Annotated in this window: 57 protein-coding genes and 3 pseudogenes; 42 read left to right on the top strand and 18 right to left on the bottom strand. The window is 49.8% G+C overall.

Annotated elements, in window-relative coordinates; all coding sequences use genetic code 11:
- Nucleotides 1-186 precede the first annotated feature (186 nt).
- The 16 genes from ABF463_RS01325 to ABF463_RS01400 all read right to left on the bottom strand — a co-directional run bounded on the left by ABF463_RS01325 (nt 187) and on the right by ABF463_RS01400 (nt 18,620).
- Entirely contained in the window at nt 187-726 is a 540-nt protein-coding gene (locus ABF463_RS01325; RefSeq protein WP_415531734.1) for a GNAT family N-acetyltransferase, read from the bottom strand.
- Nucleotides 727-1,109: 383 nt separating this feature from the next.
- A complete protein-coding gene (locus tag ABF463_RS01330; RefSeq protein WP_415531735.1) occupies nt 1,110-1,592 on the bottom strand; it encodes a recombinase family protein in 483 nt (160 codons plus the stop codon).
- Nucleotides 1,510-1,740, bottom strand: coding sequence for a recombinase family protein (locus ABF463_RS01335; RefSeq protein ID WP_415531736.1), 231 nt, complete (start codon nt 1,738-1,740; stop codon nt 1,510-1,512). The genes ABF463_RS01330 and ABF463_RS01335 overlap by 83 nt, the downstream gene beginning before the upstream one ends.
- 94 nt (nt 1,741-1,834) lie before the next feature.
- On the bottom strand, nt 1,835-2,308 hold the full coding sequence (locus ABF463_RS01340) for a hypothetical protein (RefSeq protein WP_415531737.1): 474 nt from the start codon (nt 2,306-2,308) through the stop codon (nt 1,835-1,837).
- Between the two features lie 671 nt (nt 2,309-2,979).
- Nucleotides 2,980-4,914: a hypothetical protein gene (locus ABF463_RS01345; protein ID WP_415531738.1), complete on the bottom strand. Its 1,935-nt coding sequence runs from the start codon at nt 4,912-4,914 to the stop codon at nt 2,980-2,982.
- A gap of 28 nt (nt 4,915-4,942) precedes the next feature.
- Nucleotides 4,943-6,007: a 5-methylcytosine-specific restriction endonuclease system specificity protein McrC gene (gene mcrC / locus ABF463_RS01350; RefSeq protein WP_415531739.1), complete on the bottom strand. Its 1,065-nt coding sequence runs from the start codon at nt 6,005-6,007 to the stop codon at nt 4,943-4,945.
- The gene (locus ABF463_RS01355; RefSeq protein ID WP_415531740.1) at nt 6,004-8,394 is read right to left on the bottom strand and encodes an AAA family ATPase; all 2,391 of its coding nucleotides are present in this window, start codon (nt 8,392-8,394) and stop codon (nt 6,004-6,006) included. The genes mcrC and ABF463_RS01355 overlap by 4 nt, the downstream gene beginning before the upstream one ends.
- An 11-nt stretch (nt 8,395-8,405) precedes the next feature.
- Nucleotides 8,406-11,375, bottom strand: a complete 2,970-nt coding sequence (locus tag ABF463_RS01360) for a type I restriction endonuclease subunit R (protein ID WP_415531741.1) — start codon at nt 11,373-11,375, stop codon at nt 8,406-8,408.
- Complete coding sequence (locus ABF463_RS01365) at nt 11,372-11,773, bottom strand: hypothetical protein (protein ID WP_415531742.1); 402 nt, start codon at nt 11,771-11,773, stop codon at nt 11,372-11,374. The genes ABF463_RS01360 and ABF463_RS01365 overlap by 4 nt, the downstream gene beginning before the upstream one ends.
- Nucleotides 11,770-13,014: a restriction endonuclease subunit S gene (locus ABF463_RS01370; RefSeq protein WP_415531743.1), complete on the bottom strand. Its 1,245-nt coding sequence runs from the start codon at nt 13,012-13,014 to the stop codon at nt 11,770-11,772. Before ABF463_RS01370 ends, ABF463_RS01365 begins: the two co-directional genes overlap by 4 nt.
- Before the next feature lie 12 nt (nt 13,015-13,026).
- Nucleotides 13,027-15,132, bottom strand: coding sequence for a type I restriction-modification system subunit M (locus ABF463_RS01375; protein ID WP_415531744.1), 2,106 nt, complete (start codon nt 15,130-15,132; stop codon nt 13,027-13,029).
- 67 nt (nt 15,133-15,199) lie between these two features.
- Entirely contained in the window at nt 15,200-16,447 is a 1,248-nt protein-coding gene (locus ABF463_RS01380; RefSeq protein ID WP_415531745.1) for an AAA family ATPase, read from the bottom strand.
- Nucleotides 16,374-16,763, bottom strand: a complete 390-nt coding sequence (locus ABF463_RS01385) for an AAA family ATPase (RefSeq protein WP_415531746.1) — start codon at nt 16,761-16,763, stop codon at nt 16,374-16,376. Before ABF463_RS01385 ends, ABF463_RS01380 begins: the two co-directional genes overlap by 74 nt.
- 57 nt (nt 16,764-16,820) lie before the next feature.
- Entirely contained in the window at nt 16,821-17,021 is a 201-nt protein-coding gene (locus ABF463_RS01390) for a helix-turn-helix domain-containing protein (RefSeq protein WP_415531747.1), read from the bottom strand.
- Nucleotides 17,022-17,068: 47 nt separating this feature from the next.
- Nucleotides 17,069-17,695 carry a hypothetical protein gene (locus ABF463_RS01395; protein ID WP_415531748.1) on the bottom strand — a complete coding sequence of 209 codons (627 nt, stop codon included), beginning with the start codon at nt 17,693-17,695 and terminating at the stop codon, nt 17,069-17,071.
- The gene (locus ABF463_RS01400) at nt 17,688-18,620 is read right to left on the bottom strand and encodes a hypothetical protein (protein ID WP_415531749.1); all 933 of its coding nucleotides are present in this window, start codon (nt 18,618-18,620) and stop codon (nt 17,688-17,690) included. Before ABF463_RS01400 ends, ABF463_RS01395 begins: the two co-directional genes overlap by 8 nt.
- A 301-nt stretch (nt 18,621-18,921) precedes the next feature.
- On the opposite strand from ABF463_RS01400, the gene ABF463_RS01405 reads away from it, so the two are divergent.
- From ABF463_RS01405 to ABF463_RS01460, 12 genes are all read left to right on the top strand, one after another.
- A complete protein-coding gene (locus ABF463_RS01405) occupies nt 18,922-19,446 on the top strand; it encodes a hypothetical protein (protein ID WP_415531750.1) in 525 nt (174 codons plus the stop codon).
- Nucleotides 19,447-19,737: 291 nt separating this feature from the next.
- On the top strand, nt 19,738-20,040 hold the full coding sequence (locus ABF463_RS01410; RefSeq protein ID WP_415531751.1) for a DNA ligase: 303 nt from the start codon (nt 19,738-19,740) through the stop codon (nt 20,038-20,040).
- On the top strand, nt 20,030-21,169 hold the full coding sequence (locus ABF463_RS01415) for a DUF2800 domain-containing protein (RefSeq protein WP_415531752.1): 1,140 nt from the start codon (nt 20,030-20,032) through the stop codon (nt 21,167-21,169). The genes ABF463_RS01410 and ABF463_RS01415 overlap by 11 nt, the downstream gene beginning before the upstream one ends.
- The gene (locus tag ABF463_RS01420) at nt 21,162-21,737 is read left to right on the top strand and encodes a DUF2815 family protein (protein ID WP_415531753.1); all 576 of its coding nucleotides are present in this window, start codon (nt 21,162-21,164) and stop codon (nt 21,735-21,737) included. The genes ABF463_RS01415 and ABF463_RS01420 overlap by 8 nt, the downstream gene beginning before the upstream one ends.
- 20 nt (nt 21,738-21,757) lie before the next feature.
- Nucleotides 21,758-21,943: a hypothetical protein gene (locus ABF463_RS01425; RefSeq protein ID WP_415531754.1), complete on the top strand. Its 186-nt coding sequence runs from the start codon at nt 21,758-21,760 to the stop codon at nt 21,941-21,943.
- A 63-nt stretch (nt 21,944-22,006) separates the two neighbouring features.
- Nucleotides 22,007-23,947: a DNA polymerase gene (locus ABF463_RS01430; protein WP_415531755.1), complete on the top strand. Its 1,941-nt coding sequence runs from the start codon at nt 22,007-22,009 to the stop codon at nt 23,945-23,947.
- 119 nt (nt 23,948-24,066) lie between these two features.
- Entirely contained in the window at nt 24,067-24,846 is a 780-nt protein-coding gene (locus ABF463_RS01435; RefSeq protein WP_415531756.1) for a phage antirepressor, read from the top strand.
- Nucleotides 24,843-25,283 (top strand): hypothetical protein, encoded by a 441-nt coding sequence (locus tag ABF463_RS01440; protein WP_415531758.1) that lies wholly within the window; start codon nt 24,843-24,845, stop codon nt 25,281-25,283. Before ABF463_RS01435 ends, ABF463_RS01440 begins: the two co-directional genes overlap by 4 nt.
- Entirely contained in the window at nt 25,267-27,540 is a 2,274-nt protein-coding gene (locus ABF463_RS01445; RefSeq protein WP_415531759.1) for a phage/plasmid primase, P4 family, read from the top strand. Before ABF463_RS01440 ends, ABF463_RS01445 begins: the two co-directional genes overlap by 17 nt.
- Nucleotides 27,541-27,675: 135 nt before the next feature.
- Nucleotides 27,676-27,957 carry a VRR-NUC domain-containing protein gene (locus tag ABF463_RS01450; protein WP_415531760.1) on the top strand — a complete coding sequence of 94 codons (282 nt, stop codon included), beginning with the start codon at nt 27,676-27,678 and terminating at the stop codon, nt 27,955-27,957.
- Nucleotides 27,938-29,296 (top strand): SNF2-related protein, encoded by a 1,359-nt coding sequence (locus tag ABF463_RS01455; RefSeq protein ID WP_415531762.1) that lies wholly within the window; start codon nt 27,938-27,940, stop codon nt 29,294-29,296. The genes ABF463_RS01450 and ABF463_RS01455 overlap by 20 nt, the downstream gene beginning before the upstream one ends.
- 45 nt (nt 29,297-29,341) lie before the next feature.
- Nucleotides 29,342-29,779, top strand: coding sequence for a DUF1492 domain-containing protein (locus tag ABF463_RS01460; RefSeq protein ID WP_415531763.1), 438 nt, complete (start codon nt 29,342-29,344; stop codon nt 29,777-29,779).
- A 126-nt stretch (nt 29,780-29,905) separates the two neighbouring features.
- Here ABF463_RS01460 and ABF463_RS01465 read toward each other — a convergent pair whose 3' ends face one another.
- Nucleotides 29,906-30,127, bottom strand: coding sequence for a hypothetical protein (locus tag ABF463_RS01465; RefSeq protein WP_415531764.1), 222 nt, complete (start codon nt 30,125-30,127; stop codon nt 29,906-29,908).
- 130 nt (nt 30,128-30,257) lie between these two features.
- Between ABF463_RS01465 and ABF463_RS01470 the strand changes: the two genes are divergently transcribed.
- The 9 genes from ABF463_RS01470 (at nt 30,258) to ABF463_RS01510 (ending at nt 36,493) form a co-directional block, all read left to right on the top strand.
- Nucleotides 30,258-30,614 (top strand): HNH endonuclease, encoded by a 357-nt coding sequence (locus tag ABF463_RS01470; protein ID WP_415531765.1) that lies wholly within the window; start codon nt 30,258-30,260, stop codon nt 30,612-30,614.
- Nucleotides 30,615-30,804: 190 nt separating this feature from the next.
- Nucleotides 30,805-31,356 carry a P27 family phage terminase small subunit gene (locus tag ABF463_RS01475; protein ID WP_014119953.1) on the top strand — a complete coding sequence of 184 codons (552 nt, stop codon included), beginning with the start codon at nt 30,805-30,807 and terminating at the stop codon, nt 31,354-31,356.
- A 26-nt stretch (nt 31,357-31,382) separates the two neighbouring features.
- Entirely contained in the window at nt 31,383-32,615 is a 1,233-nt protein-coding gene (locus tag ABF463_RS01480) for a site-specific DNA-methyltransferase (RefSeq protein WP_415531766.1), read from the top strand.
- A gap of 174 nt (nt 32,616-32,789) precedes the next feature.
- Nucleotides 32,790-33,779 (top strand): virulence protein, encoded by a 990-nt coding sequence (locus ABF463_RS01485; RefSeq protein WP_415531767.1) that lies wholly within the window; start codon nt 32,790-32,792, stop codon nt 33,777-33,779.
- A complete protein-coding gene (locus ABF463_RS01490; RefSeq protein ID WP_415531768.1) occupies nt 33,769-34,014 on the top strand; it encodes a DUF4314 domain-containing protein in 246 nt (81 codons plus the stop codon). The genes ABF463_RS01485 and ABF463_RS01490 overlap by 11 nt, the downstream gene beginning before the upstream one ends.
- Nucleotides 34,004-34,180, top strand: a complete 177-nt coding sequence (locus tag ABF463_RS01495; protein WP_415531769.1) for a DUF5049 domain-containing protein — start codon at nt 34,004-34,006, stop codon at nt 34,178-34,180. The genes ABF463_RS01490 and ABF463_RS01495 overlap by 11 nt, the downstream gene beginning before the upstream one ends.
- Nucleotides 34,181-34,335: 155 nt before the next feature.
- Nucleotides 34,336-34,521, top strand: a complete 186-nt coding sequence (locus ABF463_RS01500) for a hypothetical protein (protein ID WP_169008353.1) — start codon at nt 34,336-34,338, stop codon at nt 34,519-34,521.
- Between the two features lie 12 nt (nt 34,522-34,533).
- Entirely contained in the window at nt 34,534-34,761 is a 228-nt protein-coding gene (locus ABF463_RS01505) for a hypothetical protein (RefSeq protein ID WP_415531770.1), read from the top strand.
- 130 nt (nt 34,762-34,891) lie between these two features.
- Entirely contained in the window at nt 34,892-36,493 is a 1,602-nt protein-coding gene (locus ABF463_RS01510; protein ID WP_415531789.1) for a terminase large subunit, read from the top strand.
- On the opposite strand, the gene ABF463_RS01515 is transcribed toward ABF463_RS01510, so the two are convergent.
- Complete coding sequence (locus tag ABF463_RS01515) at nt 36,488-36,919, bottom strand: hypothetical protein (RefSeq protein WP_415531771.1); 432 nt, start codon at nt 36,917-36,919, stop codon at nt 36,488-36,490. The two genes, ABF463_RS01510 and ABF463_RS01515, sit on opposite strands and share 6 nt — an antisense overlap.
- 106 nt (nt 36,920-37,025) lie before the next feature.
- Here ABF463_RS01515 and ABF463_RS01520 point away from each other — a divergent pair, with 106 nt between their 5' ends.
- From ABF463_RS01520 to ABF463_RS01620, 21 genes and pseudogenes are all read left to right on the top strand, one after another.
- Entirely contained in the window at nt 37,026-38,867 is a 1,842-nt protein-coding gene (locus ABF463_RS01520; RefSeq protein WP_415531772.1) for a phage portal protein, read from the top strand.
- A complete protein-coding gene (locus ABF463_RS01525) occupies nt 38,854-39,204 on the top strand; it encodes a head-tail connector protein (RefSeq protein WP_415531773.1) in 351 nt (116 codons plus the stop codon). Before ABF463_RS01520 ends, ABF463_RS01525 begins: the two co-directional genes overlap by 14 nt.
- Nucleotide 39,205: 1 nt before the next feature.
- Complete coding sequence (locus tag ABF463_RS01530; RefSeq protein ID WP_415531774.1) at nt 39,206-39,541, top strand: head-tail adaptor protein; 336 nt, start codon at nt 39,206-39,208, stop codon at nt 39,539-39,541.
- Nucleotides 39,542-39,546: 5 nt separating this feature from the next.
- On the top strand, nt 39,547-39,978 hold the full coding sequence (locus ABF463_RS01535; RefSeq protein WP_415531775.1) for an HK97-gp10 family putative phage morphogenesis protein: 432 nt from the start codon (nt 39,547-39,549) through the stop codon (nt 39,976-39,978).
- Nucleotides 39,975-40,343: a hypothetical protein gene (locus ABF463_RS01540; protein WP_415531776.1), complete on the top strand. Its 369-nt coding sequence runs from the start codon at nt 39,975-39,977 to the stop codon at nt 40,341-40,343. Before ABF463_RS01535 ends, ABF463_RS01540 begins: the two co-directional genes overlap by 4 nt.
- Before the next feature lie 19 nt (nt 40,344-40,362).
- Nucleotides 40,363-40,910 (top strand): annotated as a pseudogene (locus ABF463_RS01545) (major tail protein).
- A gap of 54 nt (nt 40,911-40,964) precedes the next feature.
- Entirely contained in the window at nt 40,965-41,387 is a 423-nt protein-coding gene (locus ABF463_RS01550; RefSeq protein WP_415531777.1) for a hypothetical protein, read from the top strand.
- A gap of 5 nt (nt 41,388-41,392) precedes the next feature.
- The gene (locus tag ABF463_RS01555; RefSeq protein WP_415531790.1) at nt 41,393-41,575 is read left to right on the top strand and encodes a hypothetical protein; all 183 of its coding nucleotides are present in this window, start codon (nt 41,393-41,395) and stop codon (nt 41,573-41,575) included.
- A 72-nt stretch (nt 41,576-41,647) separates the two neighbouring features.
- Nucleotides 41,648-42,202, top strand: a complete 555-nt coding sequence (locus ABF463_RS01560) for a hypothetical protein (protein ID WP_415531778.1) — start codon at nt 41,648-41,650, stop codon at nt 42,200-42,202.
- Between the two features lie 267 nt (nt 42,203-42,469).
- Nucleotides 42,470-42,802 carry a hypothetical protein gene (locus tag ABF463_RS01565; protein ID WP_415531779.1) on the top strand — a complete coding sequence of 111 codons (333 nt, stop codon included), beginning with the start codon at nt 42,470-42,472 and terminating at the stop codon, nt 42,800-42,802.
- A gap of 34 nt (nt 42,803-42,836) precedes the next feature.
- Nucleotides 42,837-44,779: pseudogene (locus ABF463_RS01570) on the top strand (phage tail protein).
- 12 nt (nt 44,780-44,791) lie between these two features.
- Nucleotides 44,792-45,574 carry a phage tail family protein gene (locus tag ABF463_RS01575; RefSeq protein ID WP_415531780.1) on the top strand — a complete coding sequence of 261 codons (783 nt, stop codon included), beginning with the start codon at nt 44,792-44,794 and terminating at the stop codon, nt 45,572-45,574.
- Between the two features lie 12 nt (nt 45,575-45,586).
- Nucleotides 45,587-46,804: pseudogene (locus ABF463_RS01580) on the top strand (Gp37-like protein); the annotation flags it as partial.
- A 15-nt stretch (nt 46,805-46,819) separates the two neighbouring features.
- On the top strand, nt 46,820-47,350 hold the full coding sequence (locus ABF463_RS01585; protein ID WP_415531781.1) for a hypothetical protein: 531 nt from the start codon (nt 46,820-46,822) through the stop codon (nt 47,348-47,350).
- Nucleotides 47,337-49,691 carry a hypothetical protein gene (locus ABF463_RS01590; RefSeq protein ID WP_415531782.1) on the top strand — a complete coding sequence of 785 codons (2,355 nt, stop codon included), beginning with the start codon at nt 47,337-47,339 and terminating at the stop codon, nt 49,689-49,691. Before ABF463_RS01585 ends, ABF463_RS01590 begins: the two co-directional genes overlap by 14 nt.
- Nucleotides 49,692-49,770: 79 nt before the next feature.
- A complete protein-coding gene (locus ABF463_RS01595) occupies nt 49,771-50,184 on the top strand; it encodes a holin family protein (protein ID WP_415531783.1) in 414 nt (137 codons plus the stop codon).
- Nucleotides 50,185-50,973 (top strand): N-acetylmuramoyl-L-alanine amidase family protein, encoded by a 789-nt coding sequence (locus ABF463_RS01600; RefSeq protein ID WP_415531784.1) that lies wholly within the window; start codon nt 50,185-50,187, stop codon nt 50,971-50,973.
- Nucleotides 50,974-51,126: 153 nt separating this feature from the next.
- Entirely contained in the window at nt 51,127-51,375 is a 249-nt protein-coding gene (locus tag ABF463_RS01605; protein WP_415531785.1) for an SHOCT domain-containing protein, read from the top strand.
- Between the two features lie 23 nt (nt 51,376-51,398).
- Nucleotides 51,399-52,961, top strand: coding sequence for a recombinase family protein (locus tag ABF463_RS01610; RefSeq protein ID WP_415531786.1), 1,563 nt, complete (start codon nt 51,399-51,401; stop codon nt 52,959-52,961).
- Complete coding sequence (locus ABF463_RS01615; RefSeq protein WP_415531787.1) at nt 52,962-53,390, top strand: recombinase; 429 nt, start codon at nt 52,962-52,964, stop codon at nt 53,388-53,390.
- Complete coding sequence (locus tag ABF463_RS01620; RefSeq protein ID WP_415531788.1) at nt 53,380-54,948, top strand: recombinase family protein; 1,569 nt, start codon at nt 53,380-53,382, stop codon at nt 54,946-54,948. The genes ABF463_RS01615 and ABF463_RS01620 overlap by 11 nt, the downstream gene beginning before the upstream one ends.
- Nucleotides 54,949-55,143 lie beyond the last annotated feature (195 nt).

Raw genomic sequence — 55,143 nt, forward strand, 5'->3', positions numbered from 1 at the left:
ACTTAATATATTAGCACTTAATTACTTTTTGTCAAGGAATGGTCTCTCAAAATAATCTCAAATATTTTTTGCCAATGGAAACATCCATGCGCAAAAATAAAAAAGGCACAATCATGGGTGGCAGATCACTCCATTTTCGTGCTTTTTTGACTTCAAAGCAGTGTATATTGACTTGTTTTGTTGCTGTCAAGCTAAAATCTGTTGCTCTAGCCACTCTCTTTTCAGAACGGCATATTGATATGTGTTCTCATAATGCGGAGTCCCATCCTGATTGTTGATAAAAGATATAAACTCAATGAAAAAGCCTTCTCTTCTCATTCCAAGACGCTCGCAGAGCTTTTGGGACGGAATATTGTCGTCTTCCGCATACGCATATATTCTTCTTGCATCGCTATGGAAGAGGTAGCTAAACAGCGATTTTGCCGCTTCGGACGCATAACCGTTTTTACCGTATTTCAAGTTAAAATTCCACCCGACACAATACGTGTCAGGTTCTTCCTTGATGGCAAAAAGATCTCCAATCATCAGGTCCGTACCAACCAGACAAACTGCGAAGTGTTCGCCCTCATTTTCTCTTTGCTCCACTTCCCTTTCAGCTTCTTCAAGAGAACCCAATTTTTCTTTTATAAAACAATGTACAGGAGGATGTGCAAGGAGTTCATACAACCCTGCGGCATCCTTTCTTTCATAACCACGAATGATTAATCGATCTGTTATCAAATGCATTTAATGATAGCTCTCCTTATTTTCACTCGTACTTCTTTTTGTTGTGTCACAGATATCTATTTGAGACGCACCCATCAGTGACTTAGCATAAGCGAAGTGACAAGTAATACTGACAAAATGGTGAATACCGCAGCGAGTGCATTGACAACCGTATTTGCCTTGCCTTTCAGAGCCTTAGACAGCAAAGCAAGAATATTCACTCTAATTTCGGCGAAGCGAATAACGCCGTTATCGCCGAAATACCCCAGAAGCGGAATCAGATTGATTACTCGTTCTCCAGTCATATCCGGAACTGTAAGCGTGTTTTGTGTTTTGTCTTTTGAATTTTAAGTTTTCCAAGTTCATCGCATTCCGTGTGATGTCATCAACTGCAAGCAAAATAACTACTCCTGTTTCTCCTGCTTTGAGCTATAATGCGTATCTTTCCGTTTTGTTTTGCCGTTGACAGCTTCTGTATTGCTCCTGCGTTGCATCTCAGTTTGAGCCTGGTCGTACATTTCCTCTTTAATAATTGGCTCGTGGGCATTCTTCATCAAGAACTGTTCCTGCTCATCACGATTTTGTCGCTGCTTATTATTGGGGAAATCACCTGAGTAGGTCTTGCCAACCAACACATGCCCTGCATATTTTTTGTTGGTTAATATAGTTTGGATCGAGCGCTTCGACCAGGTGTCCTTACCCTGTGGTGATTTTATGCCTTGGCTTTCAAGCTCCCGGATAATCGAAACAATACTGCTGCCATTTAAATATAAGTTATAAATCAGACGGACAACTTTTGCCGCTTCACCCGTAACGCGCTGCGTTTCCGCCGGAATCCTTGTCCGTATAAACCTCGTACAACATCCACTTTGGATTGCAGACCACAAATTGCCTCATCGTTTTGATTTGGATATCCAAACTCTCATCCTGCAATTCGTGTGTTGTGCTGACGCGGCAGTAAATGGCGATCTTTTTCAGGAACTGAAGAGCAGGCGGTATCATTGTCACTTTTAATTTCGGAGTCTCATCTGACATAGCTTTACCTCCTTATCACAGTATCTACAGATGATTGGTGGTTGTATATGTTTATTATAGCATAAAGATAAGTAGGCAAATACTAATATCATACTTAAGTGGCATTGTATAATGATAAGTCCTCACTTAGGGGAAATGCCTTCATAAAATTGTCTACTACGTCTTTCTGATTGCTGATTAACAATGTTAACGAACCATCCCAAGGCACAATTTCAAGGCTGGCTAAAGGATGTTGAATAGAAACAGGATTCTTCCAAAAACCTGTGTATCCATTTGCAAACGGAAGAGGACTTTCTAACACTTTGGCGAGAGGAATATCTTTACTAAACCCGGATAAAACAGCCCATATCCATTGAAAATCTTCACTTTCAACAATACTCGTCAGTTCGTTTCCACTCAACCAGCAATATTCGTGAGAAAGCTTCTCGTCGATTCTTTGTGTTTGAGGGTAGCATACACAGTCAGTGATAAGCCAGTTATACTCGTTTTGTTTGTTTCCAATTGCATCAAACACTTTACGTAAATAGGTATAATACTTTTCTCCTTTTTCAAGAATTGCTCCGTACACTATACTTTCACCCTCCCTACATATATAAGACCTGTAATTGATGTGCTTTAAAAACTATGAAGGATAAGTTGTCATAACCACAAAATCAGCGGTTTTTTGGTTATCTTTTTCCAATAAAAAGGAGGATTATAGGCCGCACTTTCAACCTGTTCCCACGCACGCATCAAAATCCAAAAACATCCATCCTGTACCCTCGTGAAACCCTGTTATCAATCTCGCCCTCTCGCCAACGGAAACTGATCCGATAGACTGATTCCCATGCACAGGTAAAATCACGCTTTGAGTGTGCAGTTTGAAAATCGTAAAACCACAGAAATGGCTTACTTACTGGGTTTTCTGTACATTTACTCTTTTACCCTTGACATCAATACTACCGTCTCAACATGGAACGATAGCATCAGATTGATGTCGGGTATGTATTTGGCAGTTTTTCCGTGCAAGGGAATAAGGCAAAGGAAATTTTGTACATTTTTCCGTGCGCGGGAATATGTCCAATGCATTTTATGACTTTATCTGTTCGTGGAAACAAATCAGTGCATAGCGTGGTTCAAGTCATGTCATCTATGGTGGCAAAAGTGAAAACTATAGATAAAATGTACCTCTTCCCGGTTTTAAGGGTGCTGCGAATTTTAACGATTTGAGGTCAGACTTTCTTGACAATAATTGCTCAGTTAGTTTTCGCTAGTTTCTTCTTTCTTCACCCACCAACTGCCGCCGTCGCGATACCCGTTGCGCTCCATAAATGGCGTCACCAGCTTGATATATGGCGTTTGGCATTCGCATTGCAGAATTGCGGCGACCTTTTCGACAAGCTCTACCTGCAATGTCCACCACGATTCATATCGCGTTTTTATTTCGGGCGTACTATCATCATCGTCAGCTTCATCCATCAACCAGCCCGCTTCATTCCAAGCACCCGCAAGCGATGTAGCTAAAGCTGACTCGGTATAGTCGTCACCAAGCATATCACGCCACTCTTCAACGGATACTCCCGAAAGCGGCTCACTTTCCATTATCACAGCATCTTCGGGCAATTCAATAGAGTCTTCTTCATCCGTGGAATCGTTGTCAATATTTTTGTTATCAATGTGTTTTTTGATGACCTTTTTTATTTTGTCTAGTGGAAATGGAGCATCTTCGCAAGAATGGTATTCGATGCTTTCTATTTGAACAATTACTTCGTGGTTGTCTTTTCCGGTAGGAACAATAACATAATCGCCCGCTTCCAGAGTGTCGTCATTGGTCAGATAGCAATATGTTTTTCCGTAATCATCAAACTGAACATTGCAAAAGATGTAATCTGTCTGCTTGCGCAAAGGCTTTCCATATACTGACGAATCAAGGATTTCGCCCATTCCGTAAAAACACATAAAATCAAATATGGATTTTGCAAAATCCGCGAAATCGTCAGGGAGACCGTTTTTGTCAAATGTACCGGTCAGGATTTGCTGTTCACCATACAGGTAATCAATTGTGATTTTGTAATCCTTCGTCTCCAGTGGATTTACGATGACATCGGGAGGATTTCCTTCGGTATGAACCATGAAATCATCAGCGTTGATATCATCTAAAAAAGATGTGATACCATCCTCAACATGATATTTCCGAGACACCTGACAGCCAGTGCCGATATTTTGAATATGTTCCAAGACCTCACTTTTTCTGTCTATCGTGATGTGTTCACTGTAGTCCCAAGTCGCATATTCCCATGTAGCGCCTTCGGGTTTGACCCCGGGCTTAATCTTCGTTAGACGATGATAGTCAATAACAATCTTTTCAATTCTGTCTGAATTTGACCTGCCATCAAAAACAAGTAATTCAGGCATATTGAGATTGAAACGGATTATATTGGAAATGTTATCCAGCTCTTCGAAACACCCAGCGCAAAGTGAACCTCGAAAATGATATAACGCATTCTCTGTATTCGTAAGTGTCATTTCCCATTCTCCAACATCAGTGACAACTGCCACATCGTATTCTTCGGAAAAGTAATCACCAACGGTTTTCAAAATACAAGCAGCTTTTTCAGCTTCAATTTTGAAGTTCTTTGTGTTTGTTTTAATGTGCTTTATTCCATCGCCGTAGGCATATGCAGAAAAGAATACTCTACCGTCTGCTGTAATGGAAAGATGCTGTTCAATTTCATCATCAGGCAACGGACAAGGACCAAAGCAGATATTGTTGGAAATGATCTGTATTTTACTTGCCATTCCTTCGAAAATGAAGGGGCTTGTATCATCGTCGGCTACGAGACGCTCCAGCCTGCCAAGAGCAGTAATAAACCACGATCTGTTCTCAAAGGAAAGTATATTCTCACCGGGACCAGCCCAGTGTGTGAAATACCACCATTTTGAAAAAATACCTGAGCCAAGAAGCGCCACATCGGTAATATCATCTATTATTTTATCCAGCTCGCGATAATCGTTAAAAGCATGGCTATTGGAGTAGGCTTCTTCAAAGGCTTTGCCACAGTCCATTTTGAAGCCGAGCGAGGAGCACTCGTCAGCAAAAGTGGGGTCTTCAATTTCACGCGACACAGTTTTTGTGTTCCGGAACTTGTCAAACCATTTCACCGCAAACGCATGAATATCCTGATTTGTATGCATAACTTCACCTCCCCGTTTATGCCATGTTTTATACTACATTTAATCCAAAGTGCTCTTCTACAATTCTGTTGAGCTGCGCAGCGATTTCAACAAATTGCAAATTCAAGTCCAGCGTTTTCACACTTATTTTATTGCCGCTCATCTGATAAGCATTGTCTGGCTGGATTGTTTCGTCGGTTTTGGCGTACAGAAGCATTCCCGATACTTTATGTGGTTTCTCTCCAAATTTTGAGTCTTTATTTTTCACATAGGTGAATATCTGGTACAGATTGCTGGAATGAAGGGTATGCACGTCAAATTGAACCTGTGTCGTATGTGTATAGTATTTTGCGTCGATAATCAGCACTTCGTTTCCCCTGGCAAGAGTAATATCGCTTTGCATTATTGGAAGCATTGTACCGATGCCATCGTCCAATGCCCATGGTATCTGCGATGCGCTTACATTCAATGCTGGGAATTCCTTGCTGTAGTATTCCAAGATAAATTTCTCATAAAGACGGCACATCCGCTGCTCATCGACAAACGATGCGAGCTTATATTCGCCTTGTTCCGTTGTCTGAAGCATTCCTTGCAGAATAAGCTGGCAAATACTGATGAGCATACGGTAGGTCTGGTTGTTTCTTTGAAACCGGATTGTTGCCCATTTTATAGATGATGGCTCCAATGTGTCCACGTTTGAAAAAAACAGTATTTCTTTCTTAAGAGCATCCTTGTGTTCGCTATCAACCCTTGAAAGACGAAGCAGGATCATTACGGTTGTTTTTAGAATCTGATTTAACAGGTTATTTTCTGATAGGTCGTCGTACTCGCAGGACAAAACTTGCTGGCGAGCAATTTTATTTCTGATAGTGCCTGAAATATCGATTTTACCACGCATAACCGCCATGTTTTCCGTCTTGTTCAGATACTCACGATATAAACCCTGCTTCAATTGCTGCCCGATGCCTTTGGAGAGAATCGCAGCAAAGAGATTGTGCATATTCTCAAATTCCTCAGTCGCCACATCCTCAAAATTTGACTGATTCAGAGTGGTGAATGCATAGGAAAGCATATAGTATATGTTCTTGATAAAGATACTCTTATCCTTAATCATTGAAATACACCACGCAGAATGTTTTCCCAGCGCTGCAATTTTCCACTGTCATCGAACCAGTATTCACTCAGCATCGGTAAAATGTCATAGTCAATAATGGAGTTCATCCATTCATCAGTGCAGATGGCCTGCCCACAAAAATAGCTATGTCCAATACAGAATCCTTTACCGAGGGATTTGTCAAGTGCGATTTCCTTGTTAAGCTCCTTTACACGTTCGATAAGAGTGTTGAATGTTTCATTATTCAAACCATTTTGGTATTTTACAAAGCCTTCGGAGTCAAAGCCCGGTTCGATTTCAAAGAAGCTGAAACGACGGCGGAGAGCATAATCAATCATAGCAAGACTTCGGTCAGCTGTATTCATCATGCCGATAATATAAAGGTTCTTTGGCACAGCAAACGACAAACCGTTATATGCAAGTGTGGCTTTCGTGCCACGATAATCGCATTCAATCAACATAAGCAATTCGCCGAAGATTTTACTCATGTTGCCACGATTAATTTCGTCTATGATAAAGAAGAAGTCCTTGTCCGGCTGGTTTGCAGCTTTCTGACAGAAACGATAGAAGATGCCATATTTTAGCTCGAATCCGTCATTCACAGGCTTATAGCCCATCATAAAATCTTCGTAAGAGTAATTCTGATGGAACTGGACGAATTCAATGCGGTTTTCGTCCTTTTCGCCAATCATCGAGTATGCGAGGCGCTTTGCTGCAAAAGTTTTCCCGACACCGGGTGCCCCCTGCAGAATAATGTTCTTTTTGTTTTTCAGGACTGAAAGCAGCATATCATAGCGGCTCTCTGTCATGTAAACCTCATTAAGGAAGTCCGCCTTGTCATACTTTTCTGATTTTTCTTCTTGAACAAGTGGATTTTCATCCCGAATCATATCGACGATAAAATCATACTCGCCCTTTGTCAGCTTAAACAAGCTGCCTTGCGGATTGCTGAAATACTCCATTCTCTCCAGCTCAGAGCAGCTTTTCAGCGTTTGATAATCAATCGGCGAGGAAAGCCCCTCGATTTTTTCAAAATAGATTTTCTCACCATCTTGTTCCGCACTAACTTTGCCAATCGCCACAATTTGTTTAACCGGGTTCGATTCATAGCCAATTATCATGTCTCCGGCTTTTGCATCCAAGAAATTTTGGAAAATGCGACGTTTGTTGCCATTGTCATTATAGAGTGTATACGACTGTACTTCGCCGACAGCAATTTCCGAAAAACTCCATATTTTCGGATTTGCATTAAGCCACCAATAGCCATGTTCCTCTTCACCTGGAGCTGCAGCAACGTACAATTCCACTTGGCTTAGGTCAACCTTATCGAGGGCAGCAGATAATTCGTCTCGTAGTTTCCATATATAGCTACCAGATTCATCTTTACCAGCATTTCGTCCAACATACAGAATCGGCCACCAGCGAGAGTTTTCTTCATCTCTATCCATTACAGGACAGCCGGTTTTTTCTGCAATACGACGTGCCAAAGCAGAAGAACCGCTATTATAGAAGTTCTTCGTTTCACCGTATTTGATAGAGAGCTGGGTACAAGTAGCCTGCCCGCCGTAGTCCTTCATACGCTTCATGATTTCAAGGCTCCCGGTTGTAAACACATTGGGGTCATTAAGTAGTTCTACCCACTTATCGACAGAAATGTTTGGCGTGTAATCTGTTGGGAACCAGTCGTCAGTGGCTACGGATTCTTTCTGCGAAAAGTAGCGACTGATGTAAAAGCCGACATCAATTGTAAGTGTTCTGTATTCCGGGTCTGGATAGCAGTCCCCCGTAAGCCGGGATTTAAGCAGACTTACAAGCTCTTCATCTTTCTTAATTTCCGCACATAGCTCATCATAGAAGCTATAAAAATTGCGCAAATTGTCCGCATATGCGCCTTTCTTGAATCGATAATCGCTTCCGAGTTCATCAGCAACAGTTTTAATCTCGCCATATTTATAAATATAGTATTTATCAGGATAACGCAGCCATAAGTAGGTACTGACGGCGTTTTCGTATTGATAATGCTGTCCTGCGCCGTTACCATACTTTTCGAGCAGAATGGATGACTGGTCTTTAAAATCTGTAATTCTGGTAACGACATCTTTGCCTTCGTCAAACAAAGCAATGAACATCGCTCGCACTTCTTCAGGAGATATTTCCGCAAATTTCTCAATCATTCGCGCCGGAAAGTTGTTCATGGATGCGAGCAAATTATATGTTTTTGAAAGGGAGAGAGTCAGCATCGCAGCAAAATTCGTTGCATTCACATTCCAATTATCCTGAAAGAATTTTACTGCTTCCCACTTGTATTTCTCGTTTCCCCATTGATTAGAAACGAAATTCTGCTTGTATTTCACCAGAGCGTCCTGCAAACGGAATTTTTCAAACATGATACCCCTCCTTAGGCTTTACGCAGGCTTACGTATATTTCATCGGTGAAGATGCCTAACACCTGCCGCTTTATTTCTTCGTTGCTCAAAAGCATCGAGAAAAAGTCCTGATTCTGCGAAAGCCCCTCGATAAGGGCATCGTCGATGTCGTCAAAATAGGAAAACTCAAAATCTTTGACGGTGTTGTTTCTGGCGCTGGTTTTCAGTTTATCTGATTTTAGCAGTATGTCCCGGATTTGCAGCATTGCTTTTACTGCGACATCATTATCATAGGCTTTTCCTGTGCGACTGTTGATTTCAGCAATAATCTGGGAGAGTTTTTCTTCCTTGGCTTCGGTCAAGCCAAAGCTATCGGCCGTCGGAAGCTTCATAACCGGTTGCGCGACAAGCTCAGATTTTTTATGTTCCTCATCCTTTTTCTGGGCAAAATTGGTTGCTTTGATTTTTCCGTCAAGGTTATAACCGCCGCCAGGATGCTTGATGTTGATGTAAGAAAGCAAGTAAGTAATGAAGTTGTACTTCTTGTGTAGGTCTACATCCTCAAAGCAGGAAACTTGGAGCAAAAATTCATAAAACCGAACGAAGTGGCGCATAAGAGCTACGATTTCCTGCTGCTTGGTCACATCGTAGTTTTCAATCAGATTTTTCGCCTTTTTGAAATAAAAGGTCAGCTTCTGCTTATCCTTCGCGGTGATATTCTCGCTGTAGAGTAGGTCGTTTGCCCTCTCAATATCATCCGGGTCAAGAACTGTATAAGAATCGATATTAGCTTCAAGGTCAAAAATTGCTGTGGGTGTCACCGAATTGGATAGCAATGTCGTTGTGTAATACGGTGCAAAGGCAGCAGTGATATCCGCATAGTCGTTTACGAAGTCCAATATGAATGTGTGCTTTTCAAACGGCGGGAAGATACGGTTTAAGCGAGACAGCGTCTGCACAGCTGTAACACCTTTCAGCTTTTTCATGACATACATGGCGCACAGCTTCGGCTGGTCGAATCCCGTCTGATATTTGTTTGCCACAAGCAGAACTTGATAATCGTCCTTGTCAAATTCTTTCGTGAGCTGATCTTCGGAAAAACCGTTCATGGAGGATTCGGTGTATTCGGTTGTATCATCGTTCGGCAGCTTCACCTTGCCAGAGAAGGCCACCAGAGCGCGAATATCCTTGTAGCCCTTTTTCGTGATATAGTCCTCGAAAGCCTGACGGTATTTGACAGCGCCCTGCCGGGAAGCTGTAATTACCATCGCTTTTGCCATACCACCAAGCTCCGTCATAACGGAAGTGCGGAAATGCTCCACAATGACTTCAATGCGCTGTGAGATGTTCGTTTCATGCAGTTCCACAAATCGGGCAATCTGCCGCTTGGCATCAGAAGTCTTGCAGCGGGGGTCGTCCTCAATTTCTTTATTTATCTGATAAAAGGTATCATAAGTTGTATAGTTCTGCAGCACATCCAGAATAAAGCCTTCTTCAATAGCCTGCTTCATGGAGTAGACATGGAACGCCTCGCGCTGTCCCTTGGTATTCAACATCCCGAAAAGCTGAAGCGTGGTCGGCTTCGGTGTTGCAGTAAACGCAAACATCGACACATTTGATTGCTTTCCGTTGCGGGCAATCTCGTCTGCAATTATGTCCTGCACATCGTTATAATCCTGCTCACCGACACCCAAAGACTGAGTGACAGCCGCCATGTCTTTTCCAGCAGTGGAGGAATGCGCCTCGTCGATAATGACTGCGAAGCGTTTTGCTTTCAACCCCGCGACGCTGTCCACGATATATGGAAATTTCTGAATTGTAGTTGCGATGATTTTTGTGTTGCCTTTGAGGGCGATTGCAAGATCGGAGGAGTTGCACTTGTCGTCCATCACACGGATAAGACCTGTCTTGTGCTCCATACCCATAATGGCCTTTTGAAGCTGACGGTCAACCACCACTCGATCAGTGATGATGACTACATTATCAAAAATGATTTTATCATCGGCGTCATGTAATGACGTGAGCCGGTGCGCCAGCCAAGCGATAGAATTCGTTTTGCCGGAGCCTGCGCTATGCTGAATCAGATAATTCTGCGCGGTTTTATTTTCGCTAACGTCGCCCAATAGCTTACGAATGACGTCTAATTGGTGGTAACGCGGGAAAATGATACTTTCAGACTTTTTGATTTTGCCGGTAAATTCATCCTCTTTTTCTTTTGTTTCTACAAATATGAACTTGCTGATGAGGTTTAGCAAGGTATCCTTTGTGAGAATATCCTCCCACATATAGGATACGCTGTACTTGTCCTTGAAGGTGGGATTGCCTGCTCCGGCGTTAACGCCTTTTCCATTGCCGATATTGAACGGCAGAAAGAAGGTCGAGTCACCGGACAGCTTCGTAGTCATATAGACCTCTTCTAGATCCATCGCAAAGTTGACGAGGCACCCCGCCTTAAACAGAAACAGACGCGTTTTCGGATTGCGCTCACAGCGAAATTGATAAATGGCATCCTGATAGGACTGCCCGGCAGCATTGCACTTGAGTTCAAATGACATGATGGCAAGGCCATTCAGAAAGATAACCAAATCGACACGTTCTTTGTCGCTTGCCCAGACCTCCTCCATAACAGAGAAGATGTTCTTTTCGTAGTTCGCGAGAAGCTCTTTATTAAAAGTGGTAGCCGGTTTGGTATACATTAGTTCCAGCTTCATGCTTGAAATTTCAATCCCATGTTTCAGGATATCAAGCAGGCTGCCACGCGCCTTTGTCGTCTCAGCGTTAATGAAACTGACAATGGTCTCTTCCAAGTCATCTTTATAGATTTTGCGCAGTGCCGCCATTGTTGCGCTTTGTGTATCGTTCAGAAATTTGAACAGCAGCTCACGGTCTATGGAAAACAGGCGGTCGAAACTGGTAGCCTTGCGGATGACATATCCGTTGTCTTTTTCCAAACGTTCCATTATAAACTTCTGATATTCTTTTTCTGAAAGAATTTTATTCATGCGTTACGATTTCCTTTCTGCCTTGCTGTAGTTTTAGCCGGAGTATTTTTCAAATCTGAGCTATCTTTTGAATAATACTCTCTGCCATCATCAGACCAGATAATTCTGTTGTAGCGATTATCTGTAGATACATAAATTTCAAACCACTTTCTGTGTCCATAACGGTCTGATTCTATAGTGAATATTACTGCGCCAGATGCTTTGACCCATTGTTTTACCGTATCATAGTCTGTTGGGTCAATATGGTAGTCAATTCCTTGTTGATTATAAAAAGCATCTGTTGCTGCAGCAAGACTACAAAATTCATCCTTTGACTTATCAGCTTTCAAAAACTCGGTACCAGAGACATATAACGCAACGCCAATCCCTAATTCACAATCAGCAAATTCAACTCTCATGCGGTGACCTCCTTTTTACCTGTGACATACTCATAGATGAGAGATTTCTTGTATTCATCTAAAGTGGCAAGCTGTCCCTGCTTATCAGCAATCACCGCATTGGCCTTATCAATCATGCTGTCGATATATTCGACAATCTCCTGTTGTTCCTGCAGGGAAGGAACTGGATAAAGCAATTCGGATAACTTATTCCAGCGCAAGTCACAAGAACGGACACGAATGCCGGTAGCCATTGCGACGAAAACATCACCGTATGCCATGCTGCGAAGATAATACATGATGTAGCGTTTATTTTGCTTTGTGTCCAGCACATTCAAAACAGGTGAGGCTTTACCGCGAGAATCGGATATACCAATTGCCCCAGCGAATCCGTCCATACCATGCACCACTAGATCACCAACATCAATACCTTGATAGCCAATTTCCTTATCTGCCATGGTAAAGCCATCTTCACGGCGATTTGTGCGGAGCGTTACTTCACCATCTCTGAAACAGGTGACCACACCATCATCTTCTCTTATTGGCTTTTGAACATAGGTCAGTATGTATTTCCCTCGGATGCAATTCCATAATGAAGGCATTGTTCCAATCCATTTCACGCCGCTGTCTTTCATTGTAGCACCCGGATTCAAACCCTTAGTTACCGCTTCGGTAATGACTGACCGCTTGTATTGCTCCAAGGTGTCAATCTGCGATTGGATATCGGCGGTTAATGCATCAATTTTGGCACATTTATCATCGAGAAAATCTGCGATACGCTGCTGTTCATCTAAAGGCGGCACAATTGCTGGAATTGCCCCCAATTGGTCTTCAGTAAGCGAATGTCTTAGATTCTTAGCTAAGTGAAGTAGAGTTTTGTCCATGTCTAGCATTGTATAATAGTAGCAATAAAATGCCGCATTCGCATTTTCTCTCAATACAAACTGACTGTATGCTGGGCTGGTTAAACCATTTTGCTTTACTAAGCCGACACATCTTGGGGTCACATCGATATCAAATAGACACATCAACAAGTTTCCAGCACTTATTCTTTGATAGCCATCAAAAGATGAAGGCATTTTACCGCCAGCATCTAAATCTCGTACTATTACACCCTTCATAGTTAGTGAAAGGATATCTTCGCCATTGTAAACTGGACAAACATTTTTCAATTTAAACATAAGGTACTTATTTGGCATAATATTCCATGACAAAGGTATTTCTTGCACCCATGCTATCCCACAATCTTTCATCTCTCTCATATCATCACCGCCTTAATCAAACAACTTTGTAACGCGCTCATTTACTAATTTCTCAAGCGTTACAAAGCGTTCCTCCAACTCTTCACTGGGGGTAGGCTGCTGATATTTGTAAAAATAGCGAGTAAATGGAATCTCTGCACCAGTCTTGATGACCGGCTTTTTCTTGCTTAAATCTTCCTCAAAAAATGCTTTCGCATCGGGGATGTGAGGCAGGACTTCTCGCGCCATATAGGTGTCAATGTCCTCCCCATATTTTACGATTTCAGTATCCTTGGATTCCTTGTCATAAATGATTTCGCCCTTCTTGTCACGCTGAATTTCGGCGTTCTTATCCATGACTGAAAGACCATCTGCGATTTTTTCAATCAACTTCTTGTCTGCGGTTGCGGAAGATAGCACCTTTGTTAGCACCGGTAGAAACGCAGCTGGGGAAAGGTAGACCTTCTCGGAAACGTCGGCTTCTAGTGCGGCAATGATGCCATCAAATATAGGCTTATTGTTCTGATAATCCTCCAGCTTTTTTACATTCTTGCCAGACAGCTCTTCTTCGGAATTCTCCAGTTCGCTGACTTTTCCCTCGTCATACAAAGAACTAAGCGCGCTTTTGGAAAGCATTTGCTGGATGCGTTCTTCTGTGATGGCGTAGCTGCGTTGAAGCGGCTGCATCACGGCATATTCACGGTAGATGAATTCCTCGTTATCATAGATTTTACACAGCTCGTTTTCCTTGAAGTCCGCATATAGCCGTGTAATGGCAGAGCGGTCTTCCGGGGAAATTTCGTTTCTCTTGTTACCCAGCGCCTTACGGAGCTTGTGATAGATGCCGGAAGCGTCAATCAACTGGATTTTGCCCTTGCGCTCGGCACGTTTGTTTTTTGATAGCACCCAAATATATGTAGCAATACCGGTATTGTAAAAGAGGTCAGTTGGCAATGCAATAATCGCCTCGATCAGGTCACTTTGCAGCAACCAACGGCGGATCTGGCTTTCGCCGGATGCTGTGCCACCAGAAAACAGCGGACTGCCGTTTTGTATGATGGAAGCGCGTCCGTTGTGCTTGTCCATTTTGTCAATTGCCGACTGCAAGAACAGCATCTGCATATCGCCGGAACCGGGAAGCCCCGCGCCCCAGCGTCCGTCAAAGCCTTTTTTATATTCTTCGTTTACGGCATTCTCAACGCCTTCGGCAGCGTCCTTGCCGCCCCACGCCGTACCGAACGGCGGATTTTCGAGCACGAAGCGCATCTCCGTATCCTTAAAGCGATCATCTATCATGGTGTCCTGATAACAGATGTTCTCGGAGTTCTGCCCTTTAATGAGCATCTCGGCAAGGCACATGGCATAGGATTCCGGGTTGATTTCCTGCCCAAAAAGCCGGACGTCTGCGGAGGGGTTATAACGCTTGATGAAATTGTAGCCGGTGGAAAGCATACCACCTGTACCGCAGGCTTGGTCGAGTATCGTGATAACTTTGCCGTCATCAAAAATGTCGTCGCAGCCCTCTGCCAGCAGAATATTGACCATCGTTTTGATGATATCCCTGCCAGTGTAGTGGTCGCCGGCCTCGGCATTTTCAGAGAATTTACGGATAAGCTCTTCGAAAATATATCCCATTTTCACATTGTCAATGGTACGCGGATCAAGGTCAAGCTCCGAAAAAGCTTTGACGACACTAAGCAGACGATTGTTTTTATCCATCTTGTCGATTTGCTTATAGAAATCAAGACCCTTTTCCGCAGAGAGCAGAATTTCCTGTACATTGGCAGAAAAGCCTTGAATATAACTTTTAAAGTTGGCTGCGATATGATCGGCATCATTTACCAGCTCTGCTAGGTCATACCCACTGGTATTGTAAAACTGAAAGCCGGAAATGCGATACATTGCCTTTGCAGGATAGGTGGGATCAGCGTTAAATTTATCGACGACCGCTTTTTTCGTATGCGCAAGGGCGCACTCAAAACGGCGGATGATAGTCATCGGAATGATGACATCCTTATATTTATCACTCTGGTACGGACCACGCAGCTTGTTTGCGATAGACCAGATAAAGTTTACTTCTGTGGAAACATCAATGGGGCTATCGTCCCACATTGCATCTATTGCTTGTTTATCAACCATAATAGTTCCTCCGTTCAGGCGCTCGCCTGTTTTAATTTTGTATTAACGGCTGTCCCATAAAAAGGACTTACGCCTCTATGCCCATCATCATATTGTAATGCTGTTCCTGATGCAGCGATTCAAAAATGAGCTTGAACACCGATTTATACTGCTCGGCATCGACACAATCCTCAACATAATTCAAGCCGTCACTGATGCCCTGCGGATTGTTGATATATGTCAGCATTGCCGAAGCAAGCTGATATTTTTCGTAGTCCGGCTTACCGCCTTCTACGGGCGTTACGAATTTATCTTTATTATCATCCAGAACGAGCTTGCGGATGTTGGTCCCTTCATAACCGCAAAGCTGCAGGAAGTAGTATTCAAGAATACGACGAATTACATTGAGCAACGGAATGGTGGATTTCAGTGCTCGGAATTCGTCCCACAGCGCCGCGTAGGAATTTTGAACCGGGTTATAGTTTTCTCTTTCAGTCGGACTGCTTTCGCTCTCGCGGTCACAAAGCTTGACCGTAGATACATTATCAGTTTTATGTATCATATAAAACGAAACGCTTTTGTAACGGCCGACCTGACGATATGTAATTTCTCTGTGGAAGTACACATTATGCGTAAGGATAAATATCTGTTTTATGTAGTCGCCCTGAACAGTTTGTCCGCGATAATCGGTATTGTTATAGCAGACCTCGACCATTTCACGAATGATGGCACTGACAATAAACAGAGTATTGCTATCCATACTGGAAACCGGGTCATCAATAACCACAATTTTGTCTTTTACTTCGTCGCTGCTGTGACTGCCGCGAACAAGATTATAGAAATATAGAAAAGCAATAAAATTTCGCTCACCCTCACTCAGCTTTACCGCGATACTTCCGTCTTCACGGATAACCTCATAAACATTCGGGGTGTCTTTCTTTTCACGAAGGCTGAAGCCTTGGAAGCCAGAATCTTTCAGAAGGGCATTTATGCTGGCAATGGCGGCTTGTGTATTTACTACCTGCTTGTTGAGTTCGGCAATCTCTCCTGTCGCTGTATTGAAAGCACGGCGGGCAGCGGTTGCTTTGGATGTCAGTTCATCGGCTTCTTTTTGTAACTTAGCCTGTTCTGCCTTATATTTTGTTACATCCGCACTCAGCGTGAAAGCAAGATGCTCCCACACCTGATTTATCGAAGCTGTCTTTTTTGCCTTTTTGTCGTTCACAACATCGTTGTTTGCATTTATTTGACGATTGATTTCGTCAATAAGCGTACCTATTTCGATAAGCAGCGAATCCGTATCCTCGAGAGCCACGACAGACGTAGGTTCTGTCAACGGTTTTCTGCTCAACTTGCTTTTGAATCTCTATATTCGTATCACATACGGTAAACACACCTGCGAGATTCCCGTAGTTTTGCAGATTGCTGTTTATAAAGTCTTGGTCATAAACCAAGATATCGTAGTCTGCGGCGGATTTTCCATCCTGCCAATCTATGCCAGTATTAGATCCTATAGCCTGAGCTATTGTTGATTTTCCGGCACCGTTTCTCCCATAGAAAAAATTGATAAAGGTTGGCTCAACCACGTCTCCGTTGAAGGTGGGTGTATTGAGCGTTATTTTTTTGATTGCGGATGGCATTTTGGGCGTCATAATTTTTCTCCTTCCACCGAGATTGGTCAGTATTTATGAAATATGATTTGTTGTCTATTAGTCTTTGATTTTTCCTTTTCGTACCCATTCATCAACTTCGGAAATTTTGAACTTATATCTCTTTCCAGCTTTGTTGACGGGGAGTTTGCCTTCCCGCATCCATGTGCGGACAGTGTCCTTGCTCACACTGAGATATTCTGCAATATCCTCAAGGTTTACCCACTTTTCAGTAACAATATTTTCTTTTTCGCTGCTCATTTTGAACCTCCATAATGTGTATATCTGTTTCGGTATGGATATTTTTCTTAAAGCAGTGTATCCAAACCTGCGTTACGCAGTTTTTCTATTATGTTTATCCGCTTAATTGTCCAATGTGTACTGTCGAATTCATTGAACGCCGAAGCACTATCAATTGAAATTTCACAAGCAAGTTCATTCAATCGTCTCTGGGGAATTGCATACAGCAGATGAAAAGAAACCCTAATACCGTTGTCCTGAATGCTTATATCGTTTACAAATCCGAGGTATGCTTCTTGATTCCCACCCGCACAACAATACTGATGGTTTTTGCCTGCAAATATGGCCGGGAAGGTTTTAATCGTTGCAACGGCATCCATATCGAGTTTTGCATACAAGGCTTTCAATTCTGGTGCTATGCTTTCAGTTAATGCGCACTTCTTCGGTACGATAAAATATCCTCCAGTAAATGTTTCATCGCCGATGATGAAAAGATTATAATAATCCGCATTTATAGTCCGTCTTGTCGGTAGTGTTACACCGTTTGCCTGAACAACAGGAATATAAACGCTTTTCATGTTTACCACATTTGCTTGGGCAATCAGTGTGTTCCCATCGCCGGGTAGAGTTATATTTGTCGAAGCTCCGCTTGACGGAAGGATGGCCGATGAGATCGGCTGAAGTTTTTCACTCATCTTTTTGTCCTCCGTTTTTAATATTCACTGTATCTACGTGATTATAGAAACTGTTGTTATTGCCGGATACGTTGAAATTGAAGAATGTCGGATTGTTGTTTATAACCTGCTGCGTCAAGTTGGATGCGGCAGGTTCTTTTTCTGTTGATTGTTCTTCGCTACGAGGTTCATCACTTGTTAGAGGCTCGTCTACCAAGGGGTTATCAACAATTTCGGCATATGCACTTTCCTTAAAGGGCTCGCGATAGGTTAGCGTGATATTCCTTGTTATTAGGTTTTCAAGGTTACCTTTATACTCGCGTTTTCCGCCCCCGGTTGATGGACACCACAAATCGATTGTTTCTTTACCGAAAGTATTCTTCTCCGAACGTGTTACTGCGAAATACCAAACGCCTAATAAAAATGGCTGCAAGCATATATTCGTTGCTTGGAGAAGATCAGCTTTCGTTATAGCATCGCCATTCTCCAAAACATAGAAAGGTTGACTGTTCTTGATGGAATCATCGACCCCAATTAACGCGATAAGTTCCTTAACAAGGCGTTCATCTTTTTTCATGCTGCCTGTGTCAATGAGCAAGCCTATAACCTTGCACATTTCGGATAATACAGCAGGATAGCTTTCTTTGACACGTTCACCAAATGAGGTCAATGCTGCATCATCACCAAAAGGGTATATCGAGCCGCCTTCGTTTTTACAGGTCTTATATTCCGAAGTATTCCCACTAACAGTGCTATCGGCGTATGCAAATATGCTTTTCCAATCAGTAACTATAACCTTGGATAAGGCAAACAGAGCCATGGGTTCAGAATATGGCTCTGGATTTCCTGTATAGTATTCATTTGCTCCACGCAAGGGTTTTCTTGCGCGTAAAAACAATGTGAAGAAAGTGCCGCCGCAAAGGCGCTGTTTTACTGTGCTTGTCATAGATTTTCACCATGTTTTCTAAAAACTAACTCGGCGAACTCCAGCCAACTATGCGAAGCATGGCTGGCAAACTCGGCGAACTATTTCATTGCTCTTGTGAGAAATCGCAGGGGCATTTTTTGTTGCTCGTATACAGTGGCTTAGAGAGAACAAATGGATTTCGTAACTCACCCTAAACACTACTAAACCATTATACAACGCTCTAACCCGAAAAACAATGACGCTTGTGTAAATTTACACAAAACTTCGACATTTCCTCCCTGCGATTGCTCACGCAATTCAAATCACAGGAGGAAATCTCATGAAAAACCAAGCCAATCAAGGACAAGCCAAAGAACGCAAAATCTACCTTCCCAACACCAACGAGTGGGTTACCGTGACCGATGAGGTCTACCTCGAATACTATCGCCCGATCTGGCGCATTCAGAAAGCCGCGCGCAAGAACGGTCAGTGCGTCTGCCCCAAATCCAAACTCTGGCGCTGCGACGGCGACTGCGCCGTATGCGGCTACCGCGCCACGGGCAACACGCTGTCGCTGGACGCACCGATGGAGAACGCCAACGGCGATGAAATGTGCCTGGGTGACACCATCAGCGACCCGGATGCGGCTTTCGCAGATATCGTCCTCGACAGTATTTTTCTTGAACAACTATTGGACGAGCTTACCGAGCGCGACCCGGACGGCAGACATATCTGCGAGTTCATCATGTCCGGCAAAACGGAGCGGGAATGCGCCGCGGCTCTTAACATGGCGCGCAACACCTTCACTTATCGCAGGGACAAGCTTTTCGCGTCGCTTCGCGAACGTCATCAAAACCCATCCTGATATTTTTTCAATCGGAACGGGGCTGCTGCAAAGCAGCCTCGTTTCTTTATGCAAAAAAGTTTTCTCTCTTTTTCGGCCAGACACCATCCGCTTTTCCAGTGGGTAGTGAGGACAGGAAAGAGACAAGTCCTTGGAACGGAGGTAACCGCATGAATGAACGAATTCAAAGAAACGGCACCGACGAAGAGCTGATCGGTATTCTTACCGCCATCTCCGTCGTGTCGAAGCGGCTGGCGAGAAAACTCACTCTCCTAGCCGAACAGAGTCAATTCAGAGAAGGAGGAAAAGCGGATGAGCAAAATGAGCGACATTGCGATGACCATCGAAGAACTGCGGAAATGTGCCGCTGCCATCAGCGACGCGGCTGACTGGCTGTCTGGGGCATTCAACGCCAATGCACCAGCCCCGAAAGAAGAACCAGCTCCCACATTGGAAGTGGTCAGAGCAATTTTGGCTGACAAGTCCCGCAAGGGCTACACCGCCCAAATCCGCTCTCTGCTCCAAAAGTATGGCGCCAGCAAGCTGTCTGAAATAGACCCCAACCATTACGGGGAGCTGCTTGCCGATGTGGAGGGACTGACCGATGCCACCTAAAGGTCACGCTCTTCTCTCCGCCTCCTCGTCGGAGCGCTGGCTCCGATGCCCGCCCAGCGCGCGGCTTTGTGAGAGCTACGAAGACAAAGGCAGCGATTTCGCGGCCGAGGGTACCGACGCTCACGCGCTTTGTGAATATAAGCTCCGCCGCGCTCTCAATATGGATGCGACCGACCCCACGGAGAACCTTGTTTGGTTCACGGAGGAAATGGACGACTGTGCTGCCGGCTACGCCGCCTATGTCCTTGAACAGGTGGAACTCGCAAAACAGACCTGTGCCGACCCCGTGGTGCTGGTTGAACAGCGGGTGGATTTTTCCCGCTGGGTAGAGTCCGGCTTCGGTACATCCGACACCATCATCATTGCCGACGGCACTATGACGGTCTGCGATTACAAGCATGGACGCGGAATCATGGTCGACGCCCATGAAAATCCCCAAATGATGTGTTACGGGCTGGGCGCTTTGGAACTTTTCGACGGCATCTACGATATTGACACCGTTCGTATGATCATCTACCAGCCGCGTCGGGATAACGTCAGCGTTTATACCATCTCCAAAGGCGACCTGCTCAAGTGGGCCGACGAGGTTCTCAAGCCCACCGCCGACCTCGCCTTTGCTGGTGACGGCAACTTCCTGTGCGGCGAATGGTGCGGTTTTTGTAAAGCGAAGCATGACTGCCGCGCCCGCGCCGAAGCGAACCTTGAACTGGCCAGATATGAATTCAAGCTGCCGCCGCTCCTCACAGACGAGGACATCGAGGACATTCTCACCAAGGTGGACAATCTCGTTGCCTGGGCCGGCGATATCAAGGAATACGCCCTGCAGCAGGCGATCAGTGGCAAGGAATGGGCCGGTTGGAAGCTGGTCGAAGGCCGTTCCAATCGCAAGTACACAAATGAAACGGCGGTTATCGATGCCGTCGAAGGCGCGGGTTTTGACCCCTATGAGCGCAAAGTGCTCGGCGTCACTGCTATGCAAAAGCTGCTCGGCAAATCCCGCTTTGATGAACTCCTCGCGGCGTTAATCGAAAAACCGCAGGGTAAACCCACGCTCGTGCCGGAGAGCGACAAGCGCCCGGTAATGAACACAGCCAAAAGTGATTTTATGGAGGAAAACGATTATGAATAACAGCACCAACAAAGTAAATAACCCGATGAAGGTGATCACCGGCCCCGACACCCGCTGGAGCTACGCAAACGTCTGGGAGCCAAAGTCAATTAACGGTGGCACGCCGAAGTATTCGGTCAGCCTGATTATTCCGAAGTCCGATACCAAAACCGTCGCCAAGATTAAGGCGGCAATCGAAGCCGCTTACCATGAGGGTGAGTCTAAACTCAAGGGCAGCGGGAAATCCGTCCCGCCGCTGGCAACCATCAAGATTCCGCTCCGCGACGGGGATGTCGAGAGACCCGATGATCCCGCTTACGCCAATGCATACTTTGTCAACGCCAACGCTACGACCGCTCCCGGTATTGTGGATGCCGACCGAAATCCCGTTCTGACCCGTTCGGAGGTGTATTCCGGCGTATATGGTCGTGCCAGCATTTCTCTGTACGCTTTCAACAGCAACGGCAATAAGGGAATTGCCTGTGGTCTGAACAACCTTCAGCTCATCCGTGCCGGTGAGCCTCTCGGCGGCAGAGCGAGTGCGGAGAACGACTTCGCGTCCGATGATGATAATGATTTTCTGAACTAAGAAAGGAAAAGTGAAAAACTATGGCAACATTACAGACCATTTTGTTAACCATCCTGCTTGTCATCTGGCTTTGCTTCAGCATTGTATTTCTGATCACCGCGATTCAAAGCGCTATGTATGATCGGAAGCGCGAAAAGCGTGAAAAGGAACAGTCCGCCCGCGATAAGGAATACCACGCCCTGCGCATGAAGGAACTCAGCAAGTAACAATATCCTGGAGGCGGCAGAGATCTTCTTTGCCGCCTCCTTACTTATAAAGGATGGCGAATCATGAAAACTCTTTCGATTGATATTGAAACCTTCAGCGGTGCGCCGCTGACCAAGTGCGGTGTCTATAAATATGTCGAAGCCCCGGATTTTGAGATTCTCCTGTTTGGATACAGCGCGGACGGCGGGCCGGTTCAAGTCGTCGACCTCGCCTGCGGAGAAAGCATCCCCAGCGAGATAGTCAGTGCACTCTCCGATGAAAGTGTGACAAAATGGGCCTTTAACGCCAACTTTGAACGCGTCTGCCTGTCCCGTTTCATCGGGCTGACGACCGGAGAATACCTCGATCCCGAGTCATGGAAATGCTCCATGATATGGGCGGCAACGATGGGTCTGCCGCTTTCGTTGGAGGGTGTCGGTGCTATACTCGGCCTTGAAAAGCGGAAGCTCGCCGAGGGCAAGGACCTCGTCAAATACTTCTGCCAGTCCTGCGCTCCTACAAAAACGAACGGTCAGCGCACCCGAAATTATCCCTGTCACGCGCCAGACAAGTGGTTGGCCTTTAAACAGTACAACATCCGCGACGTTGAAACGGAGATGTCCATTCAGTCAAAACTCGCAAAATTTCCGGTGCCCGACTCCGTATGGGAGGAATATCACCTCGACCAGGAGATTAACGACCGAGGGGTGGCGCTGGATAAGACACTGGTTGAACAGGCTATCGCCATGGATGGTCGTTCCCGCTCGGAACTGATCGCCGCCACCAAGGATATCACCGCGCTCGATAATCCGAATTCGGTCGTTCAGATGAAGGGTTGGCTTGCCGAAAACGGCATGGAGACCGATACTCTTGGTAAAAAGGCTGTCACGGAACTCATCAAAACCGCTCCCCAGGAACTGCGCGATGTCCTGCTCCTGCGTCAGCAGCTGGCCAAATCCTCGGTCAAGAAATATCAGACCATGCGGACGGCAGTTTGCTCGGATGGCCGCGCCCGCGGAATGTTCCAGTTCTATGGCGCCAACAGAACAGGCCGCTGGGCAGGCAGGCTGATTCAAATGCAAAACCTGCCTCAAAACCATCTGGAAGACTTAGCCGAGGCCCGCGCTCTTGTTCGTTGCGGCGACTTTGACGCGCTGGAAATGCTCTACGAGGATGTGCCGGACACGTTGTCTCAGCTGATCCGCACAGCATTTGTGCCAAGAAGTGGAGGCAAATTCATCGTAGCGGACTTTTCGGCAATTGAAGCGAGGATTATCGCATGGCTTGCCGGCGAACAGTGGCGGCAGGATGTTTTCGCCAAGGGCGGTGACATTTACTGTGCAAGCGCCAGTCAGATGTTCAAAGTCCCCGTTGAGAAACACGGCGTAAACGGTCATCTGCGGCAGAAAGGTAAAATTGCGGAACTGGCCCTCGGCTATGGCGGTTCAGTCGGGGCGCTGAAAGCAATGGGCGCGCTGGAAATGGGGCTTGCAGAGAATGAACTGCCCCAGCTGGTAGACGCGTGGCGGCAGTCCAATCCGATGATCGTGAGATTCTGGTGGGATGTAGACCGCGCCGCTATGGAGGCCGTTCGCAACAAGCATACCAATGAAACCCATGGCATCGTTTTTACCTGCCAGAGCGGGATGCTGTTTATCACGCTCCCGTCCTGCAGACAGCTTTGCTATGTGAAGCCGCGCATCGGCGAAAACAAATTCGGCGGTCAGTGCATCACTTACGAAGGCGTCGGCGGAACGAAAAAGTGGGAGCGGCTGGACAGTTACGGCCCGAAGTTCGTGGAAAACATCGTGCAGGCGACCTCACGCGACATTCTCTGCTTTGCCATGAAAACGCTCCGCAGCTGTTCAATTGTCATGCACATCCACGACGAGTTGGTTATTGAAGCCGATCCGCGCATGTCTCTGCAGGCAGTCTGCGAACAGATGGGAAGAACACCGCTGTGGGCAAAGGGTTTGTTGCTCCGCGCCGACGGCTACGAAACAGATTTTTATAAAAAAGATTGATCCTCTTTCGGCCAGAACGGGCTTTTTGTTCCAGTGAGTAACGGATGGACGAAACGCCATTGAAAAAAGGTTCTCCCCGGCGGGGTTGAGCCGGTCGATAACGAGGAGGTTTTTACATTATGGATGAGATTCAAATTTACTGCTACGAAGGACGTGACGTCCGTACGGTCAGCAAAAACGGCGAGCCGTGGTTTATGGCGGCGGATGTGTGCCGCGTACTGGAACTTGACAATGTATCTCAGGCGCTGGCCCGTCTTGACGAGGACGAGAAATACACCACCCTCATTTCAAATGAGAGTGCGGTGACAGGCCAGTCGCTCGCGGCTTTCGTCAACGAGCCGGGTCTGTACGCGCTTATCCTCGGCAGCCGCAAGCCTCAGGCAAAAGCGTTCAAACGCTGGATTACCCACGAGGTCGTGCCGTCGATCCGTAAACACGGCGTTTATGCGACGGATGAGCTTCTTTCCAACCCCGATGTGATGATCGCGGTGCTGCAGGAACTAAAAGCGCAGCGTGAACGAACAAAAGCGCTGCAGCTTACGGCGGCGGTTCAGAAGCAGCAGATCGCGGAGCTTCAGCCGAAAGCAAGCTACTACGACCTTATCCTGCAGAACAAGAACACCGTTCCTGTCACACAGATCGCCAAGGATTATGGCATGAGCGGGCGCGCCTTTAACAAACTGCTCCACGAGCTGGGCATCCAGTACAAATTGCGTGAGACCTGGCTTCTTTACCAGGACTACGCGAATCAGGGCTATACACAGTCCCGTACGCATGCAATCGACGCCGACCGCAGCGTAATGCATACCTACTGGACGCAGAAAGGCCGTCTGTTCCTTTATGACCTGCTGAAATCCAGGCGCGGCATCCTGCCCGTCATCGAAAGAGGCGTGGCATGAGCACAGACAAATATAACTCAGAAGGCTATCCTGATCCGACCGCGTTCGAGGCGCTTTGCCTTATAGAAAAAGAACAGCACGCGCTTCGCGCATTTAGGCCCATTGTCTATATCTGTTCGCCCTATGCCGGAAAGATCGATAAAAATGTCGAAGCCGCGCGGCGGTACAGCCGCTTTGCTGTAGACAGGGGCTACATCCCCGTCGTGCCGCATTTGCTGTTCCCGCAGTTTCTTGACGACGCCAGCCCAGGCGAGCGACAGCTTGGGCTTTTCTTCGGAAACGCCCTGATGAGCAAGTGTTCGGAGGTATGGGTGTTCGGTGAGACCTTTTCAGCGGGCATGCGGACGGAAATCAAACGCGCCAGGTGGAAAAGTTACCGCCTGCGCTATTTTACCGATGAGTGTGAGGAGGTCACCGCCAATGTTCACACTGTATAGCGCCGACTTTACCGGCAATCCAGGAAATTGTTCCTACCCGCATAAAACCGAGGTCACCGATGTGCTTAGTCTTCAGTCCGCGGTTTCGCACGACTATGTGTGCGCGGAATACAGAAACAGCTATCGCAACGGGGATAACTTCCTAGGCGCAGACTGTCTTCCCGTCGACTGCGACAACGACCACTCTGAAGACCCCGCGGATTGGGTGGTTCCAGGAGATGTCATGGAGGCATTTCCGGGCGTCGCTTTCGCGGTTCATTACAGTCGCTCCAATATGAAGGAGAAAAACAGCAAACCCGCCCGCCCCAAGTTTCATGTCCTGTTTCCCATTGACCGAATGACAGACGCCGTCTGCTACAGCGATATGAAAAAGCTGGTCAACATCATCTTTCCGTATTTCGATACACAGGCGCTGGATGCCGCCCGGTTCTTCTTTGGCACGAACTCGCCGGAGGTGGAGCTTTACCCCGGCGGCATGAACCTCACGGCTTTTCTGGCGGAGGATGATTTTGACGCGGGTATGGCGGATGGAGGTCATGGCGGTCAGGTCATTCCCGAAGGTAGCCGCAACGCCACCTTGTCCCGTTTCGCCGGCCGCGTCATCAAGAAATACGGCGACAGCGACGCGGCTTATCAATGCTTTGTGGATGAGGCGGCAAAATGCTCGCCGCCGCTGGAAGAGCAGGAGCTGCTGACCATCTGGCACAGCGCGCAAAAATTCTACGCCCGCCTTTCGCGGCAGAATGGCTATGTGCCACCGGAGGTCTATAACGATCCCGCCTCCTATAAGCCGGGCGATTATTCCGACGTCGGACAGGCCGAGGTGCTGGCGAAGCACTTTGCCGGAGAACTGCGATATTCGCCTTCCACACATTTTATCCGTTACAGCGAGCACTACTGGCAGGAAAGCGAACCAGGCGCACAGGCGGTTGCACACGAGCTGACCCGCCGCCAGCTGGAAGAAGCTACGAAGGATTTGCTGGACACTATGAAAAAGCTGAAGGACAACGGCGCGCAGGATATTCTGGACAACACCTCCAAGGCAAAAGCCGAATCACTGATGAGCGAAGGCCAGATGGAAGCGTACCGGGAGTTTCTCGCCGCCAAGGCGTATCAGTCATTTGCCATTCGCCGCCGCGATTCCAAAAATATCACAGCAACGCTGAAAGAGTCCCACCCCATGCTGGAGATTTCGCCGCGCGATCTGGACGCCGACTGCTTTGCCCTGTGTACGCCAAGCGCGACTTACGATCTCCGCAAAGGCATGTCCGGGGCCAGAGAACATTTGCCGGAAGACTTCATTACCAAGATTACCGCCGTGTCGCCCAGCGGTAAAGGCGAACAGCTGTGGCTGGACAGCATTAACCTCATCTTCTGCGAAAATCAGGACTTGATCGATTATGTTCAGATGATCTGCGGTCTTGCGTCCATTGGCAAAGTGTATGTGGAAGCCCTTATCATCGCTTACGGTGAAGGCAGCAACGGCAAGTCCACCTTTTGGAACGCCATTTCCCGCGTGCTCGGTCTCTACAGTGGCAACATCTCCGCCGACACGCTGACGGTAGGATGCCGCCGCAATATTAAGCCAGAAATGGCCGAGGTCAAAGGGAAGCGTCTGCTCATCGCCGCAGAAATGCAGGAAGGCGCCCGGCTCAACGATTCTACAGTCAAGCAGCTTTGTTCGACCGACGACGTCTTTGCGGAGAAAAAGTATAAGGACCCGTTCAGCTTCAAGCCATGTCATACGCTGGTCCTCTATACTAACCACCTCCCGAAGGTCAGCGCCTCCGACGACGGTATCTGGCGCAGGCTGATTGTGATTCCGTTTGGCGCCAAAATCAAGGGCACGAGCGATATTAAAAATTATGGAGAGTATCTGTACGCCAACGCCGGCGAGAGCATTCTCGCGTGGATCATCGAAGGTGCCAGAAAGGTCATTGAGCTGAACTATCAGATTCCAGTTCCGGTATGCGTACAAACGGCTATCGAGGAGTATCGGAGCCAGAACGACTGGTTTGGGCATTTTCTTGAGGAAAAATGCGAGATTGGCACCGGTTTTCGTGAAAGCTCCAGCGCCTTGTATCAGGCATACCGTAATTATTGCATTGATACCAACGAGTATGTCCGCAGTACGGCCGACTTCTACTTTGCCATGGAGAATGCGGGATATGAGCGTATCAAAGTAAAAAACAAGCGCTTCTTCAAGGGACTGCACCTAAAAACCGACGATGGAGATTTTGAGGATTTTCTGGGGTAAACGCCATATGGGGTAACCTCGATAAAGGTCTATTACAGAAACTTTTCTAAGGCAGTAAAAAATCAATATAAGAAAAGTTTTATAAATGACACGCGTCGAGGTTAACCCGCTTATGAAAATGACAGGAGAAATCCAATGAGAGAAAAAGTAACCGAGCAAAAATTAACGCGGATGGTCAAGGCGGCGGGCGGCATCGCGCTTAAGTTCGTGTCTCCCGGATTTGACGGGATGCCGGATCGTCTGGTACTTCTGCCGGGCGGTCACATCGCTTTCGTGGAAGTAAAGGCTCCGGGCGAAAAGCCACGGCCACTGCAGCTGGCAAGGCACAGGCTTCTGCGGTGTCTAGGCTTTCGGGTATTCATACTGGATGACGCGGAGCGGATTGGAGGGATGATTGATGAAATACGAGGCACATGATTATCAGATCTATGCTACGGAATACATCGAGACTCATCCCATCGCTGCCGTCCTGCTTGACATGGGTCTCGGCAAAACGAGCATCACGCTGACGGCCATCAACGACCTGCTGTTCGACAGCTTTGACGTTCACCGCGTTCTGGTAATCGCGCCTCTGCGTGTGGCGAGAGATACCTGGGCGGCTGAAATCGAAAAATGGGAGCATCTTCACAGTCTCATTTATTCTGTAGCGGTCGGTACGGAAGCGGAGCGAAAAGCGGCGCTGCGGAAACAGGCCGATGTTTATATCATCAATCGTGAAAATGTTCAGTGGCTTGCGGAAGAGAGCGGATTTTCCTTCGATTTTGACATGGTCGTGATCGATGAGCTGTCTTCCTATAAAAACCATCAGACAAAACGCTTCCGGTCCCTTATGAAATTTCGGCCCCGCGTCCACCGCATCGTCGGGCTGACCGGAACGCCGAGCAACAACGGCCTGCTGGATTTATGGGCCGAGTTCCGGCTTTTAGATATGGGCGAGCGCCTCGGCAGGTTTATCGGGCAATACCGATCCAATTATTTTATCCCCGACAAGCGCAACGGTCAGGTCGTATTCAGCTACAAGCCGCTGCCTGGGGCAGAAAACGCCATATACAACCGCATTTCAGACATCACCATCTCCATGAAGTCCACCGATCACTTGAAAATGCCGGAGCTGGTCAGCGGCGAGTATACCGTGACCTTATCCGACGACGAACGTGAGCGCTATGATGAATTAAAACGCGACCTTGTGCTTCAGCTGCCGGATGGCGATATTACCGCCGCCAACGCTGCCTCGTTATCAAACAAACTCTCCCAGATGGCGAATGGAGCGATCTATTCCGACACCGGGGAGATAATTCCGATTCACGACCGCAAGCTGGACACCCTGGAAGATATAATCGAAGCGGCGAACGGTAAACCTCTGTTGGTCGCTTACTGGTTCAAGCATGATTATGAAAGGATCGCCGGCCGGCTCCACAAATTGCATATTCCGTTTTCCAAGTTGGACACAGCCGACAGCATCCGAAAATGGAATGGCGGCGAACTGCCGGTGGCGCTCATCCATCCCGCTTCCGCCGGACACGGGCTGAACCTTCAGAGCGGTGGTTCCTCTCTCGTATGGTTCGGGCTGACCTGGTCACTGGAATTATATCAGCAGACCAACGCCCGCCTGTGGAGACAGGGGCAGACCGCCGACACCGTGGTGATCCAGCATATTGTAACGAAAGGTACTATCGACAGCCGCATCCTGAAAGCCCTGTCCACGAAAGACAGCACCCAGTCGGCGCTGATCGATGCCGTAAAAGCAAATCTATGACAATCCGTGCCAATCCGAGTGAATTTTATTATTCGGAGGTACGACATGAGTACAACAGCAGTGAAAAAGTATCTGTCGCAGGCAAGATACCTTGATATGCGGATTACTTCGAAAATCCAGCAAATAACCTCCCTCAATGACTTGGCGACAAAATGTACGGCGACGCTGACCGGGATGCCGAGGACTCCCAGTCACGGTACATCCACAATGGCCGATGCCATTGTAAAGATTGTGGATTTACAGACGGAGATTAACGGCGACATTGAGAAGCTGGTAGATTTGAAAAAGGAAATTACGGGCGTCATCAAGTCCGTTTCCAATCCGGAGTATCAAACCATTCTTGAAAAGCGCTATCTGTGTTTTCTTTCCTGGGAGCAGATCTCAGTGGACATGAACTACAGTATGCAGTACACTTTCCGTATGCATGACCGTGCTTTGGTGGAAGCTGACGCTTCTTTGAAAGTGGAGAGTCAAGTTGATTGAATAAGAGTCGGTCCACATGATATCCTTAAAATGCGGAAACTGAATACAGAGAGCCTTCGTGGGAGCAATCCTGCGAGGGCTTTTCTTATGCAAAAAGAGAGCCGTTGTTGAGCGGCTCTCTCTTCCTCATTCTTTGTCTTCAGATTTTATTGTGATGGCAGGTAATGTAATATCGCCATCGGATGACAACTGCTGTTCATTAGCCTTTTTGATGAGAAACTTTACTGCGGCACCAATATCTTTGTACTCCAGCTTTAGCGCCAACTTCCCATCAAAGAACAGATACAGCGCACGGTCATCACCTTTGACCCATACTTTTTTGATGTTGATTTCAAACCGTGTATCCATTGGTACACCTCCTTCATAATAGCGCATGTTTTTTTCGCGAGTCATTGCTCTTCATAAAAGCCCATGCAAATTTCGCGTGCCATCGCTCTTTATGACAGGAATTATAAGTTTCGTAAAAGGAGGTAAATCTGTGCCATACAAACCCAAGCGTCCCTGCGCCTACCCCGGCTGCGGTCAGCTTGCTATACGCGAGCAATACTGTGCCGAGCATCAGAAGGTTATGGACAAACGCTACAACCAATATGAGCGCGACCCCGCTTCCAACAAACGCTACGGCCGTTCGTGGAAGCGTATCCGTGACCGCTACATCAAGGCGCACCCGCTCTGTGAGGAATGCCAAAAGCAAGGCAAGCTGACGCCCGCCGAGGAAGTTCACCATATCTTTCCGCTCTCAAAAGGCGGCGGCAGTAATGCGGAGAACCTCATGGCTCTTTGCAAAGCCTGTCATTCCCGTATCACTGCGGAGAGTGGCGACCGGTGGGGATAGGAATATTGAAAGAGGCATCGTTTACATTTTGGTACGATGCCTCAAATCAATTTGCTTTTCATGGTCACCCCTGGTGGGGGTATCAAAATCTCTAAAACCTTTTTAAGTGGACAGCGGCGTGGGGCTTCGTGTTGAAAAACGCGGTTTCAAACGGGGTAATAACCCCCTCCGCGAATGTGAGGTGAACAATTTGGCAAAGGACGGCACAAACCGTGGCGGCGCCCGTGCCGGCGCGGGGGCGAAAAAGAAACCGCTTGCCGATAAAATCGCCGAGGGTAACCCCGGCGGCAGGAAGCTGACCGTCATGGAATTTTCAGACACAGCGAACTTGCAGGGGCAAGCGATGCCGGAACCAAACAAAATGCTCGAAGCCACCCAAAAAGACGGAAAGACGCTCGTTGCGAGTGAAATCTATAAATCCACCTGGCAATGGCTGAACGAACGCGGCTGTGCCGCTCTCGTATCCCCGCAGCTTCTGGAACGCTACGCCATGAGCGTGGCGCGCTGGATTCAATGCGAGGAAGCGGTTACTGAATACGGTTTTCTGGCAAAGCATCCCACCACGGGCAACGCGATTCAAAGCCCGTATGTTGCAATGGGCCAGAACTACATGAACCAGACCAATCGCCTGTGGTATGAGATTTTTCAGATCGTCAAGGAAAACTGCACCGGCGAGTACAGCGGCGCGAATCCCCAGGACGATGTGATGGAGCGGCTGCTCTCGGCGAGGCGAGGAAAATAACCTACACAGATTGGAGATAACCATATATGCAGATAGAAAAACTGAAAACCGACCGCCTTATCCCCGCCGATTACAATCCCCGCAAAGACCTCAAACCTGGCGATCCCGAATATGAAAAGCTGAAACGCTCCGTTGAGCAGTTCGGTTATGTCGAGCCTGTTATCTGGAACAAAACCACCGGGCGGGTCGTCGGCGGGCACCAGCGTTTGAAGGTCCTGCTCGACATGGGTATCACCGAAGTCGAGTGCGTGGTGATCGAGATGGACGAGGAAAAAGAAAAGGCCCTTAACATCGCGCTCAATAAAATCAGCGGCGACTGGGATAAGGATAAACTGGCTCTGCTCATCGCCGACCTGCAGGGCACGGACTTTGATGTGTCACTTACGGGTTTTGAGCCTGCGGAGCTTAACGCGCTTTTCAAGGATTCGCTCAAGGACGGCATCCATGATGACGATTTTGATGTGGATGCGGAGCTTCAAAAGCCTGCCATTACAAAACCCGGCGATGTCTGGACGCTCGGCCGGCATCGGCTGGTCTGCGGTGATTCCACCAAGGCCGACACCTTTACTGCTCTGATGGACGGCAAGCTGGCAAACCTTGTCGTGACCGACCCTCCGTACAACGTCAATTATGAAGGAACGGCGGGCAAAATCAAAAACGACAATATGGAAAGTGGAGCGTTCTACAATTTTCTGCTGGCGGCGTTTATGAACACCGAAGCGGCAATGACGCAGGACGCTTCTATTTATGTATTCCATGCCGACACCGAGGGGCTGAACTTCCGCAAAGCTTTTTCTGACGCGGGCTTTCAGCTTTCCGGGTGCTGCATCTGGAAAAAGCCGTCGCTGGTGCTTGGCCGCTCGCCTTACCAATGGCAGCATGAACCCGTCCTCTTCGGCTGGAAAAAGAAAGGCAAACACAACTGGTACGCCGACCGCAAGCAGACCACCATCTGGGAGTTCGAAAAGCCCAAGAAAAATGCCGACCATCCCACCATGAAGCCGATTGCGCTGCTGGCGTATCCCATTATGAACAGCAGTCTCACAAACTGTATCGTGCTCGACCCCTTCGGCGGCAGTGGTTCTACGCTCATCGCCTGTGAACAGTCCGACAGAATTTGCTTCACCATAGAGCTTGACGAAAAATACTGCGATGTCATTGTAAAACGGTACATTGAACAGGCTGGGAATGCAGGCGGGGGTTCCGTAATGCGCGGCGGCGTATCGATGAAATATGCGGAGTTGGCTGTCGATGACTAGACTCACCCTCGTCTCTCTTTGCGTCTGCTTTGTGCTGCCCAGCATTGTGTCATATACACAAGAAACCGCCGAATAATCGGTACAGTATTCTCCGCAGAAATCGCATCAAGCCGTTGCTATATAAGCGGTTTAGAGTGATTAATGTAATACCGAAAAAGAAAGGCGGTTTGAAAAATGGAACTCAAATACAATGTTACAGGCAGCGAACGAAAATCATTGGTTGGTGCAATCAGCACAGCATTGGATGCCCCAACCAACTACCTCGGCGCTCCTACTTTCGCTTACGAGGTCGGCGGTTACCACATCGACAAGAACGGGACAGTCACAGGCCCAGACAACCTTGATCTAGAGGATGCCCTGCACCAACAGGGATTTGATGCCGAAGAACGCAAGTATGACGAACCCGACACCTACGAGAGCGGACTTGGCGGCATGGGCGCACTTGACGAGTTTCCTGATGTTGACCAGCACCACCCCGGACAGTACGTCAACCCCGATGCGCCCATTACCGAGGCCATGCAAAGGCAGTTGGATGAGGTCCCTGCTTATGAGGAATTGCGGATGGGCGGGCGCGAGGAATTGGGGCTTGGACGCACAACACGCCGTGAAAATATTCAAGGTGCGAACGGAATGCAGGCAAGTGACGTTCCGGCATCCGACGAGGACATCGGGCTGGTAATTGAAATGCCTCGTGCCTCCTTCACCGACACGGCACTTGAAAATCTCAAGCGGTTGGTCGACAGCAAGGACAACCTCATCAAAAAGGCACTCGGCACGGAAACGCTCAAATTTGAGATAACAGATGAAAAGGTGCGGTTCCCGTGGTTTGAGGACGGCACCGACCCGGACGCGGTCAAAGCATACACACATTTTGTGGCCACGCTCTGCGAAATAGCAAGGTCGCAAAAGCGTGTCACCGCAAAGGAAAAGGAAATCGGCAACGAGAAATACGCTTTCCGCTGCTTTCTCCTGCGGCTGGGCTTCATCGGAGCGGAATATAAAGAGGAGCGTAAAATTCTGCTGAAAAACCTCTCCGGCAGCTCGGCTTTCAAGAATGGGAAGAAAAAAGGCTTCTCGCAAGATGACCTTGACAAAGCAAAAACCGATCCCGCTGTATGCGCCGAAATCAAAGCCATTTTGGGAGGAACCGACGATGAACAATAATTTTCCCTCAAGAGAAACCGTGGAGCGTATCCGCAAAAAATATCCGGTCGGCTGCCGCGTCGAGCTGCTCCGTATGGACGATGTCCAAGCGCCGCCAATCGGCACAAAAGGCACAGTGCGGTATGTGGACGACCTCGGCAGTCTGGGTGTCGCGTGGGACAACGGCAGTTCCCTCCAAGTGGTCTACGGCGAGGACTTGTGCAGAAAGTTGGAGGACGCAAGCGATGGACAGTAAAGTGAAGGAGCAAATTCTCGCCATCCGCAAAACCGGTCTGACAAATATGTTTGATACCCTTGCTGTTCAGCGTATTGCCCATGAAAGGGACTTCTTCGAGCTAGTGATTTTTCTTGAAGAGCATAAGGAAGAATACGCCCGTTTTATCCTCACAGGTGAAGAGTAACGGCTGTAAACTACACAATTATGCGGGTGGTATTGGCTCGAAAGATCGTGCAGAATATGCCCGAGTTGGTCGCGTAATTGCCTGGATATCGTGTGCTTTCAGAGTTAATATGTGACTACCGAAAGGGAAAACCACACCAAACGGAGGAAAAGAAAATGAACGAAAAGCAATGGAAACAGATTGAAGAGCAGCTTCCCGCGGGCGCGAAAATCCTGCGCTGGTACACAGCCGCCGAGAACGGGCAGATCAGAGTGATTGCCAAAGCCCCGGCCGACGATTACGAGACCCGCTACAACGTGAGCTTCGACGCCGACGGCAACGCCAGCATCAAGAGATTTTAAGGGGGCGCGGTCATGTGGAAAGAAGGAACCCTCAAAATTCACGACAGTGTTTTTCATTACTGGATGAAGCAGTACGACGAAGGTTCGCAATTTGGCATCGAGGGCGGAAGAATCAGTAAACTGATGCTCAAACGTGACGGAGAAATCGTGTGCAATTACGACAGAGGCTGGGATGTCAAGCCCTCCGACCCCGATACGCAGCTTGCCCTTGAGCTTCTGCTGCACAGCGAAAACCACTAACCCACGTTCACAAAACAGCCGAGTACGCGCCGGAGACGGCGTGTGTCTCGTACAGATAGATTCTGAAGGCTTGCTCTTGCAAATGTGCAATTGGCAGGTCTATTTTTATGCCCGAAGGGAGGCGGCGGATATACGTAAACTCAGAAAATACGCTCCGACACGGTTTAAGTCGGCGGATTCCGTTTATGACAAATCCACTGCTGACTATGCGGTGTCTTTTATACAGGCGCTCTGCCATACCAAAGGCACCTGGGCGGGAAAGCCCTTTGAGCTTATCGACTGGCAGGAGCAGATTATCCGTGATGTATTCGGAACACTCAAGCCCAACGGTTACCGGCAATTCAACACCGCGTTTGTGGAGATACCCAAGAAGATGGGAAAAAGTGAGCTTGCGGCGGCTGTTGCCTTGCTCCTCACCTGCGGCGATAACGAGGAACGCGCCGAGGTTTACGGCTGTGCCGCCGACCGCAACCAGGCGTCCATCGTATTCAATGTGGCGGCGGATATGGTGCGGATGTGCCCGGCATTGTCGAAACGGGTAAAAATCCTCGATTCACAGAAGCGGCTCATTTATCAGCCGACAGGCAGTATCTATCAGGTGCTGTCCGCAGACATCGGCAACAAGCACGGCTTCAATACCCACGGTGTTGTATTTGATGAGCTTCACACCCAGCCGAACCGAAAGCTTTATGATGTTATGACCAAGGGCAGCGGCGACGCAAGAATGCAGCCGCTGTATTTTTTGATCACAACCGCCGGGGATAACCAGAACAGCATCTGTTGGGAGGTACACCAAAAGGCGCTGGATATTTTGGATGGCAGAAAACACGACCCCACTTTTTATCCTGTGATCTACGGCGCTGCGCCGGAGGACGACTGGACGGACCCGAAGGTATGGAAAAATGCGAATCCCTCCCTCGGTATTACGGCCGGGATCGACAAGGTTAGAGCCGCCTGTGATAGCGCAAAGCAGAATCCTGCCGAGGAAAACAGCTTCCGTCAGCTTCGCTTGAACCAGTGGGTTAAACAGGCGGTGCGCTGGATGCCAATGGACAAATGGGATAAATGCGCTTTTCCCGTAAACGCGGACAGCCTGCGCGGGCGCGTCTGCTACGGCGGGCTTGACCTCTCGTCTTCTACGGATATAACGGCGTTCGTGCTGGTTTTCCCACCGCTTGATGAAGAGGATAAATACACCGCACTTCCGTTCTTTTGGATACCGGAGGACAACATTGATCTGCGCGTCCGGCGCGACCATGTGAATTACGATGTGTGGAAAAAGCAAGGCTTCCTGCAAACCACCGAGGGCAATGTTGTTCACTACGGCTTCATCGAGAGCTTTATTGAAGAACTCGGCACCCGTTACAACATCCGTGAAATAGCCTTTGACCGCTGGGGCGCTGTGCAAATGACGCAGAACCTCGAAAACCTCGGCTTCATCGTTGTCCCGTTCGGTCAGGGCTTCAAGGATATGTCTCCCCCGACCAAAGAGCTTATGAAGCTCACGCTTGAGGAAAAACTCGCCCACGGCGGGCATCCTGTCCTCCGTTGGATGATGGACAACATTTATATTCGTACTGACCCTGCCGGAAATATTAAAGCCGATAAGGAGAAGTCCACTGAGAAAATTGAGGGCGCGGTAGCTACAATCATGGCGCTCGACCGGGCGATTCGGTGCGGCAATGAAAGCGGCTCTTCGGTTTACGACGACCGAGGGTTATTGGTTCTATGAAATTTCCATAACGGTTCGGCAAATCTGCATGGTTGCAGGTGCTGTAGGATCAAAGTAGTAACAGCTTCCGCTCTTGAAATACTTGGCTCCGGCAGATCTTGACAATTCCTTTTGTGTTTTTGTCTTTGGCTCAACAGGTAAGTATCCAAACGGGGCAAGTATTGTTTTAATCATGCATCCCACAACTGTTCTACGATGATCAATTGATAAGTCGAAATCGGAAGATTTGTTCCTGTCGTAATAATCTTCTACATCTGAGTAAGTGGCTTCAATAGCCGGTCGCCCTGCTTCGGAGGCATCAATCATTGCGATGATGTTTCTGTCGGACGATAGTAAAAAGAATGTTGCCTGCGCGTGTTGATTTGAAATAAGGTCTTTCCCGCATCTTGGATTTTCGTCAAGAAAATCTTGATAGGTTGCTTTCATTTTATTCTCTCCTTAAGTTTATAGCATCCAATATTGGTTTCTTTGATTGTAAAGCATTCAAATTCAGTTGTCAATACTTTTTTGGTTTTCTTGGAGGTGATACCATTTGAATATATTATCCGGATTATTTCACTCCCGCGACAAGCCCCAGAACCGAGTCGGCGGCGGGTGGTCGTTTCTGTTTGGCGGCACAACCAGCGGCAAGACAGTCAACGAGCGGACAGCCATGCAGACCACGGCGGTTTATGCCTGTGTGCGTATCCTGTCCGAAGCTGTAGCCGGCCTGCCGCTGCACATTTACCGATACCGTTCTGACGGCGGCAAAGAACGCATCCCACTACACCCCCTCTACCATCTGCTTCATGACGAACCAAACCCTGAGATGACTTCATTCGTGTTTCGAGAAACACTGATGAGTCATCTTTTGCTTTGGAGCAACGCCTACGCACAGGTAGTTCGCAACGGGCGTGGGCAGGCGGTCGCGCTCTACCCTCTACTTCCGAGCAAGATGGATGTCAGCCGGGCGGCGAACGGGGAGCTGCTTTACACCTATTACAGGGACGCGGATGAAACCGGGCTGAATCCGAAAGGCGGATATATCACGCTCCGCCGTGATGAGGTTCTCCACATCCCTGGTCTTGGGTTTGACGGTCTGATTGGGTACTCTCCCATCGCCATGGCAAAGAACGCCATCGGCATGTCACTCGCCACCGAGGAATACGGCGCCAGCTTTTTTGCCAACGGAGCGAACCCCGGCGGCGTGCTGGAGCATCCGGGCGTGATTAAGGATATCGGGCGTGTCAAGGAAAGCTGGAACTCCGCCTATCAGGGCAACGGCAACGCGCATAAAATCGCCGTGCTTGAGGAGGGCATGAAGTTTCAGGCAATCGGCATCCCACCGGAGCAGGCGCAGTTTCTGGAAACACGTAAATTTCAGATCAATGAGATCGCCCGTATTTACCGTGTACCGCCCCACATGGTGGGCGACCTTGAAAAATCCAGCTTCAGCAACATCGAGCAGCAGTCGCTTGAATTCGTGAAATATACCCTCGACCCATGGGTGGTTCGCTGGGAGCAGAGCCTGCAGCAGTCGCTGCTTCTGCCCTCCGAAAAGCCGTCGCTGTTCATCCGGTTCAATCTGGACGGATTGCTGCGCGGCGATTACCAAAGCCGCATGAACGGGTATGCCGTCGGCCGGCAGAACGGCTGGATGTCGGCAAACGACATCCGCGAGCTGGAGGACATGAACCGCATTCCCACTGGGGAGGGACTCGACCCGGTTGTGAGAAACGCCCTGCAGGTCGGCACCGATACCGAGGGCGGCTACCTCGTCCCGGACGAATTCGAGCGTAGCCTTGTGGAAGCCCTTGAGGAGGAGAATATCTTCCGCAGGCTGGCAAACGTCATCACCACCTCTTCCGGCGACCGCAAAATCCCGGTTGTGGCATCCAAGGGCACGGCCTCCTGGATTGACGAGGAAGGCGCTATTCCCGAAAGCGACGACAGCTTCGGTCAGGTTTCCATTGGCGCGTATAAGCTGGGCACCCTGATCAAGGTTTCCGAGGAGCTGCTCAACGACAGCGTGTTTAACCTCGAATCGTATATCTCGAGGGAGTTTGCCCGCCGCATCGGCAACAAGGAAGAGGAATCCTTCTTTGGGGGCGACGGCTCGGGCAAACCGACCGGAATCCTTGCCACAACGGGCGGCGCACAGCTTGGTGTGACCACGGCGGGTGCCACGGCAATTACCCTGGACGAGGTGCTTGACCTCTTCTATTCGCTGAAGGCGCCCTACCGCAACAAGGCTGTTTTCGTGATGAACGACTCCACCGTCAAGGCCATCCGCAAGCTCAAGGACAGCCAGGGTCAGTATCTCTGGCAGCCCTCCATTCAGGCGGGTACGCCCGATACCATCAGGAAGGGGGTAAGGCGGCATGGCGCTGATTGACAAGCTACTGCCCAAGGTCAAAGCAAATCTCATACTGGAACACGGCGCGGACGACGACCTTCTTAAAGGCTTCATCCGCGCCGCCGTTTCCTACGCCGAAAGCTACCAGCACATTCCCGCGGGAACCTATTGGAGCAGTGACGCCGAAGGCGAATTGGGTGAAGCGTCACGCTTCCCGCCCACCACCGAGCAGGCCGTGATTATGCTGTCGTCCCACTTTTATGAAAGCCGGGACGGCAGCACGGCCGGCTTTTTCGCGGACAGCGTACAGGCCAGACGGCAGGTGTGGGAAACGGTCAATCTGCTTCTGCGCCTTGACCGGGATTGGAAGGTGTGACATGAGCTACGGTAAAATGAACACCTTCATCGATATCATCTCTACCGCCCCGTCGAAGGATGCGGACGGCTTTGTCACTACCGGCGACCATATCGTTGCTTCCATCCGCGCCTATAAAGAAGACCGCCACGGAAATGAGCGGTGGGCGAATATGGCGGCGTTCAGCGAAGCGACCGCCCTCTTCCGTTTTCGGAAGATTCCCGACGTAGAGATAACAACCGCGTTGTTTATCGCCTGTGACAGCGAACGATACCACATTGTCAGCGTGGAGGACGTTCGCGGGCGCGAAATGTATATTGAGGTTCTGGCTGAAAAGCTGGAGCCGAGCGCGAGGTGACGGGTATGGCTAAAGTCGATATGAAAATGCCGGATGAGTTTTTACTGAAGCTTTCCCGTCTCGGCGACCAGACGGATACGATTATCCCCAAAGTGCTGGAGGCAGGCGGCGAGGTTGTACTTGATAAGGTGAAAAGTAACCTTTCCGCTGTAGTCGGCAGCGGCACAAAGGAAAAAAGCCGCTCCACAGGCGAACTGGAACGCTCGCTGGGTCTTTCTCCCGCTTTGATGGACCGGGACGGAAATTTCAACGTAAAGGTCGGCTTTGCCGAACCGAGGAGCGACGGCGGCTCCAATGCAAAAATCGCCAATATCCTCGAATACGGCAAGCATGGTCAGCCGCCCAAGCCGTTTTTAAAGCCCGCGAAGACGCAGAGCCGGAGCGCCTGCATCGAAGCGATGAAGGCGAAGCTGCGGAAGGAGATTGACGGTATATGAATATTTTAGCGGAACTGAACACCCTGCTCTCGTCGGTTCTTCCTGTGGAGACCGGCGTTTTTTCGGGCGTTCCTCCCGACGAATACCTCGTGCTTACGCCGATGACAGACGAGTTCGCCCTGTTCGGCGACAATATGCCGCTGGTCGACGTGTCTGAGGTACGGATTTCTCTTTTTACCAAAGGCAACTACCTCCAGAAGAAAAAACAGATCACTGCGTCGCTGCTCACGGCGGACTTTACGGTAACCGACCGCCGTTACATCGGACATGAGGACGATACCGGCTACCACCACTACGCCATTGATGTGGCGACCAACGTGACGCTGGACCCAATTTTGCCTGACGGCAATACCCATTCCATTTAACAAGAGGAGGAAAGAAATCATGGCAACAATCGGCCTCGACAAACTGTATTATTCAAAAATCACCGAGGATTCCAACGGTCAGGAGACCTACTCTACGCCACTCATGCTTGCCAAAGCCATCACCGCCGGCTTTCGGTGGAACTGGTTGAGGCGATCCTGTACGCGGGCGACGGCGCCGCCGAAGTGGTGAAGGACTTCAACAGCGGCAAGCTTACCCTCGGCGTGGATGATATCGGCCCGGCGGCAGCGGCGGATCTGACCGGCGCTTCCACTGACGACAACGGCGTACTGGTTTCCGCCAGTGAGAACGTGGGAAAGCCGGTCGCCGTGGGCTTCCGCGCGCAGAAGGCAAACGGCTCCTACCGCTATTTCTGGCTTTATCGGGTGAAATTCGGCCTGCCCGCGACCAACCTGCAGACCAAGTCGGATTCCATCACCTTTTCCACGCCTACTATCGAAGGAACCGTCATGCGCCGGAACAAGCTGGACGCCTTTGGCAAACACCCGTGGAAATCGGAAGTCACAGAAGGCGACGCAGGAGTGGCCTCCGCCACCATCACCGGGTAGTTTACCGAAGTTTATGAACCGGTCTATACGCCGGGATCGTAAGGAGGATGCGGAATGGATAACGTTACAAATGCCGCTGAAAGAAGCGCCGTTATCAATATCGGCGGCAAGGAGTATGAGCTGGTGTTGACCACCCGCGCGACCAAGGCAATTGCGGGGCGGTACGGCGGTCTGGAGAACCTCGGCGAGAACCTCATGAAATCCGAGAATTTCGAGATGGCGCTGGATGAGATCGTGTGGCTGCTGACCCTGCTTGCCAACCAGTCCGTCCTGATTCACAACCTGAAAAACAAGGATAATCCGCAGGAACTTCTGACCGAGGACGAAGTCGAGCTGCTCACTTCGCCCCTTGATCTGGCGGCATACAAAACCGCCATTACAGAAGCCATGTTCCGGGGCACCAAGCGCAACGTGGAAAGTGAGGAGGAAGCTTCCTTAAAAAACGCGGAAGTTGGCAGGCGGCCTCCGCCCGGGTAAGCGACGTGGAGTTGTTTACCCGGCTTCTTTATTATGGAACGGTGCAGATGGGTATGGGCGCGGAGGATTTCTGGCTCATGCCCATCGGTCTGTTTCTTGATTTATGGGCCTGTCACAAGCAGTTTATCGGCATGGAAAAGCCGAAACGGACTTTTTCCATTGATGACGTGATACCACCGAACATTTAGGTAATACGGTAAGTGAATTGTTCATTTCTGTATGTTATAATGAAGTCATCATTTGAAACAGAGGTGGCACTTATGACAACAGATAGGCTCTTGACCCCATGCGGTGCCATAAATGTTTTAAAGAACGGCACCCCTATTCCTTTTGATGCTGCTGATAGCCAGTACAATACAATGTGGATTGACAGTGGTGAGGTGAAACAAGAAATTGCTGTTCATCCGGATAGCTGTATCGAGATCACAATTGATACGCAACGTCTTGCCGTCGGCGATAAAATTGTATGTGCGCTGGATAAGAACATTGTGAGTATCGATGGCGGTGGAGAACGACTTCTGAACACAACAGGAAAATATAACGGATTTGATATTGCTCTGGGTGCACCAGATTCCGACGATTATGAATATGGTTGGGACCCTAATGATCCAAATCTACCTTCTGACATACGTCGGACAAAACGGTGCCTTTGTTATACCTGTGAGCACTGCACTGGGGGATTTGAATTTGAAATCGTTGACGATCCAAAACTGTACAATGATAGGCCTTATCGAAAAAATATCTTTATTACAGTAGTATGGTGCGACAGCGATAAACCATATGCTTATGATCTCGTTAGTTTTTTGACATGTTAGGCTATAATAATGCTGATCGCAAAGGAAGGTAATCAAATGATCCTATCAAACGAGGTGTATCGAATAAGCATCTCCAAATCAGATTATCCGCTGCGATCAGTTGAAACGCCAACATATAGCCGCGTATTCAATTTTCACGGATATATAGAAAGTGACTTTCATGCGGCTTTCATCATACGGGTAAAAACGGCGCGCAGTGAAACGTGTGTCGCTCTCATTGGTTCCTTTTTCGCAGACGCAGAGCGTTGTGCAGTCCTGGAGGGTTCCTTGCTCACTGTCCTGATGGATGACGAGATTGTTCTCTTTGATCTATTAGATGTGTCCATTGTGAAGCATAGATCAATCGGCGACGAAACCTATTTTTCTATTTATCCCATCATCGAGGGATATCTTGTCCATGGAGAGCTTTCCATTTTACGTCTGGACAAGGATTTTCAGCGGGTATGGAGCTTTTACGGTTCTGATATTTGGGTGATCCAAGATGGAAATCGAGCGGCTTTCTGTATAGAAAACGACCAAATCCTTTTGGAGGACTGGAACGGCGTTAAATATGCGCTGAATATGGATGGGAAGCTGCTTTGGGACACATATAACAAATAGAAACGGAAAACTGATTTTTAGGAGGTGAGTACAAATGGCGGACGATTTTGGCCTAAAAATAGGTGTCGAGGGCGAGAAGGAATTCAAAAAGGCGCTTTCGGATATCAACCAGAGCTTCAAGGTTCTCGGTTCGGAAATGCAGCTGGTCACCAGTCAGTTTGACAAAAACGACAAATCCGCGCAGGCGCTTACCTCCCGCAACGAAGTCTTAAATAAGGAAATTGACGCGCAGAAGGGTAAAATTGAAACCCTGCGCGCCGCCCTTGACAACGCGTCCGAATCCTTCGGCGAAAACGACCGCCGTACCCAGAACTGGCAGGTTCAGCTGAACAAGACGCCTACCAAGGCTTCGCCAAACAAAACTACACCATGCTGGATAACCTGAAGCTCGGCTACGGCGGCACGAAGTCCGAAATGGAGCGGCTGCTCGCCGATGCCGAAAAGTTCTCCGGCATTAAATATGACATCTCTTCGTATGCGGACGTCGCCGAGGCAATCCACGTCATACAGACAGAAATGGGCATCACCGGTACAACCGCCAAGGAAGCGACCGAAACGATAAGCGGGTCCATTGCCGGTATGCAGTCGGCAATCGGCAATCTGATGGCGGGGCTTGGCAACGCGGACGCGGATATTAAAGTGCTTATTGGCAACGTGGTGGACGCGTTCCAGAACGTTGTGAAAAACATCACGCCGGTTATCCAGAACATCGTCGCCGCTTTGCCGCCCGCCCTCAACGGAATTTTAAAGGCAGTCGGAGATTTGCTTCCCACACTGCTGTCTACGGTGGTCAATCTGTTCACACAGATGCTGAATACCATTCTGACGCTCCTGCCGCAGCTTATCCCCGCCGCCGTGGACGCGGTGATGACCATCGTCGGCGCGCTGATTGACAGCCTCCCGCTTCTCGTCGACGCGGCGGTGCAATTGGTGACGGCTCTGGTCAGCGGCATCGGCTCGGCTTTGCCGGAACTGATACCGGCGGCGGTGAGCGCGGTCGCAACCATCGTTCAGGGCTTGACGGATAACCTGCCCATGATTCTTGAAGCGGCGCTGCAGCTTATCCTTGGGCTTGCCCGTGGTCTGCTTGACGCGATTCCGCAGTTAGTCGCCGCCCTGCCCGCCATTATTTCAGCCATCGTGGACTTTATCATCGAAGCAATCCCAGAAATTATCGATGTGGGAATTCAGTTGCTGGTGCCACTGGTAACCGCGCTGCCAGTCATTATCGAAGCCGTGGTCAAAGCGATTCCGAAGATTATTAACGGCATCATCACCGCCGTGATCGGCGCGATCCCCTTGATCATAGACGCCGGGGTGAAACTGCTTATCGCCTTAATTCAAAACTTGCCGCTCATCATCACCACGGTTGTAAAGGCTATCCCCCAGATTGTCGGAAGTTTGGTAAACGCCATCGTTGGGAACATCGACAAGATCATCCTTGCGGGCGTCCAGCTGCTGGTTGCCTTAATTGCGAACCTGCCGACAATCATCGCCGCCGTAGTCAAGGCGGTGCCGCAGATTGTCGCGGGGCTGGTCAGCGCTTTTACCGGCTACATCGGCCAGATGGCGCAGGTCGGCGGCAACCTCATCAAGGGGCTGTGGCAGGGCATCTCGGACGCGGGCGCGTGGCTGTGGAACAAAATCAGCGGCTTCTTCGGTGGGATTGTGGATCGCATCAAGGACTTTTTCGGCATCCACTCTCCCTCGACGCTCTTTGCAGGACTTGGCAAAAACATGGGTGAAGGCATCGGAGTGGGCTTTGAGGACGCGATGCCCGCCGTCTCTCTGGATATGCAGAACGCCATCCCCACACGCTTCGATGTCAATACCGGCAGCGTGTCCGGGCAAGGCGGCGCTGTTTCCGGCACAAACATCATACAGAACATTTCCGTGGTGACGCCGAAGGCGCTGTCCGAAAAGGAGCTGGCGCGGGAATTCAAGAACCTTTCGCGCAAGCTGGCGCTGGAGTATTAAGGAGGGACGGCTATGGAACTGACCTATGTAAACGCGAACGGCAAAAGCATCACGCTGAAACAAAGCCGTCCGTATTTTCTTCAAAAGATAAACGGTACAGGCGATATTCGTCAAACCGTCAACACGTTTAAAGCGCCGGATCAGGACGGCGCTTTTTACATCTCGTCTACACTGGATATGCGCAACATTACGCTGGAAGGCACGGTCATAGCGGACACTCCTGATGAAGCCTACGCGCGGCGACACGGTTTCCTTCAGATATTCAGCCCCAAGGTGGGCGGGACGCTGCTGTACCGGGAGCGGCAGATCGCCTGCGTCGTAGAGGAGGCGGGGTTTACGGTTTCCACGCGCCATCGGATACCCAGCTTTTTTGTCAGCCTGCTCTGCCCGTCGCCTTTCTTTGAGACACCGGAGGAAATTCGCGAGGAACTGGCGTCCTGGATACCGAAGTTCCAATTTGAACTGGAGATACACGAAAGCGGCATGGAATTTGGGATGCGCCAGCCCAGCCAGATCATCACAGTGGACAACATCGGCGACGTTTCCTGCGGCTGTGAAATTGTGTTCCACGCGCTGGGAACGGTGACGAATCCTGAACTGCTGAACATGGACACCGGGGAGTATGTCCGCATTCTCACGACGATGAACGCCGGGGATGAGCTGCGGGTTTACACCCATTTTGCGGGCAAGCGCGTTGTCAGCGCAGGTGGCGGCACAGAAACAAACGCGTTCTCACTGCTGGATACCGGCTCGGCGTTCTTTCAGCTTGCCGCCGGCATCAATACTCTGCGCTAACAGCTTTTAAACAATCATCTCATCAGTCCCGCTGAAACGGCGCGGCGAATCGGCAGCATAGCCTTTTTGTCCCCGAGTCTGGGCGTGGCCGTCAGCACCCAGATATCGTACAAAAATCTGATGGACGCAGTGACGGAGCTGTGCGGTGCTTCGGAGATTGGCATAAAGACCGTGTTTACTCCGGCCACACGCGTTTTTACTGTGGCGCTGTATAGGGGTGCCGACTCTCAGGCGGTGTTCTCCAAGGAGTACGAGAACCTGACGGAGCAGAGCTATACCGAGAGCGCTGCGGATTACGCCAATACCGCGCTTATCGGCGGCGAGGGCGAAGGAGAAAGCCGCACGTTTGCCGCCATTATAAGCGGTACCGGCGAAACCCGGCGTGAAATTTTTGTGGATGCCAAAGACCTGCAGAAATCGGACTTCGGCGACGGATACACCGAGGCGCTTGACGCAGTATCGGGAACGCTGGGAAATCTGTCGGAGGTAGACCCGGATATTCAAGGAGATACCTTCACCGCCACCGTTAACAACCTGTTCGGGAAGCTGCCAGTGCTTGAAATAACCGTGGGCGCCGGGACGATATCGGCCGGACAATACGCCCTGCGCCATATGGAGCCGGGCGATTCGCTGTACTTCACCTCATGGAGCGGCAATAAATTCAGCGACCAGCCGAGCGACGATGGACAGGTCTTTCTGGTGAAATACAACGGGGACAGCACAGGAACCGGCTATCAGCGGGCAATGGGCTTTTTTATCTCACGCAATACCATGACATTTTACGTAATTTCCATTTTCATATACAACAATCCGTCGGGCGCGGCGAATTGGATGAATATCAACAATGAGCCGATCACCACGGCGCGGCTCGCGAACGGCGCTGTGACTACCGCGAAAATCGCTCAAGAGGCCGACGCCTCGATTACCTACTCGCTTGGAAGCGGCGTCACGGTGGGCGCGAACATGTCATTTGTGAATAAGGGCGTCGTTTCCATCGGAATGCAGGTCAACGTGGGTTCCTCGGGAGTGGCCTCCGGCGGCACGATCCTTACAATCACAAACGCGAACTTTTACCCCTACGCGACGGTGCGTTCCGTGGCGACGGCTGTTGGCGGCAGCGGCACCAATATGCCGATTACAATCAGCGCGAGCGGCGTGGTGGCAAATGCCGCCTCGTCCACACTGCCCACGGGTTATTACCTGATATCTTGCTCTTACGCTAGGGCTTAACGGGAGGAAAGCAATATGGAGAAAAGCGGATTTTTCAACTCATCGGACGGAGACAGAGTCTATGACGCGATAGACTTCGCGGCGTATTTCGGAAGTCTCGTCTCAAACGGCGTATTTTACGCGACGGCAAGCAACCTGCAGGCGACGCCGGGGAGCGGACTTGCGGTAAGCGTCGCGGCGGGCGGCGCGTGGATTAGCGGTTACCGGTACGAGAACACGGACGCCTTAAACCTTGCGCTCACCACGGCGAACGGAAGCAATCCCCGCATTGACCGGGTCGTGGTTCGCTTAAGCAAGGTCAGCCGGAGCATTCGGCTTGCCGTTGTTGCTGGTACCCCCGCCGCGACACCTGCCGCCCCGGCGCTGACAAGAACCAGCGACGTTTATGAACTCGGCATCGCCGACGTGCTGGTACCGGCCGCCGCCACGTCAATCGTCGCGAACAACATCACCGATACCCGGCTGAACACCAGCCTTTGCGGACTGGTCAATTCGCTGGTGACAGAATCTATGAATAAGGGGGTGAACAACAGTGGCGGATATTAACGGCGTAACTCTGAACGCGGGTTCAGGCCCGACCGTCCATTACACCATTACCTATTCCAAGAGCCGGCCGAACAACAGCCAGATGACCTACAATTTTACCATCTCCGCCGCTCTGGGTTCCTCCGGCTCCTACATTCACAGCGGCTACGCCCTGCTCTGCACCATTACGGTCAACGGCTCGTCGGCGCAGGTGCGTATCAAGGCGGCGGACGGCGACGATTGGGACGGAACCGGGGCAAGACTCAGATATGTCACGGTCACCTGCGCTTCCACGGCCGGAAACACCGCGCAGGGCGTGCGCTTTCAGGTGGTGTCGGACGGGCGGCTGTCGCTTTCTTCCGGGGTCATCGATAATTCGGGCTACACGGTGCAAAGCTCGGAGCTTCTGACCACGGCCTGCGGTGCGCCAACCTCCTGTTCGGTCAGCCCGGTACTTGCTGAGGGAAACGTGACGCTTTCCTGGAGCGGAGCCTCAAGCGGCATAGGCAACGCGATTTCCAGCTATGAAATCCAGTATAGCGATTCCACGGACAACGCGACCTGGGGAGCTTGGGCGGCACTGACGACGGTGACTACCACGGCTTCCAGCGGCAGCGTAGCTGTTGCGCCGTCCCCGACACGTGGCTATTACCGCAGATTCCAGGTGCGCACACGCGGCGCGGCGGGAGCAAGCTATTACTCGGGGTGGAAAGTATCCACAAACTCCGTCCGCAGAAATACGGCGCCGAAGCCCGCGACGTCGGCGGTTGCCACACCCGCGACCTACAGCAACGAGACGATCACGCTGACTTGGAGTGGGGCGTCGGGCGGCACCAGCACGGTCAAGGGCTATCAGATCGCCAGCCGCGCTTCAACGGACAACAACACCTGGAGCGCGTGGAATGTACTAATCACGCTGACACTGTCGGCCAGCGGCGGCAGCTATAACCCGGCTGTCTCAAGCACGCCGGGAACGTATACGCAATTCGGCGTCTGGACAATTGACGCGTTGGATGTCTACTCGGCGGAAGTCATCAGCAACAGCATTTTCTGTGATGTCACGGCCTGCGGCGCGCCGACACTTTGCTCGGTAAGCGCGGCGTTGGCCGAAGGAAACGTTACCCTCTCGTGGAGCGGCGCGATGCCGGGCGCGGGGAACGCCATCACCTCCTATGAAATCCAATACAGCGACTCGCCCGACAACAGCGTCTGGGGAGACTGGACGGCCCTGATGACGGTGAGCACCACCGCGACAAGCAACAGCGTCAGCGTCAGTCCACCGGGCACAAGGGGGAATTACCGCCGATTCAGAGTGAGAACCTGCGGCGCCGCCGGCGAAAGCTACTATTCCGATTGGATGGTGTCCGGCAATACCGTACGAAAAAACACACTTCCAACACCTCCGGTATCCTTTGCCGCCGCCCCAGCAATCTATGAAGGGAGCGTTGTAACCCTCACGTGGAGCGGAGCTGCACCGGGTACGAGTGCCATCAAACAGTATGTTATTCAGCGCGCAACCTCCACGGACAGCACAAACTGGTCAGCATACGAAGCTTTGACAATCGTTGTTTCGAACTTAACCTCGGGAACGTATACGGCGAACGCCTCCCAGATAGCCGGGACATATACCCGTTACCGTATCAGCGTAACCGATACCTTAGACTCGGTTTCCGGCTATGTCGTCAGCGGGGCGGTAAAGAAAAACAGCCCCCCGACCGCTCCAACAATCGTCTGCCCGGTGGCCGGCGCTTCCAGTTACAATACCACCCCGCGATTTCTGATTACAACGGGTGTCGAACCGGACGGTCAGTCGCAGATGGTGGAAGTAAAAATCAACGCGGGCGCTTGGATCAACAGCGTGGATAATCCCGAAAGGTTCTCCGCCGGCGGCTACCTCGGCAACGGTGTTAAAACGGTATTTCAGCCGCAAACGCTGGCGGCGGGAAGCCATTCCATCACCATCCGCTGTCTCGACAGCGACACCGAGTCGACAAGCCCCGAGGTGACACGCGCTTTCACGGTTCTGCCGACGCCCTTCGAAACAATCACCGCGAACGAAACCCATGTGAAAGCCGCTCATATCCAAACGCTCCGCACCGCTGTCAATATGGCGCGAAGCTATTACAACCTGCCTCCCGCGACGTGGAGCGAGGAAATTGCCGCTGGAAAGACGGCGGTTAAAAATTGGCCGGTTCATATCACGGAGCTTCGAAAGGCCATTGAACCTGTCGTCGCGGTGATCAACGGTTTCGATTCCTCCTCGACCTTCGATATTCCGCCCATAACATGGTCGCCCATCGGCACCGGTCGACCCAAAGCGGCGGTCATGAATCAGCTGAGAGAGCTGCTCCTATCCCTGTAGCTGAACAACACTTTTTTCAGCGTTCCCGCTATGGTGGGAGCGCTTTTTTATACACAAATTTAAGAACGGAGGTCCTGCAATGAAAGAAGTATGGACTTGGATTCAGATAGGGCTTGCGGCGGTGGGCGGCTTCCTCGGCTGGTTTGTCGGGGGTTTTGACGGCTTTCTCTACGCACTGCTCGTGTTTGTGGTCGCCGACTACATCACCGGCGTCATGTGCGCCATCGCGGACAAAAAGTTGTCCAGTGAGGTCGGCTTCAAAGGCATCTGCAAAAAGGTGCTGATCTTTGTCATGGTCGGCATCGGGCATATCATCGACATCTATCTTCTCGGCAACGGCGAGGTGATACGCACGGCTGTGATTTTCTTCTACTGCTCCAACGAGGGTGTATCGATGCTGGAAAACGCCGGGCATCTGGGGCTTCCCATTCCGCAGCAGCTCAAGGATATTCTGGAGCAACTTCACGACCGCAGTGAAAAGGGGGACAAATAAATGAATCTGCATAAACTCATTCTCACGAACAATGCCTGCTACAAGGCGGGCCGCACCATCACACCGAAGGGCATCATGGTGCATTCCACAGGGGCGAATAACCCCAACCTCAAACGCTATGTGGGTCCCGACGACGGACTGCTCGGCAAAAACCAATACAACAACCACTGGAACCAGAATACGCCGGACGGACGGCAGGTCTGTATCCATGGTTTCATCGGCAAGCTGGCCGACGGTTCCGTTGCGGCGTACCAAACCCTGCCCTGGAACATGCGCGGCTGGCATTGCGGCGGTTCCGGCAACGACACGCACATTTCCTTTGAAATCTGTGAGGACAGTCTGACGGACGCGGCGTATTTCAACACCATATACAAGGAAGCCGCCGAATTGTGCGCCTACCTCTGCAAACAGTATGGGCTGACTGAAAAAGACGTCATCTGCCATTCGGAGGGCTACAAGCTGGGGATTGCCAGTAATCACGGCGATGTGATGCACTGGTTCCCGAGGTTTGGGAAGAGCATGGATACCTTCCGCACCGAGGTTGGAAAGTTGCTCGCGGCTACTGTCCCGACGCCCGTCCCGACTCCTACTCCGTCCGGCTTTTCCGTCGGCGACCGGGTCGTTCTAAACGGCGCGGTCTACGCTGACAGCTACGGCGGCGGGAAAGGGCGAACTTTTCAGAACAGAACCTGTACCGTTACCCGCATTGTCGATCTCAAACGCAAGTGCCCGTACCTGCTGGACAACGGCTTGGGTTGGGTGCATAAGGATAGCATCCGAAAAGCGTAACAAGATTTTTAATACAAATAGCCATAAGTTTTTAAGCCCATCGAGGATTTTTTCTTCGGTGGGCTATATTTTTTTGCTCATTTTTCGTCCAAGTGGCCTGAAATCTTCCAGTGAGTTATGAGGACAGAAGCCTCGGACTGGAGGAAGCAGTACATGGCCAATATAATTGACGCAGTACCGGAAGTTACCCTTAAAAAGAAACCTGTTTCGCAGGAACACCTGCGGCGGGAAGTTGACTATGTAAGGGCACAGCAGATACTCCGAGCAATGCTGGATAAGGGACTGATTTCATTGTCGGAATTCGACAAGATAACCGCGCTCAACCGCGAATCTTTCTCTCCTATGCTGGCCGGAATTATGCCCGTAAACCGTTGCTATAACTCGCATTCAGAGTTAATATGACATGCTGACAAGGAGGTGACAAATTGAAAAAGGTAACGAAAATCATGCCCAATACGACGGCTTCATCTGAAAAACCGAAGCTGCGCGTCGCGGCTTACTGCCGTGTCTCCACTGATACCGACGGGCAGCTGGAAAGCTTGGAGACACAGATTAAGCATTATGAATCCTTCATCCGGGCAAACTCGGAATGGGAATACGCAGGCATTTATTACGACGAGGGTATTTCGGGCACGAAAACGGAAAAGCGACGCGAACTCCTTCGAATGATCGCCGACTGTGAAAATGGAAACATCGACTTTATTGTCACGAAGTCCATCAGCCGCTTTGCTCGAAACACGACCGACTGCCTAGAGCTGGTGCGAAAACTGCAAAACCTCGGGATTTTCATTTTCTTTGAAAAAGAAAACATCAACACCGGGAAAATGGAAAACGAGCTCATGCTCTCAATCCTAAGTGGACTGGCCGAAAACGAGTCAGTGTCCATTGCCGAAAACAACAAATGGTCGGTCAGGCGCCGCTTTCAAAACGGCACCTACAAAATATCCAGCCCACCCTACGGTTACGATTCTGTTGACGGGAAGCTGGTGGTGAATAAAGAGGAAGCCGAGGTGGTTCGCTTTATCTTTTCCGAAATACTGTCCGGCAAAGGGTGTGGCAAAGTCGCAAAGGAGCTGAACCTTCGCGACCTAAAGGGCAAGAAGGGCGGTCGGTGGAAGTCGTCAACTATTCGAGGGATGGCTTATAACGAGAAATACATCGGCAACGCACTGTTTCAGAAGACCTATACCGACGAGCACTTCAACCACCGCCGCATTAACGGCGAAAAAGAACAGTACCTCATCCAGAACCACCACGAACCGATTATCAGCCGCGAGGACTTTGAAGCCGCGCAGGCTGTCATTGCCCAGCGCGCCAGAGAAAAGGGCATCGAAAAACGTGAGGGACAGAGCCAGAACCGCTACCCGTTTTCGGGGAAAATCATCTGCGGTAATTGCGGCGGCACCTTTAAGCGCCGTGTCCATGCAAACGGTAGACACAGAATCGCGTGGTGTTGTACTACGCATCTCGCGGATATCGCCGAGTGCCCGGTGAAATATATCCCGGACTCCGCTTTAGAAGTCGCGTTCGTCACGATGATGAATAAGCTCATTTTCGGGCATCAAACCGTACTCCGGCCCTTGCTTGTCAGCCTGCGCGGGATAACCTTCGACTCCAGCCTGAAAAGCATCGGTGAGCTTGATAAAAAACTCGAGGATAACACGGAACAGCGAAAGGTGCTTGTGGGGCTTCTCACCAAAGGCTACCTGGAGCCGGCCGTTTACAATAAGGGGAACAACGAGCTTTTACAGGAAGCCGAGCGGATACAGCGGCAGAAGGAATCGCTCCTCCGTTTTATGAACAGCGACAGCCGAAGCCTGAGTGAGGTCAGCGCAATTTTGCAGTACGCCACCAAGGCCGCAATGCTGAAGGACTTTGATGGTGAGCTTTTCACCCGCTTCGTAGAGCGGATTCATGTGTATTCCCGAACGGAAATCGGATTCGAGCTTAAATGCGGCATTACATTAAAAGAAAGGCTGGTGATTTAAATGGACCACATACCCTACGGTTACCGCATCGAAAACGGGCTGGCTGTGCTGGATGAGAAAGCTGCCGAACAGGTAAGAACCCTCTTCCACTCTTATCTTTCCGGCGATTCGTTGGAAACTGCTGCCAATAAGGCTGGCATCAAAGCATTTCATGCCGGAATCACCAGAATACTTCTGAATGCCCGTTATCTGGGTGATGCGTATTACCCGGCAATTATCGACTTGGACACCTTTTCGGCCGCCGAAGCGGAGCGTATCCGTCGTGCGGAAAAACTCGGCCGTGTCTGGGAGCCGAAAGAAGAAAAAGTGGTCGTCTTTCCCACCGCCTTTCGCCTGTGCGAAGGGACGGAGCAGTTTGACGACCCATTTATGCAGGCAGAGTACGCCTACAGTTTAATAGAAACGGAGGTTTTTGCGGATGGAACCTAAGATGAGTATCACCGTGCTTCCGGCACGAAAAAATGCCGGTTCGGCGAACACGGATGAAGAGAACCCAAAGCTGCGGGTTGCGGCCTACTGCCGTGTGTCCACAGACAGCGACGAGCAGGCCACCAGCTATGACGCTCAGATTGAACATTACACCAATTATATCAATGGCCATCCCGACTGGAAACTGGCGGGGATTTTCGCGGACGACGGCATTTCTGGCACCAATACGAAAAAGCGCGATGAATTCAACCGTATGATTGACGAGTGCATGGCGGGCGGCATCGACATGATTATCACCAAGTCCATCAGCCGGTTTGCCCGTAACACGCTGGACTGTCTGAAATACATCCGCCAGCTGAAGGAAAAGAACATTCCCGTTTACTTTGAAAAGGAAAACATCAACACCATGGATTCCAAGGGAGCGGTCATGCTGACGATTATGGCATCCCTCGCCCAGCAGGAAAGCCAGTCGCTGAGCCAAAACGTCAAACTGGGATTGCAATACCGCTACCAGCAGGGTGAAATTCAGGTCAACTGCAATTGGTTCCTCGGCTACGCCAAGGACGAAAACAAGCACCTGGTGGTTGTGCCGGAGGAAGCCGAAATCGTTAAGCGTATCTACCGTGAATACCTTGAAGGTGCCAGTATGCTGAAAATCGCCCGCGGGCTGGAGGCAGACGGTATCCTGAACGGCGCGGGTCGTGAACGCTGGCACACCAGCAATATCAGTCAGATTTTGCGGAACGAGAAATACATTGGCGACGCTCTTCTGCAGAAAACCTATACCGTAGACTTCCTCATAAAACAGCGAATCAAGAACAACGGCCTTGTGCCGCAGTATTACGTGGAAAACAGCCACGAAGCCATTATCCCGCGTGAAATTTTTATGCAGGTGCAGGAAGAATTGGTGAGGCGTCGCATCGTCCATACCAGCCCCAATGGAAAGAACAGAGTCTTCAGCAGCAGCCACTGCCTGTCGAACATCGTTTTCTGCGGCTGCTGCGGAGAGTTTTACCGCAGGATTCATTGGTACAACCGTGGCAAGAAGTCCATCGTCTGGCGGTGTATCAGCCGTCTTGAAAATACCGGGCTGTTTTGTGATGCCCGCACCGTGCAGGAAAGCCAGATTGAGCAAGTGCTGGTCGCCGCCATCAATCAGACATGGTGTAGCAAGGATACCTTTCTCGCCACCCTGCAAAGGAACATTGAAACCGTTCTGGAATCCGAAAAAAGCCAGCCACTTAGCGACATCGATAAGCGGCTGGCCGAACTGCAGGAGGAGCTTTTAAAGCGAACCGGCGCCCGAGCCGACTATGAGGACGTCGCCGAGGAGATTTACCGCCTGCGCGAGGATAAGCAGAAGCTGCAGCTGGAAAGCGCCGGGCGGGACGAGCTGAAAAAGCGCATCGCCGACATGGGCAACTTCCTTCGGGAGCAACCCACCACCCTGACCGAATATGACGAGTCGCTTGTCCGGCGGCTCGTTGAAAAGGTCACCGTCTACGAGGACAAATTTACCGTGGAATTCAAGTCTGGCGTGACGGTGGATGTTGAATGATAATCCCATATTGCACGAAACCCTGCTAACCATTATGGTCGGCAGGGTTTTTCTATTTACATAGATTTTTGTATACTGTAACCTTATCTAATAATACTTTATAATAACAGTCATCAAATATAATGGAATTAGTCCATTTTTTAGCATGAAAATGACTACCTTGTTTCTCTACAAATTCCTGTAATTTTCTACTTT

The sequence above is a fragment of the Ethanoligenens sp. genome (assembly GCF_047718355.1).
GTDB lineage: Bacteria > Bacillota > Clostridia > Oscillospirales > Ethanoligenentaceae > Ethanoligenens.

Excerpts from the sequence above, each read along its gene's own strand:
- ABF463_RS01445 (WP_415531759.1), top strand. The coding sequence starts at position 25,267 with ATGTTCACACTGTATAGCGCCGACTTTACCGGCAATCCAGGAAATTGT.
- ABF463_RS01395 (WP_415531748.1), bottom strand. The coding sequence starts at position 17,695 with ATGAGTGAAAAACTTCAGCCGATCTCATCGGCCATCCTTCCGTCAAGC.
- ABF463_RS01515 (WP_415531771.1), bottom strand. The coding sequence starts at position 36,919 with ATGAAAGCAACCTATCAAGATTTTCTTGACGAAAATCCAAGATGCGGG.
- ABF463_RS01585 (WP_415531781.1), top strand. The coding sequence starts at position 46,820 with ATGGAGAAAAGCGGATTTTTCAACTCATCGGACGGAGACAGAGTCTAT.
- ABF463_RS01430 (WP_415531755.1), top strand. The coding sequence starts at position 22,007 with ATGAAAACTCTTTCGATTGATATTGAAACCTTCAGCGGTGCGCCGCTG.
- ABF463_RS01490 (WP_415531768.1), top strand. The coding sequence starts at position 33,769 with ATGAACAATAATTTTCCCTCAAGAGAAACCGTGGAGCGTATCCGCAAA.
- ABF463_RS01400 (WP_415531749.1), bottom strand. The coding sequence starts at position 18,620 with ATGACAAGCACAGTAAAACAGCGCCTTTGCGGCGGCACTTTCTTCACA.
- ABF463_RS01345 (WP_415531738.1), bottom strand. The coding sequence starts at position 4,914 with ATGCATACAAATCAGGATATTCATGCGTTTGCGGTGAAATGGTTTGAC.
- ABF463_RS01335 (WP_415531736.1), bottom strand. The coding sequence starts at position 1,740 with ATGTCAGATGAGACTCCGAAATTAAAAGTGACAATGATACCGCCTGCT.
- ABF463_RS01605 (WP_415531785.1), top strand. The coding sequence starts at position 51,127 with ATGGCCAATATAATTGACGCAGTACCGGAAGTTACCCTTAAAAAGAAA.
- ABF463_RS01425 (WP_415531754.1), top strand. The coding sequence starts at position 21,758 with ATGGCAACATTACAGACCATTTTGTTAACCATCCTGCTTGTCATCTGG.
- ABF463_RS01600 (WP_415531784.1), top strand. The coding sequence starts at position 50,185 with ATGAATCTGCATAAACTCATTCTCACGAACAATGCCTGCTACAAGGCG.
- ABF463_RS01530 (WP_415531774.1), top strand. The coding sequence starts at position 39,206 with ATGAGCTACGGTAAAATGAACACCTTCATCGATATCATCTCTACCGCC.
- ABF463_RS01385 (WP_415531746.1), bottom strand. The coding sequence starts at position 16,763 with ATGACGCCCAAAATGCCATCCGCAATCAAAAAAATAACGCTCAATACA.
- ABF463_RS01575 (WP_415531780.1), top strand. The coding sequence starts at position 44,792 with ATGGAACTGACCTATGTAAACGCGAACGGCAAAAGCATCACGCTGAAA.
- ABF463_RS01435 (WP_415531756.1), top strand. The coding sequence starts at position 24,067 with ATGGATGAGATTCAAATTTACTGCTACGAAGGACGTGACGTCCGTACG.
- ABF463_RS01500 (WP_169008353.1), top strand. The coding sequence starts at position 34,336 with ATGAACGAAAAGCAATGGAAACAGATTGAAGAGCAGCTTCCCGCGGGC.
- ABF463_RS01480 (WP_415531766.1), top strand. The coding sequence starts at position 31,383 with ATGCAGATAGAAAAACTGAAAACCGACCGCCTTATCCCCGCCGATTAC.
- ABF463_RS01540 (WP_415531776.1), top strand. The coding sequence starts at position 39,975 with ATGAATATTTTAGCGGAACTGAACACCCTGCTCTCGTCGGTTCTTCCT.
- ABF463_RS01615 (WP_415531787.1), top strand. The coding sequence starts at position 52,962 with ATGGACCACATACCCTACGGTTACCGCATCGAAAACGGGCTGGCTGTG.
- ABF463_RS01560 (WP_415531778.1), top strand. The coding sequence starts at position 41,648 with ATGACAACAGATAGGCTCTTGACCCCATGCGGTGCCATAAATGTTTTA.
- ABF463_RS01325 (WP_415531734.1), bottom strand. The coding sequence starts at position 726 with ATGCATTTGATAACAGATCGATTAATCATTCGTGGTTATGAAAGAAAG.
- ABF463_RS01535 (WP_415531775.1), top strand. The coding sequence starts at position 39,547 with ATGGCTAAAGTCGATATGAAAATGCCGGATGAGTTTTTACTGAAGCTT.
- ABF463_RS01390 (WP_415531747.1), bottom strand. The coding sequence starts at position 17,021 with ATGAGCAGCGAAAAAGAAAATATTGTTACTGAAAAGTGGGTAAACCTT.
- ABF463_RS01550 (WP_415531777.1), top strand. The coding sequence starts at position 40,965 with ATGGATAACGTTACAAATGCCGCTGAAAGAAGCGCCGTTATCAATATC.
- ABF463_RS01360 (WP_415531741.1), bottom strand. The coding sequence starts at position 11,375 with ATGAATAAAATTCTTTCAGAAAAAGAATATCAGAAGTTTATAATGGAA.
- ABF463_RS01375 (WP_415531744.1), bottom strand. The coding sequence starts at position 15,132 with ATGGTTGATAAACAAGCAATAGATGCAATGTGGGACGATAGCCCCATT.
- ABF463_RS01415 (WP_415531752.1), top strand. The coding sequence starts at position 20,030 with ATGCCACCTAAAGGTCACGCTCTTCTCTCCGCCTCCTCGTCGGAGCGC.
- ABF463_RS01465 (WP_415531764.1), bottom strand. The coding sequence starts at position 30,127 with ATGGATACACGGTTTGAAATCAACATCAAAAAAGTATGGGTCAAAGGT.
- ABF463_RS01620 (WP_415531788.1), top strand. The coding sequence starts at position 53,380 with ATGGAACCTAAGATGAGTATCACCGTGCTTCCGGCACGAAAAAATGCC.
- ABF463_RS01410 (WP_415531751.1), top strand. The coding sequence starts at position 19,738 with ATGAGCAAAATGAGCGACATTGCGATGACCATCGAAGAACTGCGGAAA.
- ABF463_RS01440 (WP_415531758.1), top strand. The coding sequence starts at position 24,843 with ATGAGCACAGACAAATATAACTCAGAAGGCTATCCTGATCCGACCGCG.
- mcrC (WP_415531739.1), bottom strand. The coding sequence starts at position 6,007 with ATGATTAAGGATAAGAGTATCTTTATCAAGAACATATACTATATGCTT.
- ABF463_RS01405 (WP_415531750.1), top strand. The coding sequence starts at position 18,922 with ATGAAAAACCAAGCCAATCAAGGACAAGCCAAAGAACGCAAAATCTAC.
- ABF463_RS01450 (WP_415531760.1), top strand. The coding sequence starts at position 27,676 with ATGAGAGAAAAAGTAACCGAGCAAAAATTAACGCGGATGGTCAAGGCG.
- ABF463_RS01460 (WP_415531763.1), top strand. The coding sequence starts at position 29,342 with ATGAGTACAACAGCAGTGAAAAAGTATCTGTCGCAGGCAAGATACCTT.
- ABF463_RS01495 (WP_415531769.1), top strand. The coding sequence starts at position 34,004 with ATGGACAGTAAAGTGAAGGAGCAAATTCTCGCCATCCGCAAAACCGGT.
- ABF463_RS01505 (WP_415531770.1), top strand. The coding sequence starts at position 34,534 with ATGTGGAAAGAAGGAACCCTCAAAATTCACGACAGTGTTTTTCATTAC.
- ABF463_RS01370 (WP_415531743.1), bottom strand. The coding sequence starts at position 13,014 with ATGAGAGAGATGAAAGATTGTGGGATAGCATGGGTGCAAGAAATACCT.
- ABF463_RS01455 (WP_415531762.1), top strand. The coding sequence starts at position 27,938 with ATGAAATACGAGGCACATGATTATCAGATCTATGCTACGGAATACATC.
- ABF463_RS01525 (WP_415531773.1), top strand. The coding sequence starts at position 38,854 with ATGGCGCTGATTGACAAGCTACTGCCCAAGGTCAAAGCAAATCTCATA.
- ABF463_RS01355 (WP_415531740.1), bottom strand. The coding sequence starts at position 8,394 with ATGTTTGAAAAATTCCGTTTGCAGGACGCTCTGGTGAAATACAAGCAG.
- ABF463_RS01485 (WP_415531767.1), top strand. The coding sequence starts at position 32,790 with ATGGAACTCAAATACAATGTTACAGGCAGCGAACGAAAATCATTGGTT.
- ABF463_RS01420 (WP_415531753.1), top strand. The coding sequence starts at position 21,162 with ATGAATAACAGCACCAACAAAGTAAATAACCCGATGAAGGTGATCACC.
- ABF463_RS01365 (WP_415531742.1), bottom strand. The coding sequence starts at position 11,773 with ATGAGAGTTGAATTTGCTGATTGTGAATTAGGGATTGGCGTTGCGTTA.
- ABF463_RS01595 (WP_415531783.1), top strand. The coding sequence starts at position 49,771 with ATGAAAGAAGTATGGACTTGGATTCAGATAGGGCTTGCGGCGGTGGGC.